The 57,671-nt window shown below is 41.5% G+C and carries 40 protein-coding genes (2 of these 40 running past the window's edge); 11 read left to right on the forward strand and 29 right to left on the reverse strand.

What is annotated here, in order from left to right; all coding sequences use genetic code 11:
• Positions 1-664, forward strand: the 3' portion of a protein-coding gene (locus BMY50_RS09535) for an AraC family transcriptional regulator (RefSeq protein WP_093323738.1). Its footprint begins 353 nt before the window's first position; the window shows 664 of its 1,017 coding nt (coding positions 354-1,017); its start codon lies off the left edge, out of view; its stop codon occupies positions 662-664.
• Here BMY50_RS09535 and BMY50_RS28595 read toward each other — a convergent pair.
• The 14 genes from BMY50_RS28595 to BMY50_RS09605 form a co-directional block, all read right to left on the reverse strand.
• Positions 575-865 carry a VOC family protein gene (locus BMY50_RS28595; RefSeq protein ID WP_093322850.1) on the reverse strand — a complete coding sequence of 97 codons (291 nt, stop codon included), beginning with the start codon at positions 863-865 and terminating at the stop codon, positions 575-577. The two genes, BMY50_RS09535 and BMY50_RS28595, sit on opposite strands and share 90 nt — an antisense overlap.
• Before the next feature lie 101 nt (positions 866-966).
• Positions 967-1,797 carry an AraC family transcriptional regulator gene (locus BMY50_RS09545; protein WP_093322852.1) on the reverse strand — a complete coding sequence of 277 codons (831 nt, stop codon included), beginning with the start codon at positions 1,795-1,797 and terminating at the stop codon, positions 967-969.
• Between the two features lie 66 nt (positions 1,798-1,863).
• On the reverse strand, positions 1,864-2,790 hold the full coding sequence (gene moaCB, locus BMY50_RS09550; RefSeq protein ID WP_093322855.1) for a bifunctional molybdenum cofactor biosynthesis protein MoaC/MoaB: 927 nt from the start codon (positions 2,788-2,790) through the stop codon (positions 1,864-1,866).
• A 1-nt stretch (position 2,791) separates the two neighbouring features.
• Complete coding sequence (locus BMY50_RS09555) at positions 2,792-3,220, reverse strand: molybdenum cofactor biosynthesis protein MoaE (protein WP_093323741.1); 429 nt, start codon at positions 3,218-3,220, stop codon at positions 2,792-2,794.
• Positions 3,221-3,291: 71 nt separating this feature from the next.
• On the reverse strand, positions 3,292-4,392 hold the full coding sequence (locus BMY50_RS09560; RefSeq protein ID WP_093322858.1) for a HesA/MoeB/ThiF family protein: 1,101 nt from the start codon (positions 4,390-4,392) through the stop codon (positions 3,292-3,294).
• 10 nt (positions 4,393-4,402) lie between these two features.
• Positions 4,403-4,636: a MoaD/ThiS family protein gene (locus BMY50_RS09565; protein ID WP_093322860.1), complete on the reverse strand. Its 234-nt coding sequence runs from the start codon at positions 4,634-4,636 to the stop codon at positions 4,403-4,405.
• A gap of 48 nt (positions 4,637-4,684) precedes the next feature.
• On the reverse strand, positions 4,685-5,872 hold the full coding sequence (locus tag BMY50_RS09570; protein ID WP_093322863.1) for a molybdopterin molybdotransferase MoeA: 1,188 nt from the start codon (positions 5,870-5,872) through the stop codon (positions 4,685-4,687).
• A gap of 56 nt (positions 5,873-5,928) precedes the next feature.
• The gene (gene moaA / locus BMY50_RS09575; RefSeq protein WP_093322865.1) at positions 5,929-6,909 is read right to left on the reverse strand and encodes a GTP 3',8-cyclase MoaA; all 981 of its coding nucleotides are present in this window, start codon (positions 6,907-6,909) and stop codon (positions 5,929-5,931) included.
• A 59-nt stretch (positions 6,910-6,968) separates the two neighbouring features.
• On the reverse strand, positions 6,969-7,589 hold the full coding sequence (locus BMY50_RS09580) for a nucleotidyltransferase family protein (RefSeq protein WP_093322868.1): 621 nt from the start codon (positions 7,587-7,589) through the stop codon (positions 6,969-6,971).
• Positions 7,590-7,597: 8 nt separating this feature from the next.
• A complete protein-coding gene (locus BMY50_RS09585; RefSeq protein WP_093322870.1) occupies positions 7,598-8,764 on the reverse strand; it encodes an XdhC family protein in 1,167 nt (388 codons plus the stop codon).
• A 48-nt stretch (positions 8,765-8,812) separates the two neighbouring features.
• The gene (locus BMY50_RS09590) at positions 8,813-10,009 is read right to left on the reverse strand and encodes a cysteine desulfurase family protein (protein WP_093322871.1); all 1,197 of its coding nucleotides are present in this window, start codon (positions 10,007-10,009) and stop codon (positions 8,813-8,815) included.
• The gene (locus tag BMY50_RS09595) at positions 10,006-12,138 is read right to left on the reverse strand and encodes a xanthine dehydrogenase family protein molybdopterin-binding subunit (protein ID WP_093322873.1); all 2,133 of its coding nucleotides are present in this window, start codon (positions 12,136-12,138) and stop codon (positions 10,006-10,008) included. Before BMY50_RS09595 ends, BMY50_RS09590 begins: the two co-directional genes overlap by 4 nt.
• A 47-nt stretch (positions 12,139-12,185) precedes the next feature.
• The gene (locus BMY50_RS09600) at positions 12,186-12,644 is read right to left on the reverse strand and encodes a (2Fe-2S)-binding protein (protein WP_093322874.1); all 459 of its coding nucleotides are present in this window, start codon (positions 12,642-12,644) and stop codon (positions 12,186-12,188) included.
• A 244-nt stretch (positions 12,645-12,888) separates the two neighbouring features.
• Positions 12,889-14,550, reverse strand: coding sequence for a pectate lyase family protein (locus tag BMY50_RS09605; protein ID WP_238383702.1), 1,662 nt, complete (start codon positions 14,548-14,550; stop codon positions 12,889-12,891).
• 354 nt (positions 14,551-14,904) lie between these two features.
• Between BMY50_RS09605 and BMY50_RS09610 the strand changes: the two genes are divergently transcribed.
• The 3 genes from BMY50_RS09610 to BMY50_RS09620 are packed head-to-tail and all read left to right on the forward strand — an operon-like array spanning position 14,905 to position 17,677.
• The gene (locus tag BMY50_RS09610; protein WP_139202243.1) at positions 14,905-15,438 is read left to right on the forward strand and encodes a hypothetical protein; all 534 of its coding nucleotides are present in this window, start codon (positions 14,905-14,907) and stop codon (positions 15,436-15,438) included.
• A 6-nt stretch (positions 15,439-15,444) separates the two neighbouring features.
• Positions 15,445-16,299: a COG1470 family protein gene (locus BMY50_RS09615; RefSeq protein WP_093322877.1), complete on the forward strand. Its 855-nt coding sequence runs from the start codon at positions 15,445-15,447 to the stop codon at positions 16,297-16,299.
• On the forward strand, positions 16,274-17,677 hold the full coding sequence (locus tag BMY50_RS09620; RefSeq protein WP_093322880.1) for a hypothetical protein: 1,404 nt from the start codon (positions 16,274-16,276) through the stop codon (positions 17,675-17,677). Before BMY50_RS09615 ends, BMY50_RS09620 begins: the two co-directional genes overlap by 26 nt.
• Before the next feature lie 3 nt (positions 17,678-17,680).
• Here the strand turns inward: BMY50_RS09620 and BMY50_RS09625 are convergent, their stop codons facing one another.
• From BMY50_RS09625 to BMY50_RS09635, 3 genes are all read right to left on the reverse strand, one after another.
• Positions 17,681-20,458, reverse strand: a complete 2,778-nt coding sequence (locus BMY50_RS09625) for a hypothetical protein (protein WP_162276570.1) — start codon at positions 20,456-20,458, stop codon at positions 17,681-17,683.
• 136 nt (positions 20,459-20,594) lie between these two features.
• Positions 20,595-21,203, reverse strand: coding sequence for a LuxR C-terminal-related transcriptional regulator (locus BMY50_RS09630; protein WP_093322885.1), 609 nt, complete (start codon positions 21,201-21,203; stop codon positions 20,595-20,597).
• A 274-nt stretch (positions 21,204-21,477) separates the two neighbouring features.
• The gene (locus BMY50_RS09635; RefSeq protein WP_093322887.1) at positions 21,478-22,008 is read right to left on the reverse strand and encodes an NAD(P)H-dependent oxidoreductase; all 531 of its coding nucleotides are present in this window, start codon (positions 22,006-22,008) and stop codon (positions 21,478-21,480) included.
• 143 nt (positions 22,009-22,151) lie between these two features.
• Between BMY50_RS09635 and BMY50_RS09640 the strand changes: the two genes are divergently transcribed.
• From BMY50_RS09640 to BMY50_RS09660, 5 genes are all read left to right on the forward strand, one after another.
• The gene (locus BMY50_RS09640) at positions 22,152-22,508 is read left to right on the forward strand and encodes a winged helix-turn-helix transcriptional regulator (protein ID WP_093322889.1); all 357 of its coding nucleotides are present in this window, start codon (positions 22,152-22,154) and stop codon (positions 22,506-22,508) included.
• 512 nt (positions 22,509-23,020) lie between these two features.
• Positions 23,021-26,218, forward strand: a complete 3,198-nt coding sequence (locus BMY50_RS09645; RefSeq protein ID WP_093322891.1) for a SusC/RagA family TonB-linked outer membrane protein — start codon at positions 23,021-23,023, stop codon at positions 26,216-26,218.
• A 10-nt stretch (positions 26,219-26,228) separates the two neighbouring features.
• Positions 26,229-27,788, forward strand: coding sequence for a RagB/SusD family nutrient uptake outer membrane protein (locus tag BMY50_RS09650; RefSeq protein WP_093322893.1), 1,560 nt, complete (start codon positions 26,229-26,231; stop codon positions 27,786-27,788).
• 33 nt (positions 27,789-27,821) lie between these two features.
• Entirely contained in the window at positions 27,822-28,922 is a 1,101-nt protein-coding gene (locus BMY50_RS09655) for a glycoside hydrolase family 43 protein (RefSeq protein WP_093322895.1), read from the forward strand.
• A 33-nt stretch (positions 28,923-28,955) separates the two neighbouring features.
• Positions 28,956-30,917, forward strand: a complete 1,962-nt coding sequence (locus tag BMY50_RS09660) for a sialate O-acetylesterase (RefSeq protein ID WP_093322897.1) — start codon at positions 28,956-28,958, stop codon at positions 30,915-30,917.
• 69 nt (positions 30,918-30,986) lie between these two features.
• Here the strand turns inward: BMY50_RS09660 and galB are convergent, their stop codons facing one another.
• The 3 genes from galB to BMY50_RS09675 all read right to left on the reverse strand — a co-directional run bounded on the left by galB (position 30,987) and on the right by BMY50_RS09675 (position 39,258).
• Positions 30,987-33,713 carry a beta-galactosidase GalB gene (gene galB / locus BMY50_RS09665; protein WP_093322899.1) on the reverse strand — a complete coding sequence of 909 codons (2,727 nt, stop codon included), beginning with the start codon at positions 33,711-33,713 and terminating at the stop codon, positions 30,987-30,989.
• 99 nt (positions 33,714-33,812) lie between these two features.
• Positions 33,813-34,811, reverse strand: coding sequence for an endo-1,4-beta-xylanase (locus tag BMY50_RS09670; protein ID WP_238383703.1), 999 nt, complete (start codon positions 34,809-34,811; stop codon positions 33,813-33,815).
• Between the two features lie 289 nt (positions 34,812-35,100).
• The gene (locus tag BMY50_RS09675) at positions 35,101-39,258 is read right to left on the reverse strand and encodes a hybrid sensor histidine kinase/response regulator transcription factor (RefSeq protein ID WP_093322903.1); all 4,158 of its coding nucleotides are present in this window, start codon (positions 39,256-39,258) and stop codon (positions 35,101-35,103) included.
• Positions 39,259-39,761: 503 nt separating this feature from the next.
• Between BMY50_RS09675 and BMY50_RS09680 the strand changes: the two genes are divergently transcribed.
• Complete coding sequence (locus BMY50_RS09680) at positions 39,762-40,007, forward strand: hypothetical protein (RefSeq protein WP_093322905.1); 246 nt, start codon at positions 39,762-39,764, stop codon at positions 40,005-40,007.
• A gap of 41 nt (positions 40,008-40,048) precedes the next feature.
• Here the strand turns inward: BMY50_RS09680 and BMY50_RS09685 are convergent, their stop codons facing one another.
• From BMY50_RS09685 to BMY50_RS09725, 9 genes are all read right to left on the reverse strand, one after another.
• The gene (locus BMY50_RS09685) at positions 40,049-40,885 is read right to left on the reverse strand and encodes an alpha/beta hydrolase (RefSeq protein WP_093322908.1); all 837 of its coding nucleotides are present in this window, start codon (positions 40,883-40,885) and stop codon (positions 40,049-40,051) included.
• Positions 40,886-40,948: 63 nt separating this feature from the next.
• The gene (locus BMY50_RS09690; RefSeq protein WP_093323746.1) at positions 40,949-42,715 is read right to left on the reverse strand and encodes a glycoside hydrolase family 43 protein; all 1,767 of its coding nucleotides are present in this window, start codon (positions 42,713-42,715) and stop codon (positions 40,949-40,951) included.
• A gap of 67 nt (positions 42,716-42,782) precedes the next feature.
• Positions 42,783-45,332: a glycosyl hydrolase 115 family protein gene (locus BMY50_RS09695; protein WP_238383704.1), complete on the reverse strand. Its 2,550-nt coding sequence runs from the start codon at positions 45,330-45,332 to the stop codon at positions 42,783-42,785.
• Positions 45,316-46,896, reverse strand: a complete 1,581-nt coding sequence (locus tag BMY50_RS09700) for a glycoside hydrolase family 43 protein (protein ID WP_093323752.1) — start codon at positions 46,894-46,896, stop codon at positions 45,316-45,318. Before BMY50_RS09700 ends, BMY50_RS09695 begins: the two co-directional genes overlap by 17 nt.
• Before the next feature lie 52 nt (positions 46,897-46,948).
• Complete coding sequence (locus BMY50_RS09705; protein WP_093322910.1) at positions 46,949-48,901, reverse strand: RagB/SusD family nutrient uptake outer membrane protein; 1,953 nt, start codon at positions 48,899-48,901, stop codon at positions 46,949-46,951.
• A 34-nt stretch (positions 48,902-48,935) separates the two neighbouring features.
• Positions 48,936-52,031 (reverse strand): SusC/RagA family TonB-linked outer membrane protein, encoded by a 3,096-nt coding sequence (locus tag BMY50_RS09710; RefSeq protein ID WP_093322912.1) that lies wholly within the window; start codon positions 52,029-52,031, stop codon positions 48,936-48,938.
• Positions 52,032-52,460: 429 nt separating this feature from the next.
• Entirely contained in the window at positions 52,461-54,041 is a 1,581-nt protein-coding gene (locus tag BMY50_RS09715; protein WP_202907775.1) for a glycoside hydrolase family 43 protein, read from the reverse strand.
• 15 nt (positions 54,042-54,056) lie between these two features.
• Complete coding sequence (locus BMY50_RS09720) at positions 54,057-55,433, reverse strand: family 43 glycosylhydrolase (RefSeq protein ID WP_093322917.1); 1,377 nt, start codon at positions 55,431-55,433, stop codon at positions 54,057-54,059.
• Positions 55,434-55,637: 204 nt separating this feature from the next.
• Positions 55,638-57,287, reverse strand: coding sequence for an alpha-L-fucosidase (locus BMY50_RS09725; protein ID WP_093322919.1), 1,650 nt, complete (start codon positions 57,285-57,287; stop codon positions 55,638-55,640).
• Positions 57,288-57,554: 267 nt separating this feature from the next.
• Between BMY50_RS09725 and BMY50_RS09730 the strand changes: the two genes are divergently transcribed.
• Positions 57,555-57,671 carry the beginning of a helix-turn-helix domain-containing protein gene (locus BMY50_RS09730; protein ID WP_093322922.1) on the forward strand. 768 nt of this gene lie beyond the right edge of the window, so 117 of the gene's 885 nt are visible here — the first part of the coding sequence; its start codon is at positions 57,555-57,557; its stop codon lies beyond the right edge, outside the window.

Raw genomic sequence — 57,671 nt, forward strand, 5'->3', positions numbered from 1 at the left:
CGATGCCTTTATTGTACATTTTGACTGCCTAGATAAGCAACAGGAAAAACAAGCAATTTATAAACAAACACTTGATTTGTTAATGGTCTTTGTCATACATGAACTTGATGGGTTGATTTTAGAAAAGATTAGGCCTATGAAAATAAAATACAAGAATAACATCAGTGATATAAACGTAAAAGAGTACACCCGCATTATGAGAAACCAACCTCAGCGCAGTAAACTGGAAAACAGTATCACATTTCCCGCTCTATACTGGAATGAACCAATACTTTCATCTAATTATGAGTTACAAAAAATATTAGTTAAGCAGCATCAAGAGCTACTAATTCAATCCTCCTCAAAAAACACTTTTCAAGCTAAAATATTTAACTATCTATTAGCTAATTCCTATTTAGGCTTAGTTTCGATTGAGCAAATTGCTGCTAATTTTAATGTAAGCGCACGTACACTTCAGCGTCGGTTAAAACTAGAAGGGGTAAGTTTTCAACAGGTCGCCGATGAAGCACGAAAAACACTTTCTATACAGTATCTTTCAGCTGGCGAATACTCCGTCAAGCAAGTATCTCATATGTTAGGCTACAACGAAATTAGCGCCTTTACCCGTACCTTTAAAAGATGGACAGGCATGGCGCCAAGTGGATTCCGTAAACAGGACGGCTAAATACCGCCAACTATTATTCGTTATATGCCGCACTGCTCCTTCCTTCATTCCATGAATTTCGAAACCAATTTTACTGTATCGGGTTATTCTGCCAATTTTGGAATTTTTAAAAATAGAAACATAGAAGTTAGCAGCGTCTTCAGCTTGTCTATCAAACCAAAGATTTGGTGAAATTTTTTGAACAACTGTTGTCTTTTCCATAACATGAATAATTTAAGATGGTAAACTATTCAAAGCTAACCCACATAAATCACTTAGTTCGCGGGGGAAGACGACATTCTAAAGGGCAGATACCGACAACCTCATTCTCTACCGATACAAAAACTTCCATCTTTGGTAAGTGATAGGAATTTCTTAGGTGAAACCCCTGTAAAATATTTAAAGTCTTTGATCAGATGACTTTGATCATGATAACCGTACTTCACTACCAAATCAATCCATTTTATTCTTTCGATATCAGCAGATGGAAAGAGTTGGGTAAGAAGCGTCTTAAAGCGTAAAAAACGAACAAGTTCCTTGGGAGAATAGCCTGTATACTTTTTAAAACGTAATTGAATACTCCGTTCAGAAACAGTCTCTTTTGCTGCAATTGCTTTCACAGGGTTCATAGCAGGGTTATGTATGAGCGGCACGCTATCTAACAAAGGTAAACTAGCCTTATCATTTCCTGAAATGGATGCGAGTAGATAGGTTGTTATTTTAGCCAGACGTTCTTTTGTATCAGAAATGGTGGCCAGCTGTTGCCAGATATTTTCCAACTTCGCTATATACTTTAAAACATCCTTTTCATTATTAAAATTAAAATCGTCTACCGCTAAGGAAAATAGTCTGTAAAAGCCATTATAAATAAATGGAAGAATCAATAAATCCGTCCCTCCTGTCAGCTCATAATTCATCATCTGTCGTAAAGGTCCGATGATTCCGATGTGGTCTATTGTTCGCGCGTCGCTCATTTTATCTCCAAATGAAAAGCTAACAGGAGCACCGAAATTAAAAACCACCATCATCTCTAGGTTTGGCGCCAAATGATAAACGCTAGGTTTCATTTTTAATGGCGTTCTGATTGTATAAAAATGGCCTAGTACCTCAGCCAGTTTGCCATCAATCGGATGTTTCTCTCCTATAGGTATCATCGGTTATGTTTACTATATTTATTAAGATAATCACTTCAACACGTTGCGTAATGTGCGTTTAAAATTTTATTCTTTCTCCTTTTCTTCATGTCGCATCCCCTTTCGTACGTTAAATACATGCAAAATAGCAGGAAAAAGTGCATCCATAGTTTCCACAGCTCCTCCAACCGAACCCGGCAATGTCATGATGAGCATGTTCTCCATAAAGCCAGCTATTCCTCTTGAGAGCATCGCCAAAGGTGTACGCTGTTGTCCATACATTCGAGCGGTCTCCATAACACCCGGTATTTCCTGATCTAATAACGGTCGTATAGCTTCAGGTGTTACATCACGTAACGAAAGGCCGGTACCACCCGTAAATAAAATCATTTGGTAACCTTGTGCTAAAAAATTTTTCGCCTTTTCCTGTATGATATCCTTTTCATCGGGTATTAAAACATATTCACTTGTTGTAATACCATATTTCGCTAGTTTATTTACAATAATCTTTCCCGAACGATCTTCTTTTATGCCGCTTGATACCGTATCTGAGCACACAATAACAGCACATTTAAATCCTTCTTTCACGGTTTCTATCAGGTCAGATTTCCCCCCTTTTTTGCTTTCAAGTTTTACGGAAGTAATTTCTACGCCTTTATCTATTGGCTTAAGCATATCATAGATGGTTAACGCTACATTCATCGCCCCATGCATCGCCTCAACCTCCACGCCAGTTTTATAGATCGTATGCACCTCCACCCTAATGATAATCGTTAAATCTACCACTTCATAGCTTATATGCGCATATTCTATGGGCAAGGGGTGGCAGTCGGGCACCATATCCGAAGTCTTTTTGATTGCTAATAAACCAGAAGCTCTGGAGAATTCAAAGACATCCCCTTTAGGCACTTTCTTATTGTGAATAGCATCGATAGTATCTAAAGTTGATACTTTTAAAATTGCCAGCGCAACAGCTTTTCGAAGTGTATTAAATTTATGCGTAATATCTACCATATTAATGATTCGTTTTCCATTGGTACCCCTCTTCAACAAAGCATTCTTTACCCCAAATAGGCAACTCGCTTTTTACTCTTTCCACGATTTCGTTACATGCTTCCATCGCAGCTTTTCTATGTGCAGATGCTGCTAATACAAATAAACAAATTTCGCCTGCTGCAACACTTCCTATACTATGATGAACTTCCATTTCAATAACCGGATACTTATTAAAGATTTCGCTCCGAATACCCTGCATCTTTTCTAAAGCCATCTCTTTATAGGCTGTATACGCGATAGAGGAAACTACCTGTTGATTAATAACATCAGCTCTAATCTGGCCAATAAAAATATTATATGCCCCTATTTTAGCATCACCACTATATTTCTGAATAACTTCTGCTATAAACAACGGTGAAATAGCACCCTCACAAAAAATTTGTTGCATATTCGCTTCTAATTTGAAACTTGCATACCCTACCTTCAATGGGATATGTAAAATAAAAAATTTTGATGATTCTAAATCGTATTTATTAAAGACAATACGCCTCCTTCCAAGCTAAAAACCCGCCTATTGCCTTGATTAATTATCTCTTCAAAACGTCGAGCAGCTAATTTACTTCTTTTCCCGCTTTGACAAACAAAAACAACCGTATCCTTTTTTATAAGTGAAGCGTGTTTTTCCAATGATGCAAGAGGAATCCGTAAATGGTTAAACCCATTTAATGTTGGCTGTTCACTTAATTCCCTAACGTCAATCAAATCAATTTCTTCTTCATTTAAAAGTGTAAGGAGCTCGTCCTTACTAAGTTCGTTCACTACAATCTCTTTAGCATTACATAGATAATGGTAATCCGTTGCTTCAAATGACTCCCTATTTTTTGGAATGAGAGAAGAACCATATAAAGTTGAGGTAATCTCTATCGTAAAGGAGCCATTATTCAACATATTATAGGTTTGTAATTTTCCTACGAGCGTATCTCCAATACCTGTAATTAGCTTAATACACTCATTTACTAATAAATTCCCGATTAAACCTGGCAATACATTTAACACACCCGCCTCGCTGCAATTCATAACTTCTCCTTCTTGTGGCGGTTGTGGAAAAATATCGCGATAATTAAAGCCATCCTTAAAAACAGCTACCTGTCCTTCATATCTGGAAATTGCTCCAAATATTAAAGGTCTATTTAAAAGAACGCAGGCATCATTTATCATATACCTACTTTGAAAATTGTCTGTCCCATCTATTACAATATCATAGGCATCAATTAAATCAAGTGCATTTGATGTCTCCATTCGATCGGGATAAGTGAGAATAGCAACGTCTGGATTCATCTTAGAAAGTAATTGTGCAGCACAATCAACTTTTCGTTTTCCTATATCCGAGGTGTTAAATAAAACCTGCCGATGTAGATTACTGAGTTCTACTAATCCGTCATCCACGATACCGATCGTACCTACGCCTCCAGCTACAAGATAAAGCAAAACAGGGCACCCTAATCCACCGGCACCAATTACCAATACCTTTGCCTGTTTTAATCTATTCTGACCTACCGCACCAAACTCTTTTAAGATTATCTGGCGGTGGTAACGTTCATGAAAGCTGTCGTTTTCCATTGCTTTTTAATTAACCCCCTGAAAAGGGAGGTAGCAGAGCTACCTCGGCATTCTCTAACAAGGCAACATTTTCCCTGATAATTTTTCTATCTACCGTTATTACATATTTAATCTCTCTAAGCAAGGGATAGGTAGCATGTAATATGTCATCAAGTTGATCAGTATCCGCTACATCAGTAAACACCATATGTGAGCAATGGGTTATATCTGTTATTTGTCCGAAAAAAAGCACTGAAACATTCATCACTATAGCAAATTGGGTAACAACAATAAGGCATAAAACAACAAAAAATTATCCATATAAGGGTATTAGATGTATTTCAACTAATTCGTCTCGCTCATATGATTTCATTTCCCCTAACACAACCAAGCAATTTGCTTCGGCAAATGAGCGAAGTCTAAATGATTCTTGTCCGGCCAAAATATCCACTTTACCACTTTTATAAATTCCTTTTAAGAAGTGCGTAAGCTGGTTCGTTTTAGTATAGGAATTGCTGAGAGGTGCTTTCAAGCATCGTAGCTTATCTTCCTGGCCTGCTAGCCTTCTGAGAACAGTCCACACATATTCATAAAAGCAAGTCAAAACAGAGGAAGGGTTGCCTGGTAGACCAAACACTGGTTTATCCCCCTTTCTACCAAAGAAAAGCGGCTTGCCAGGCCTTTGTTTCAGTCGATGAAAAAGTTGTTCGATGCCGCATAATTCAGCCGCTTTTACGACAAAGTCGTAATCGCCCACACTTACACCTCCTGTCAATAAAACAAGGTCTGATGAAGCTAAGGCCTTATCTAAAACCATTGTAGTATCTGCTAAGGTATCCTTAGCATAATAAATGATTACATCCCTAACTCCCATTTGAAACAACGCAGCACGGAGCATCGATGAAGAAGCCTCATAGACTTGTCCATGCAAGAGTTTCTCTCCTGGCATCTGCAATTCATCACCTGTAATGATGATAGACACCACAGGTGAGGCAAAGGTCGTGACTTCTACAATCCCAATAGCAGAAAGAAACCCTATAGTAGCTGGCGACAAATAGCTTCCTTTTCTTAAAGCAAGCTCTCCTTCAGCTATCTCGGCTCCTCTTACCCTAACATTTTGCCCTTTAACTAAATTCTTATCTAATACCGTTAGCTCAACGCCATTTAAGGTTGCGAGCTCTTGCATTACCACCGTATCAGTATCCTGTGGAAGCGCCGCACCGGTAAAGATACGGGCTGCCGTTCCATCTTCTATACGTAAGTGTTCCTGCTTGCCTGCTGGAACTTCCTCGACTACCTTTAACGGTTGGTTCCGAATCCCCTCATTAAAAGCAAAAGCGTATCCGTCCATTGACGATTGGTTAAAAGCAGGAATATCCACCATGGCGTAAACATCTTCTGCCAACACCTTATTAACTGCTTCAAAAACAGCTGTTTTTACAATTTTCTCGTTAAACACCTGTTTTTGAATAATTTCTTTTGCTTCTGTTACCGTGATCATTTGGTTAAAATTATATTCATCATTCGCATTTTACATAAACCCATACATGCCACATGCTAGCCCCCTATGCTGATCATACTTCGGTTTTCAATATCCTCATTTTTTAAATCAGAAAAATTAGTATTAAACTGACCGCCAAGGCTTTCTGCTTTCCCCCATACATTTTGCACAATTAACGGCGTTATGGATTCACCGTTCCTCAACGCTTTGAGCAAGTCGCTTTCATCTTTCGAGAACAAACAGTTCTTCATTTTACCATCAGCTGTTAGACGCATCCGGTTACAGCCCGCACAAAAGGGCGCACTCATCGTGCTAATAAAAGCAAAACTTCCCTTATGCCCGTTAATTTTATATTTTTTCGCGGTATCGTTCAGCTCGCCCGTCAATGGAAATACCTGATACTGTTCTTCAATTAACGCTAGCATCTCTTTCCAGCTAAACACCTGATTACTTGTCCAACGATTTCCAGCAAAAGGCATAAACTCAATGAATCGCACTTCTATGGGCTCATCTCTTGTCCATTTTATGAAATCCAATATCTCATTTTCGTTCAATGTCCGCATAACCACCATATTGATTTTGACATTGAAACCGCTATCCATCGCCAAACGAATATTTTGCATGGTCAGGTCAAATTTATCTCTTCGTGTTAAAAATTGGAATTTTTCGCTTGATAAGGTGTCCAAACTAATATTAAGGCTTCCCACGTTCGCCTCCTTTAGGACATTGATATACTGACTTAACAAAGTAGCATTAGTAGTTAAATGGAGCGAAACAGGTAATTTGGCAAGACGCAACAAAATATCGCCAAAATCCTTTCTGGCCATTGGCTCCCCTCCCGTAAGTCGAATTTTTGTAACACCAAGGTCTACAAATGTTTTTGCTATTTTTTCGATCTCCTCTGGTTGCATTAAATGCTTCATTGGGGTAAAATCATAGCTTTCTTCGGGCATGCAATAAAAGCAGCGAAGATTACATACGTCTGTAAGTGAAATCCTCAAATAATCATGTTTCCTATGGTGGCTATCTTCAATCATTATGCGCTATAATCATTTTTTCTTTTTCACTTGTATGTGTGAATCCTACCCGATCACGCTTATTTTATCGAATCGGTATTTATTAATACTTTGTAATTTTCTTCGGTATCAATATCTATTTCTCCCAAAGGCAAGAAAACAGTGACTGCTTCCGAATCGTATTTCTTAATAAGCTCTTTCGCACCAACATCCCCTTCCAATGTTAACAATTCAGGAAAAACCTGCTTATTGAATAAAGCGGGTACACCTTTTCTATTACTATATGTGCTAGCAACTATTTTAGCTTCTGTAGCTCGATGGCAGGCAATCAATCTTAAAAGGTGAGCTGTATTGACATATGGTTGATCACAAACCATCATGATAATATTTTCAATTTCATTATAATGATGCTGTATATATTGCACACCGCATCGGATCGAAGAGGCCATTCCTTCTCTAAATTGTTGATTCACTACCACCTTTACATTGAAATCTTTTATTTCATTTAATAGTGATTCCGCTTCAGCCCCTATTACCACAACAGTAACCGCCTCTTTAATTTGTTCAGCTACTTTTATCGCATGATTAAGTAGGTAATCGCCTTGATAAGTTAATAGCTGCTTAGGCCTACCCAATCTGTTAGACATCCCTGCCGCTAATAGTACGATACCATAGGATACCTTGTTCTGAGACCTTTTCATCTATTAAATTAAACATTAATAACGGCATTTACAATTTCAGTTTTTCTGTCGTGTATTTTACCTGATAAATCACGCAAATATCCGCCTGCCTTATTGGCAAACACAGCCTTTATTTCAGCAATGATTGAAAGCGCTATTTCTTCTGAAGTTTCAGCTCCTATATTTAAACCTACAGGACTGTATATATTTAGTAATTTCTGACGAAGATCGGCGCCTTCTTCTTCGAGCTCTTTCAATAGCTTATCGAGTTTCTTTTTTGGCCCCAACATACCGATATACCTTATTGAATAGGTTGATAAGGCCTTTAGCATATTTTTATCGTAATGATAGTTATGTGTCATTAATATAACAGCTGTTTTATCATCTATACTAATGTCTTTAAGGGCTTTTTCAGGTTCAGAAACAACCAACTGGCAATTAGGAAAACGTTGCGCACTTGCGTAATTAGGCCGTCCATCAACTAACGTAATACGCCAACCTAGCACCTCTGCAAGCTGCACCAACGGAAAGACATCATTTCCAGCGCCAACCACAACAAGTGACATATTAGGTGCTATATATTCCATAAAAGCCGTGAGCGGCGAATCAACAGGTTCCTTTTCTGAAGAGGTGTATTGGACGAAAAATGAACATCTCTTTTCGAATATTTCTTTCGCTTCTTCAGCTACTCGTTGAAAATCTATCGTCGTAACACTATTCTGCATCTGGTTACCGCCTTCTTTAAGGAGTAAACGCGTTCCTTGATCCTCCCGCCATTTATCGTGCAAGGAGAAAAAAGTAACGACTATAGAAGACTGTCTATTTTGCAGAGCAGCTTTTAAAAGCATAATAGGATTTGCCTCATCGTCCTGCAGGATAGGTTCTATAAGTACCCGTATAATACCATTGCATCCTAACCCTACACCAATAAAAGCATCGTCTTCATCAGATGTATCATACGTGGTCAGCAAGGGTTTACCCTGCATCATCACCATTAGCGCCTTCCTTAATGCATCTCCTTCCAAACAGCCTCCGCTGATGGCCCCCACAAGCATGCCATCCTCCTTAATCAACATACGTGCACCCGGCCCTCTATATGACGATCCTTCAACGTGTACAACAGTTGCCAATGCAACCTTTTGTTGATTTATGCAAGCCTCTTCATATGCCTGGATTATTTGCTTTATTTCTTTCATTAGCCAAACCTATCACGAACCACTGGTAATTAACAAAGATAACCATTATCAATCAATTGTATTACCGATGAGCACACTCCTTATATCCTTATTTTTAATTTCCATTGCTGACACCGCGTTACTTAATATCTCTACCGCATACATTATATCCTCCTCTTTAGTAAACCGCCCTAAACTTATTCGAATGGCATTGCGCGCAAGTTCATCCGTTAACCCCATTCCTTGTAATACATGGGAAGGCTTTTGCGTAATTCCTGAACAGGCACTTCCCCTGCTAAGCGCTAAATGCTTAGATGTTGCAAGCAAAAGCAGTTCAGCATCCACTGAGGGAAACAGCACATTTGTTATATGAGGTAATCTATTTTTCCCTCCATTTATACAAGCGGATGGAATCTTGCTTAATAGCATCGTTTCCAAGGTATCCCTTAAATGTTGTAGAAATGCGCTTTCAGCACGCATTTTTTTACTACAAATTTCAGCAGCTTTTCCGAACCCGACAATTCCGGGAACATTTAAGGTACCACTACGGCTTCCCCTTTCATGATCCCCGCCGTGTTGCTGACGTGAAATTTTTGACATAGGCAGGTTCCTTCTCACAAATAAAGCACCCACCCCCTTCGGCCCATACATCTTATGCGCGGAGAAAGACATTAAATCTATTTCGGCCTCGTTAACATTAACATCAACTTTTCCAACAGCCTGTGTAGCATCACAAAAAAAACAGACACCATATTTCCGTGCAATATGGCCTATTTCCCTCACCGGATTTAATACGCCCGTTTCATTATTTCCATACATCAATGCAATACAGAGCGTCTTTTCTTGAATAGCATCCTCTAATGCTTCCAAAGAAATTAGTCCGTATTCGTCTACATCTAAATAGGTGATGGAATAGCCTTTCTTTTCTAGATAGGCACAAGTGTCTAAAACTGCTTGATGTTCAACTTTCGATGTAATGATATGGTTTGTGCTGGATTCACTGGCATCTACGAGTCCTTTTAATGCTAGATTAATAGACTCTGTTGCCCCTGAAGTAAAAACAATCTCCTTCGATGCGGCCTGGATTAAATGTGCAATTTGTTCCCTGGCTATTTCTACAGCGTCCAATGCTAGCCAGCCAAAATTATGATCCCGGCTTGCCGCATTACCAAAATGTTCAGTAAAATAGGGTAACATACTTTGCACAACATCCGGATCGCACGGTGTCGTGGCACAATAATCGAGATATCTTGGAGAAGAAGTCATGCAAAAAGTCCGCTTTTAATAAATGGTTGCGTTTTAAGTCGTACGCCAGAGGCAGCAAATACCGCGTTTGCCAATGCCGGTCCTGCAGGAGGTAGACCCGGCTCGCCAAGCCCGGTAGGCTTTTCATTATTCTGAATAAAATGCACTTCCACTTCCGGCACCTCCCGCATCCGAATCATCCTATACGTATTAAAGTTTGTCTGATCGGGCTTACCTTTTGTTAGCGTAAGTTCAGCATACATCGCATGTCCAATCCCATCAATTATTCCTCCCTCCAACTGCGTCTCTGCACCGCTTAAATTCACAACAGTTCCACAATCTGCAACGCAATAGATTTTTTTAAGTTTTAATTTCCCATCTGCTTGCTTCTCTAATTCTGCCACTTCCGCAACATACGTTTCAAATGAAAAATGTGCCGCGAAACCCTGAAAAACATTCCCCGCCTTCTTCTTTCCCCATTCAGCCACTTCTGCAGCCTTTTTTATAACGGTAGCAAAACGATCTGGATTATAATTCACCTTACCTATAGGGTTATTTTTTGCCTGCTCCAACATTTCCAATCTAAATGCAACAGGATCTTTTCCTATTTTATGCGCAATCTCATCAATAAACGACTGTTCTGAGAATCCGATAAAATTATGCGTAGGCGCTCGCCAAGGGGCTGTTGATACTGGTGATTTATATTCCTCCGTGTCTACTTGAAAATTGGCCACCGCTCCTGCTGGAAAACTATCCCCGCTAGCGGCACTGCTTCCAACGCCAACAGAATGATGATGCCACGCTATTAATTTATTATCATTATCAACAGCCGCCTTATATTTATAACTATACATGGGTCTGTAAAAGCCCCCGCTCATATCACTTTCTCTCGACCAGATAACATTTACGGGTATATTTCCGGCTAGCTTGGATACTGTAGCTGCCTCTTCTACGAAATCAGACATCAATCTTCTACCAAAACCACCGCCCATTCGGGTCATCATAATAGCTATTTTTTCTTCGGGAATACCTAGTAATTCCGCAATGCGTGTTCTGGTTCGCTCAGGCGTTTGTATGGGACCATACAGTTCAGCACTATCTTTTTTGACATGCGCAAAGAAATTCATAGGCTCCATGGTGTTATGTGCCAAAAAGGGGGCCTCGAAATCTAATTCAACTACTTTTGCAGCAGAAGAAAAAGCTTCCAAAACATTGCCATCTTTTCTCCGGGATTCTTCTTTAGGTTCATTTAATAAAACGGATTTTAGATTTTTGCTATAATCAGTGGTACTTTCCAATATGCCATCATCTTTCCACTCCGCTTTAACCATTTTTGCACCCTGCAACACCTCCCATGTAGATTGTCCCAATACTGCTATTTTGTTTTCAAATTTAAGCACTTGTTTAACCCCGGGCGATTTTCTGGCCGCTGTATCATCTAAAGATTCCAATAACTGTCCAAATGCTGGCGGTCTGATAATCGTGGCATATAACATCCCCTCTCTTTTTGTATCAATACCATATTTAAACTGACCGGTTACAATAGCCTGATTATCTACATTAGCGATACGTTTACCAATCAGCTTAAAAGCTGCATTCGATTTAAGGTTTACTTCCTGTGGCACATCCAATGTTGCAGCACGCTCAACGAGCTCACCATATTTAGCTTTTTTCCCGCTTTTTTTATGTACAACCATACCATTTTCAGTATGGCAGGTATCTGCTGAAACGGCCCACCCCATTGCAGCCGCATTGATTAACATCTGCCGGGCAGTAGCTCCCACCTTACGAAAAGATTCCCAACTTTCGCGTACCGATCCGCTTCCGCCTGCAACTTGCCGGGTGTATTTATTGGTATCTAATCCAGCTTGCTCAACACGTATATCCTTCCAGTCTACATCAAGCTCTTCGGCAACCAAAATAGGGAGCGCCGTTTTTACTCCTTGACCGACTTCGGGATTGGGATTCATAATCGTGATTTCACCATTGGTGTCGATTTTCACGAAAGCGTTTAGATCGATCAGTTGGCCAGGCCTTTGCTCAGGCGAACAGGAAGAAAGAAAATTAAAGCCAAGTACAAAGCCTCCTCCAGCAATAGCACTTACACGGATAAAATTCCTTCTATTTAATTTTTTCACCAGTCCTTCCATAATTTTGTGTCCTCTGTTTTAATTTATGGTATGAGATTGACTAATTATTATACACGCGCTGTAGCAGCCGCCTTGATTGCCTTTTTTATCCGGTTATAGGTTCCACACCGACAGATATTAGTCATTGTTTTGTGAATGTCATCATCCGTTGGGCTGGGGTTTTCTTTCAGCAACGCAACCGCCGCCATAATTTGTCCACTTTGGCAATAACCACATTGTGGAACATCTATTTCCTTCCAGGCTAATTGAACAGGATGATCGCCACTTTCAGAAAGTCCTTCGATGGTTGTTATCTTTTCGTCGCCAACACTTTCTACAGGAAACATGCATGACCTAACTGCTGCATTTCCCACATGCACAGTGCATGCTCCACATTGTGTTATACCACATCCATATTTTGTACCCGTTAAACCTATAACGTCGCGTATTACCCATAATAGAGGCATTTTGGGATCTACCTCCACCTGATGCTTTTTGTTGTTAACTGTTATACTAAATGCTGCCATAATGTTTAGTTTTTTAGTAAAATATAACAATGATTTAAAAAAAGACTTCACGGATTTAAGTACATAGAATGGGGAGAAGCCTCTATCAAAAATAGAATTTTTTCTAAATAATCTACTATATCAGTCAAGAAAGTTACAGTTCGAAACAACGGGAAGGATTATGATACTTAATTTGTATAGCAAAAAAGGGATCCGCTTTCACAAATCCCTTTTCTGTAGATGGCAATATTTTATCTTCAATTTACTAGCTAGGCACGACACTATTAATAAACTCCTCAATATTAGTGTAGCCATCCTGGTCTCTATCTGCTGTTGCGTCATCGGCATCTTGAGGATTTAACCCATGTGCAGTCTCCCACTCATCTGGTATACCATCCTGATCCGAATCTTTATACGGTGTCCCTTCATATGTTGGGTAACCGCCCACTTGAGCGGGATCTGCAATAATACCGAGTTTGTAAGAATCTTTCGGTAAACGGCGTTTGATAAACGGACTAGCGATATCAACCGTATCCGCCTCTTTATTATAGAATATCTTACCTGTTTCCACTTGCTTCACAATACGTTTGTCTACAGCATCTCTTCTGGGTAAATTAGCGCCTACATTTTTAAGCACATAGCGATACGCTTCCTGCGCAGACGTCATTGTGATTTTGGCCATTGGAAAGGGTTTATCTACGCGGATTTTCGACGTAAACTTACCCGCATCTGGCATATCCTCTATCTGGACGCCACCATCCCAATTATTGGCTGTAACCCTTTCATTGCCTTCTACAATATTTCCGGCTACATAGGCCTTGCCATACTCGTCATGGTGATTTTCGGCCCTATTGCCTTCAGGTTTTAAGATTCGGTGGCCAATAGGTTTATCCAACGGCGTAATTGGCCCCGGTTTATAGTAATTATTTATAAAATTATAGAGCGATCGATGATCGCCCCCATCGGCACTTCGGTTCCACCAATTGAAGATAACATTATTCACAAAGCCAAAATCTCCATACATGCCTACCGATGGGTTTCTACTAATATTACTTGCCCACAAATTGCGCATAAAGGTGCTATTTAATCCACCTATCGTACTGCCAAAAGCATGGTTATAACGATCTAGCGCCTCAGAAAAAATAGAATTCTGGATAGTGACATTCACTGTAGGAAGCTTTTCTTGCTTTTGACTATCTCCTCTATTATACACATGGCGATACATCGACATGTTTTCGTCTAGACCCCAGCTGGCCGAAACGTGATCGATGATGATGTTTCCAACACCATTGCCCCCTAATGCATCATCTCTTCTGGTGACGTCTGTTGCTCCTCTTCTAAATCGCATATAACGAATCACCACGTCATGTGTGTCGATCAAAACGGACTCTCCTGCAATACAAATTCCATCACCTGGAGCTGTTTGTCCTGCAATTGTAATGTAGGGAGCACGAATGCTAATAGGACTCTTCAGTTGGATAATCCCCGCTACATTAAAAACCACAATACGTGCCCCACCTTGTTCGCAAGCATCTCGAAAGGTACCCGGACCACTGTCGGCTAGACTTGTTACAACATACACCTTGCCTCCACGGCCGCCAAAGGAAAAGGCACCTCCCCCCTCTGCACCAGGAAATGCAGGAATTTTCGACTGAGGTAGGTCTTCAGGCTTGCTCGCCCAAGGAATATATGGTTTTCCATTTTTTGCCTCTTTTTCGATGATAGGTAAGGCTCGTTTCCAAGCGGCATCAGCTTGCGCCTGAAATTTTGCCATTTCTGCATTTGCAGAATCTTCTACTGATGGAGGAATTACCGGATATTGTGCTTTCGTGCTATTTATTAAGCCAAATAAGAAAACGCACACCCACAATGTTTTTGTTATTTTACTTGTTAAGGTGAGAAAAAAGGTCTTTTTTACGATCAACATAGTTCTAAAAAGGTTAGCTGAACAAATATCTTCGATTGTTTAATGCAATTTTTACAGATTATTATCTTCTTAATATATGATATTGTCATACCATACATTTCTGTTTGTCATAAACAGCTTTAGTTATGTTCTTTGATATTTGTCTTTGCTTCACTGAACCTTCAACAGCGATTGAGCAATTCTTTGCCGAAAAATCGCCCTTACCTTAACGGAATATTTTGTTATCAAAATTATTCGACAATTAGCACATGTAAGTACTTCGTAACATCTATATGTGACATTGGTAATTCTATTCTGGAGCGGAATAAGTACAATTTTTGTGTTCTATATATGGAAGATAAACTAAAGGTAATTATGAGAAAGCTATTTTTATTTTCGGGAATCTTAACTCTCGCTCTAGTAACGCAGTTCCGTTTAGTTCATGCGCAAACAGATCAAACAGGTAATGTAACAGTTTCAATAGACTTGACCGCGCCGGTAATATCCATTGATTTAGGGGCGGACCCCAATGTAACCTTTGTCTATAGTACGCCTGAAGATTACACGACACCCCAGGTAGAACCAAAGCTTGGCCACTTTACGGTTGTGAGCAATCAAGATTATGAGGTAACTGTACAAGCTACAGAGGAATTTACCGTTGTACCGGAGAATGACGTCCCCATTCCACTGAATATTGTCCAGGTAAGCGTGGATCCTTCCACTACAGGTGGTGGAACACCAGCAGTAGTACCTTTGTCGTCAACCGCTGGGACCTTGGTAACTGATGGCCCGGCCACAATTGGAACAACCTATAATATTAACTATACTATCCCCGATGCCACGTCGCTAATTAACAAGATGCCAGATGTATATTCCACTACGGTTATTTATACAGCGACGCAAATTTGACGGTGTATGCTTTATGAAAAACAGCATTTAGGATTGACTAATAGGTTGTTAGCTCGATATTGGGTATTTTTTATCGGATTCTTTTATTTGCAATGTACTTGGACCTGCTTTGCTCAGGGAATATCTATATCTCCTTCTCGTATTTTTTTCAAAGGGATTCCTGGGGAAACGGTGCAAGAAATGATCACCCTGACGAATAGTTCTTCGATACCGTTTAATTTTACGACGGGACTGAAAGATTGGTATCGTGATTCAATAGGCAGAAAAGTTTATAGTGATCCCGGAACAGCGAACCATTCCAACAGTCAATGGTTAAAGCTCTCGGAATCCACTATTAACTTAAACCCGAACGAAACCAAACGCATAGCTGTATCGTTAACGGTTCCGCAAGATTCGTCAGCAAACAGTCTGACGAACAGCATGCTTTTCTTTACGCAAATGAAGGAGCAAAACAAGGTTTCAAAAGAACGAAAGCAGCTAGGTGTGAACGTCCTTTTAGAGGTGGGCGTACAGATTTATCATATACCATCCGGACTTACGTCTGGAGAACTGGATTTCTTAGCTTTTGAAGATCGAGGTGCTATTAGCATCGCGGCAGACAGCTTTCGACGAGTAGCGTTGAAGGTTAAAAATACTGGAAAAATTAATAAGGACGCCCAAGTACGTTTTGAATTAACAAATATGCAAACCGGGAAGGAGATTCCAATAAAAACGACAGCAATAGCCATGTTGCCGGAAGCTGTACAATGGATTTATGTAGATTTGCCGCTTTCACTGAAAGGGAAGTATTTAGGGGTTGCTATTTTAGACGCAGGAAATAATTATGAATTGCGGGTTGCCGAGAAAGAGATTCGTTATTAAAGGCTTACTTTTTTGGTACCTTTCGCTCTCGATTCCAACGTATGGACAGATCGTCATTAATTTACCGCAAGCAAATATCACTTCACGTTCAGTTTACACAGCTACGCTGGCGAGCGGCACCTATTCGAGCCTAATTAGCTTAATACCAAGCATCGAAGTAAGAGCAAATAGCGCCAACTTTGCCAATACCGTTGGAGGATCGTCTACTCTGCCTTTGAATATTGCTCATATACGCTTAAGAAGCATAGGGTCTCTTTCGTTGTTAGGGCTGTCAGCCGAGGTCACCTTGAATACATCTTATGGTTTACTGTACGCGGCCTTAGCCAGTATTTCATCAGGTGCTGTTACGGCCGATTATCGCATAACAACCGCTAGCCAAACCTGGGTGGCAGGCATTTACCGTACTCCAATCAATTTCAGGACCGGGCTCATATTCCCGAATCAAATTACCCCAACAACACCCAACTTAGATATAAATGTACCGGGATTTATTGCTCCCCAAACAACACTTCCTGCGCTAAGTTTACCGGTGAATAATCTGAGTTTTTTTAGAAACAGCACCGGCATCAACGCCTCAGGCAACATTGCTGTTTCCACAACGGTACCCTACTTACTTAATCTGCAAACAACCGGTACTCAATTTTCGTTCAGCACCAGCAGCACTTATAATCAAGTACCCACGACCTCGGTTGGTCTTGTCAGTTCAACCTTATCGAATATAGCGACGGCAACGCCTATTACACTTTCTACTAGCTCCCAACCACTAACGGCTGCTTCGGGTATTGCAGTCCCTTTAAACAATAACCAAACATTGACGGCCAACTTTTCCATCACGGGGAATAACCTGAAAACCGGTTTTGTGCAAGCAGGCACCTATTCGGTACCTTTTACCTATACATGGAGTAAATTAACAAGTGCCTATCCCAACGGTGCTTTACAGGCACAACGAAATGGAAGCCTCCAAGTGGTGGTAAGTGACTTGTCCGAGCTAGTAGCTTTACAGCCAAGTGTCAGCCTCGTTTTCGATGATGTCACTGATTATCGGCAGGGCATAACACGGGATCTTACACAGCACCTCCGCATCAGTAAAACAACGCCTTATAGCCTTTACGTACGAGCATCAGCGGCCAATTTTTCAGGATCAGGCGGACAAATACCGGTGAATATATTACGTATTGGTGCCGCTTCAGGGCAAACGGGTATCAACACAGTTAGCCTCTCCACCACCCCCCAACAGTTGATAAACAATGCCAACCCAGTAATTGACAGAACCTTGGATATTCGCTATAGTATCCTTAACACGGCAGTATCACAATTACTTGGTAAACCGGCGGGTACTTACAGCACTACTGTTATTTACAGCTTTACCGCCCTTTAACTACTAGAATTTCTTAATCCCCACCTTACGGCGCTGATCACGGTACTTGAAATCCAGTATATATTTTTCCTGTGCTGCATTCATATTGATCTGTTCTACCTTATTTTCGATAGAGAAGGGCATGTCCTCCGTTTCAATCGTAATTTTGTAAATGTCCGGCGCTAAATAAAAAGTGTATTTACCTTCCTGATCGGTAAGCGTCTGATGCTGCCTACCCTGTGAATCGGTTGCAATGAGGCGAATACCCGATAAGAGCGGAGCAGTAGACTGATAGTTTTTACCCATAACCTGCATCCTTCCCTGCAGCATTCTAGTTTGTGTAAGTGGAACTTCTATTGTTTTATTTTTATTGAGCACAATGGATACCGGTTCTGTACTTATCCACCCTTTGGTACTCACCAAATCAACGGTATAATTTCCAATTGGCATGTGTTGAAATTCTGCTTGGCCAGAATTGTCTGTAACCGCGGTCTGATCGTTCATTTTCACCATGAGATCAGCAATGTACGATTCATCTTCGTCTCGATTGCCATTATTATTCATATCGCCATAGTAGATTAGACGAAGTTTTTTTCCGTTGGACGCATGCATTGCGGCAAACTGTTTTTCAATTCCAATGCGAATTTGTCTCGTATCAAAAGAAGATCGAATGTAGCTGAAACCCACTTCCGCCGGTACAGCGGTCCTCATTTTCATTACCGTATAAAAAACATCGGTGGCAATCGCCCAATTGCCCTTCAATTGCCATCGCGCCGAACCATTTACTGAATAATTATGTGTATTCGTAAAACCATAATAATTATACATGGCTGCCAGTTGTACCTGGAGTTTGTTTTTGAAAATTGTAAAATTAGTATTAGGACCTATGGAATACAATCGATACGCAGCATCATTTGCGTTGGCAAACAAATCGCTCAGGTAATAAGGGTTTATTTGAATATAAGTACTAACGCCAAATAGGGGGTTGATATAGCTACCATTAACGCGTAAGGAGTGATAAGGATCGGGAGCCATAGGCGTCGTGCTTTCATAGACGTATCCGTAGTCAGCGTGCAAATAGAAACTATGCACAGGAGCAGCATAACTTAGGTTTAGTTGTGAACGGATTGCAGCGGATTTCCATCGAGGTTGGCTCGCTCCATTAGGTGAATACGTTCCATTCCGTAAACGCTGTTGCATCAGATAGGGCTTGACTTCCAGACGAAAGCTGCCTAAACTCATGCTATAACCCAGTTCATAAACATAAATACTATTTTGAAAAGGTAAATAGCCATATCCATATCTTCTGCCCTGATAAGAAGGTCGGTTGTTCAACAAACTAACACGCGCGGAATATGTCTGCCCACTTTCTGTCGTTTTAAGTATTCGTGTATCACTTTGCAGAATACCGCGTCGAAGCCCTGTAAAGTAAGGACTACTATAGTAATTATTCGTGCTGAATTGATAGCCATTACGGGTAATCGAATAATCAACTCCTCCCGCCACCGCCCGTTTAGTGCTTGGCGTATCGGTAAAAGTTTCCTGGCTATAACCGGCTTCTATTCTTAAGTTATGCTGCTCTCCTAGTTTAAATGGAATTGCCGTACTGACTTGATGACTATTTAAGGCATTAAATGATTGATGACTATGTACGTATGTCAAACGTCCCTCCTGCCCATCTCTTAAAAAATTATAATTTGCAGCCAAGATATTTTCATTCGGCAAATCATTGAATATCTGCGAAGCAAGCATATAATTGTTTTGAAGCGCATATACACTTATACGATCCACGTCATTGAGATAATAACTGGCACGAGCACCACGACCACTCAAGGCGTAGTCTAAATTTTCATATATATTACCCAATTTCACACCAAATTGCCTATTTCTATATGACAAATAGGTATCATAAAGATTCACGCCACCCAATTGCTGATAGTAATCAAGATTCAATCGATAGTTCAAATTATGGTTGTTCGCCATGTTAAGTTGACCATTCGCTTGCATCTGGTAAATCTCATTATACTGATTTAAGCTGAGATACCGAAAGGCAGCTGTATTATTGGGTGTCTGTGCGAAAGGGGCGTTGCTAAAGAAAGAACTAACACTGTTAACACTTTGAACACGCACACGATATACTGCCAGTTGCTGGCCACTGGCGTCAACTGCCTGAATAGTAACCGAAAAATCAGAAGCCTGGCGACTGTCGGTTTTCTTCCGAGCGGTGAAGGGAACCAATTGACGACCACCCGGGGGTAGCGTCATGTTCATCTGTTCTCCTATAAATTCCAAACCCTCTGGGACCTCGCTTAAGATCAGTCGAAACGAAAGGGGAATCAGTCCGCTGTTTACACAATTCAACATTAGCTGTGTTTGGTTACTTGTTGGCTGCAAGAAGTAGACTGGCTGTTCCGTCTGCAGTGTCAATGTGCGTATGTCTGCTAATTGCGTGTAAAAGTAAGCAGCCGAAGCCGCTTTCACATTATGATTCATTACTTTTAGGTGCACTCCAAAGTGTTGCAGGTTTTCGACGATCGTCTTTTTATCTGCTAAATACTTTACTGGAAATGCTTTCTGTTCGCCTGGTGAGATTCTTATCGTATCCGGTAAGGCAATGAGGGCATTATGCGACGCTTTGCTTGCTGGTTCCATTTTTAGAAGGACCGATTGCTTGCTATGGTTTTTCACTACGAGCTTATTACTAAATGTTTTACCGGGTTGTATAATAATCGTATCTTTCTCGAAAGCGTAGATAAGTTCTGGAGGTTCTTGCGCATACAGATAAGTTGGGACTAACGCCATTGCGTAAAGAAGGATTACTATGGTCAAAATGCCTTTAAGGAGCATGGCGTGTCTACATTAAAAATCCCCAAAAACAAATATTCGATTTAGCAAAGAAAATGGGAAAAGATCGGTGTCACATATCGATGTGACGACCTCAGGCTTTTAATTGAGCTATCAGCTCTCCTTTACTGTTTATATTAAGTTTGCGGTAAATTCGCTTGATATAAACCCGTACTGTATCAACGGCTAAGTTATATCGATCAGCCACAAGTTTATAACTAAGTCCGTCGGCAATACCCTTTGCGATTTGCAATTCGCGGGCAGACAGCAGGTCTTCCTGTAGTTGTGCATGATGGATCCGATCTACCATTTCACGCGAGATAAAGGGGCTGATCACAGACCCCCCGTTGTGCGTAGCAATCAGTGCTGATGCGATATTATTTAAACAGGTAGATTTTAATAAGTAGCTCACTGCACCCGCACGAAGTGTTTCGAAAACCATATCAATACTGGCAACCTCGCTTAATATAATTATGTTCGTTTCGGGAAACTCTGCTTTAATTTGTTTAATAACTTTGACAGACGAACCTTTTAATTCTATGAGCGTTAAATGCGGTGGCTTCACTTTTTGCAATATGAGTGGGCCACCTAAACGTTCCAGTTCGAAAACAATATTGAGTTGATGACATCGTTGGTTCGTCAACAGGACTCTAATTGTGGTTCTCGTACGCTCGTCGGGAGCTATTATTCCTACACTTATCATAATTACGATTCATAAAATAGATAGTTGGTAGTTGATGAACAATTAAATTTAATATTGGTTTGATAAAAATGTGAATTTATGTGAAATATATTTGTATAATTAGTGAATAAATGAGAATATATGTATATTAAACATATACACACAAAATTATAAATTGTATTTGATAGCGGTTATGTCAAGTACATTTCCGATTGGCGGCTTTCGTCATTTCGTACGCAATGGCAAACTGAAAATGGTAGATTATATGACAAGGAAAACCACTAGTGCAAAATCTTTATAACGCATTTAAGAAATCCAGGTACTGAGGAACACTTTTTTCAATCCATTCAACAGAGGAGTTGTACTCAATCCCATAGTATGCAAATAATGGCTTGTAATCGGCTTTTACATATTCAAAAGTTAGCTCAAATGGACGGGTTAACTCTTCCAAGGTATATTTGTATACTTCTGATGGGCCATATTCATGTTCATCAACCCCTAACGAAATTGCCAGGGCAATTTTCTTACCTGAAACATGATAACCACTTTTGCTTCCATAAGCCCACCCATGCGTCAAAACTTCATCTAACCATTTCTTGAAAAGCGGAGGGCAATTGAACCAATAATAAGGAAACTGAAATACAATCTTGTCATATTGCTTAATCAGTTTTTGTTCCGCGAGCACATCAATTTTTTCATCGGGGTATACTTCGTATAGCTGATGGACCACATATTTGTCAGGAAATTTATTCAGTTCTTCAATCCATCTACTGTTAACAACCGAATTTTTAATATCGGGATGGATAACGATTACCAATGTTTTCATCTGTTTATTTTTTAATGGTCAGATGGAGCCTGTTGCGTTCATCTGACCAAAATTTTAAAAATTATCTGATGCAAAAATAAAATAGGTAATCCGTTTTTTTTACATTAGCTACCAATTGTGAGGTACTATAAAAAATGTAAGTAATGTCTAAGATTAAAGAAACATCAACAAACTTTGCCAACAAACAGGCTTTAGCCGATGAATGCCCGGAAGCTTATGCTGCAAACATTATTGGCGGACAATGGGCTTTGGTAATTTGTTCCTGGTTAATAAGCGGAAAACTCAGATTTGGTGAATTGAAAAAAAAATTACCAAACATAACCGAACGAATGCTGACCTTGCAGCTGCGGAAATTGGAGGAAAACAAAATTGTGAAACGGACCATTTATGCAGAAGTGCCACCACGGGTAGAATACGAACTAAGCCCAATTGGCTACGAATTAAAACCTATTATTAAACAACTCGAAAAGTGGGGAGAGAAACACAAAAGCCTAACGTAAAAGGAGTAATCAATTTTTAAAACCACCCAAACAGATGGTAGAAATCTACTTCAAGCCTCGCCATTAGCCACAAAAAATAAACAAACACATTGCACAAAAAATTCCCCCGGTAACCAAACGCGGGGGAACAACCAATATAAACCAATAACCAATCTCGATCAGATTTTTTATTTATCCGCTAAACAGCTCTTTGTTGTTATAGAAGTGATCATTTAGTTAAAGCAAAATTATTTCAACTATTTAATCCACAGGAGTATAAATCATAAAAAAACTAGCAAATATGTTTACAATCATAGGAGTCTAAAAACTTAGGCTGCAACCGATCTTAATAGCTGCCTTGACATTTTTCCTACTATTTTAAACATTTATGCTAACCCGCTATATACTTCTAAAAGTAGTTTTGACTTAAGCGACGAAGTCAAGACAAATCTAAGATTGGAGAATATCTTGACAACCATCCTTAAGCTAATCAAAACCAAGAAAACCATATTATGAACTAACGATTTATGCAAATGAAAAGATATGTTGTACAAACAGTGCTTTATACCGTCGCACTTCAGGTGCTTAGTATAGGATTACCAGCAAACGCAATTGCTTCAAAAAGGGACAAAACTGAAGCAGCTGGCCTCTCTTCGGCGAAGAGCACGACCGTCAAGCAATTTCGCTCTCAGTCTGTCGAAATGAAGTCACTCGTCCAAAGGACAATTATCGGAAAAGTAAGTGGTGAAAATGGGCAAGCACTTGCGGGTGTTAGCGTCAAATTGAAGGGAACCAGTAGCAGTACAAGCACCGATCAAAATGGATCTTTTAGTATCAATACGCCTAATGACCAAGCCGTTTTAATATTTAGCTATGTGGGCTTTTTTACCCAAGAAGTGCCGATAACGGGAAAAACGAACCTAGAAATTGTGCTGAAAAGTGACTCACAGGCCTTAAGTGAAGTTGTAGTTGTTGGCTATGGTACCCAGCGGCGATCAAGTATCACCGGCGCCGTATCTTCCGTAAGTGCCAAAACACTTGTCGAATTGCCTGTGGCTAGTACGGACCAGGCGTTGCAGGGACGTGTTGCGGGATTAACGGTTACGAATAATGGCTCACCCGGCACCTCCCCTATTGTTGCGATTAGGGGTATCAGTTCCATCAGTTTTGCTTCCGACCCACTTTATGTAGTGGATGGTTTTCCCACCGCTATATCAAACATAGACGCGCGAGATATTGAGTCGGTTGATGTCCTTAAAGATGCAAGTTCTGCTGCTATTTACGGCTCACGTGCCACCAATGGTGTGGTCATGATTACCACCAAAAAAGGGTCAGCACGCGATCGCATACAGGTAAATTTCGATTCTTATTTCGGCATACAAAGTCCGAGTAAGAAGTTCAACTTATTAAATACTGCACAGTATTTACAATATGAACGGGCGCTGAACGGCGCCGATGCGGCACTTCCCCCACGTTTGGAACCTGAAAATTTTAATCAACCGATCTATGATGGCGCTACACAAACTTTTGCGCAAACGAATACGGATTGGCAGGATGCCTATTTTCGTAATAACCAGCCTCTTCAGCAATACAACCTTTCATTGAATGGTGGAAATGAGCAGTCACATTTCTATACGGGTGTCGGTTATTTCGATCAACAAGGTATTGCCGAAGGTCTCTATTATAAACGACTTAATTATCGGCTTAATTCCGAACACGTGATCAGTAAACTTTTCTCTTTTGGTGAGAATTTTTATGTGAGTCAATCCAAGCAGCGTTTTGATGTGCCTGCGGGCAATCGCACGCCCATTGTGAATATGATTCGTATGCAACCCTACCTACCTGTATATAATCCTAATAATCCCGGTGGTTTTATGGGACCTCAAAACAGCTTCGATGCATCCGATCCGATCAATCCCGTAGAAATAGCCAATCTCGTCAAAAATATCAACAATACGACTCGTATCCTGGGAACGGCTTATATAAGATTGACGCTTACACCTTGGTTGAAGTTTACGTCAACTTATGGCGTAGATCATTCCAACATTGCTATACAAAATTACACCCCTATACATAACGATGGCGGCACCTCCATTGTCAATATCGCTACGATTGAAAATCAACGACAATTATATACTACGCATCTTTTTACACAACAGCTGAGTTTCGACAAATCTTTCGACAGTCATAACTTGGGTGCAACCCTTGTTTACGAAAGTCAAGGACAACGTTATCGTAATGAAACAGCCAGCGGTAACCAGAGTACCAATCTGGTAAAAACACTTAACGGCGCCACCAATGTTACCGCAAATAGTCTATACGAAACAAACCTGATCCGTTCCATGTTGGCTCGTGTAACCTACGATTATGACGGGAAATATCTCTTTACGGCTTCCATCCGACGCGATGGGCTGTCTGTTTTCGCACCAGGCAATAAGTATGAAAACTTCCCGGCGGTATCGGCTGGATGGAAGATAGATCGCGAATCCTTTATGGAGAATACCCCTTGGATTTCCGAATTTAAAGTGCGCGGGGGTTATGGTATTACTGGTATCAACGGCATTCTATTAGGCAATTACCCTTATTTACAACCCATCCAACGAAATCAAGCCACTTATCCATTTAATGGAACCATTGTAAATGGAAATGGATCATTCTATAATGGTTTGAGCAATCCTGAATTAGCGTGGGAAAAAACAAAACAGACTAACATTGGCTTAGATCTTGGCTTTTTGGACAATAGAATCACCTTGGTAGCGGAATATTTTAAACGAAAAACAGATAACCTGATTCTTACCGTACCTACTCCCACCAGTTTTGGTTTTAACGGCACGGGTACCCTAGCAAATGTAGCAGCCATGCAGAATCAAGGGTTCGAGTTTCAATTGGGGTACCACAAAACCAGTGGTGATTTCACCTGGAATGTAACCGGCTTGATGAGTATTATCCGTAATAAGGTTTTACGTCTAAATAGCGAGAATGCTTCTATCACTGCTGGTGGGGATGCTGACTTTGGCGGGGGTGGCCCGCTCACCAATACCGTAGTTGGCCATCCTGTTCAATCATTTTACGGCTACATTGTTGATGGTATATTCCAAAATCAAGCGGAAATCGATGCCCATGCCACACAAAATGGAGCAGCGCCAGGCGACTTGAAATTTAGAGATCTAGATGACAACGGCATCATCAGCGATGGAGACCGGACATTCATCGGTAGCTTTATGCCCAAATTCACTTATTCGCTAAATTTTTCTGCAAACTATAAACATTTCGATCTTGCCTTATTTTTTCAAGGCGTACAAGGCAACGACATTTTTAATGCTGCCCGCATTATTCGTGAAGGTATGCCTCGGCTTTTTAACGCTGATCAATCTGTCCTGAACGCTTGGACTCCGCAAAACACCAACACGTCCATTCCACGTGCCGTGAACGGAGATCCCAACCAAAACGTACGACCTTCAACCCGCTGGATCGAAGATGGATCTTATTTGCGATTAAAGAATATAATGCTTGGTTACACGGCACCGGACCGATGGATAAAAGGCATTGGTTGGACTAATATCAGTCGACTCCGCTTTTATGCCTCCGCTCAGAACTTATTCACCGTAACAGATTACACGGGCTTAGATCCGGAAATTGGTTCTAAAAATGGCACGTTAACCAATGGTGTCGACTATGGGCAATATCCAAGTCCACGCTCTTTTCAATTAGGCATTCAGGCATCATTTTAATTATAATCCGATGAAAACGAAAAAACTAATCATGCAATCCCTGGTAATCTCAATAGGTTTCATGGGTTTATATTCTTGTAAAAAAGATGCATTAAACACCAATAATGAAAATGTAGTATCGACCGATCAATATTTTAAAACAGCGGTTGAGCTGCAAGCGGGCACCAATGCTATCTACGCCACGATAAGAGGCATCAATTTGGTAGCTCGTGAATGGTACTTTCTTCACGATCTACGCAGTGACGATGTTGCTGCCGGCGGCAGTCAACTAGAGGTACCGAGAGCGCAAATATTAAATGGGAATGTAGACCCCACCAATAGCGTGATGAATGCTGTTTGGAACGGACTTTATACAGTTATTCATCGAGCTAATACTGTTATTGAAAATGGTCCTAATGTAAGTGATGATCTGGCGTTACGCGACCGCTGTTTAGCAGAAGCTAAATTTTTACGCGCTTGGGCCTATTTTGAATTGGTATCTAAGTGGGGAGGTGTTCCGATGTACACAGAAACCGTTAAATCACCGTCGGACTATCAACCACGGGCTGAGGTTGGTACCGTATATCAATTTATAGGGCAAGATCTGCAAGAGGCTGCGAATATACTTCCAGGGAAATCCGGCACCGAAAATGGCAGAGCAACGCAGGCAGCAGCCAATGCCTTACTCGGGCGGGTACTGATGCAACAGGGCGATTATACCGGCGCCAAAGAAGCCTTTCTCAAAATTCCAACCGCCGGTGCAGACGGTTATCGTTTAACCGACCGTTATCTGGATAATTTTGAAGAGGAAACAGAATTCAACAGCGAGTCAATTTTCGAAATTGTTTATGTCGATAAAGGCGATAATGATTTTAACTGGGGTACCGATGATTCACCCAACGCAGCCCAATCGACCATACGCAATCAAGAGTATAATCCAGTTGCGTGGCGCAATCTCATTCCTTCCAACAAACTACTGAACGAATTTGAAAATACGGAAACAGGTGCCCAAAAAACAGATCCACGATTCTCCTATAGCTTTTACCAAACCGGCGACCGCTACAACAATGGCGCAGATGTACTCACCGATGCGGATCAAAACAACAATTCATCCCTAGTTAATGGCATCCGGAAAAAAGTTAGTTTCCGGAAGTTTATGATTATCTATAAAGAAAGTAAAAGCAAGGCTAGTTACCATCCCGGCGGTAATAATCAGCGAATTATCCGCTATGCTGAAGTGTTAATCAATTTAGCGGAATGCGAAGCAGAACTAGGTAACTTAACCGCGGCGGTGAGCTATTTAAATCAGGTGCGCACCAGAGCAAGTGTTGCCATGCCTCCCTACCCTACCGCTCAATTTCCGGTAGCTACCAAGGAGGATGTAACCAAAGCCATTATACACGAAAAGTCTGTTGAATTATCAAACGAATCGTTGCGCAATATCGATATTTTACGCTGGCGGCCAAAAGGTTATTTTACTGTAGAGCCCATTACTTATTTCCGACGAGGCCGTGATGAATTGCTACCCATCCCCCAAGCAGAGCTCGACAACAACCCACAAGTTAGTGGAAATCAAAACCCAGGTTATTAAAAGACGATACTAAAAAAAAGAGTTATAATAAATATGAGAAAAAAAATATCCATATGGCTATTAGCCATTCCATTTATTTATGCATGTTCAGGTAATCAGCAACAGTCAAAAAAAAGCGAAAAGGGGGAAGAGCAAAGGCAACGCTTCTTGTCTCCTCCTTTGATCCGTTCTATTTATACAGCCGATCCATCAGCCCATGTTTTCGATGGTAAAATATACATTTACCCATCCCATGATATTGACGCAGGTACCCCTGAAAATGATAATGGTGAACACTTTGCTATGCGTGATTATCATGTTTTATCAATGAATGACATTAATGGACAAGTAACTGATCACGGGGTTGCTTTGGATGTTAAAGATATCCCTTGGGCAAAGCAGCAACTATGGGCTCCGGATGCGGCTTATAAAAATGGCACCTATTACCTATACTTTCCCGCAAAAGACAAGAATGATATTTTTCGAATCGGCGCAGCCACTTCCACAAATCCAATGGGTCCTTTTAAAGCGTTGAAAGAACCAATCGAGGGAAGCTACAGTATGGATCCTGCCGTCTTTATAGACGATGATGAAAATGCTTATATGTACTTTGGCGGTATTTGGGGAGGGCAATTACAACGGTGGGAAACCGATAGTTATGAAGCAAATGGTTCGCTCACTGACTTAAAGCAGGATGATGCACCCGCTATTAGCTGTCGTGTGGCCAAACTGAAAGCAAATATGATCGAATTTGATGGACCCGTGGAGAAGGTACTCCTCGTAGATAGTGCAGGGAAGCCTATTCTAGGAGGAGATCACAATCGCCGTTTTTTTGAAGGAGCTTGGATGCATAAATATAAGGGGCGCTATTACTTTACCTACTCAACAGGCGACACCCATTTCTTGGCCTATGCCATTGGCAATTCGCCGATAGGGCCATTTACCTATGCTGGCCATTTCATGAAGCCCGTTCAGGGCTGGACCACCCATCATTCGATTATTGAAACCGAAGGCAAATGGTATATTTTCTACCATGACACCGAACTATCTGGAAAGACACATTTAAGGAATGTAAAGGTTACAGAGCTTACCCACAATCCAGACGGAACATTAAAAATGATTGATCCGTTCAAGATCGATTCGCTATCAAATTGATAATTTAGGTAAGCTAATAACAATAAAGAAGAGATGAATAGACAAACCCATGTATTCCATTGCTACCTATCAGTTTTAAGCTTGCTTGCCTGCCTGATTTTCATATCTTTAACCTCAGTAGCGGCGATTAAACTACCCAAGCTAATCAGCAATAACATGATTCTTCAACGTGATCATCCCATACAGATTTGGGGTTGGGCCAAACCAGGGGAAAACATAAAAATTAAGTTTAATGGGCATCAGCGTAGCATTAAAGCCAACAAAGCAGGCAATTGGCACCTTCTTTTACCCGCTATGCCAACCGGGGGGCCTTATGATATGCTGATCGAAGGGGAGAACATAATACACTTAAAAAACATCCTGCTGGGCGACGTTTGGTTCTGCTCGGGGCAATCTAATATGGAACTCCCCATTTCAAGAGTAGCCCCTAAATATCAACAAGAGATTGACACGGCACATGCGCCCGCCATCCGACAGTTTAAAGTACCTTTAAGCTATAATTTTAAGGAAGTGGCAGTAGACGTGACCTCGGGCGAATGGAAATCGGTTATGCCTCAAGAGGTGCTCGACTTTTCGGCAGTAGGTTATTTCTTTGCTAAACAGTTACAAGAAAAATTGAAGGTGCCAGTTGGCATTATTCATTGTGCAGTGGGCGGCTCTCCTATTGAAGCTTGGTTATCGGAAGAAACCTTACAAAAATATCCCGATTTACTGGCGAAGACACAAGAGTATAAAGATAGTTTATTAGTCGATAGTATTAAAAAAACCGATAAACGAAAAACTGAAATTTGGCATGCAACTTTGGATGCAAAAGATGAAGGACTAACAGAAGTTCCAAAATGGTATGAAAGTTCTTATACATTTCAAAAAGCTAAGGCCATACAAATACCGGGCAGTTGGGATGCGCGCGGAAGCGTTTGGCTCAAAAAGGAGTTTACACTGCCTGCTTCTGTTCCAACGCAAGAGGCCATGCTCCACTTGGGAAGAATTGTAGATAGCGACCAGGCTTATATCAATGGTGTTTTAGTTGGATCTACAGGGTATCAATATCCACCGAGACGCTATAAGATTCCGCCTGGGCTTTTAAGGCCGGGAAAAAACACCTTGGTGGTCCGAGTAATAAGTCAAGGCAAACATGGTGAATTTATACCAGATAAAGAATATCAGTTAACGACAGCTTCAGATACCATCAGTCTAAAAGGGGATTGGAGCTTTCAAGTCGGTGCCCGCACACAAGCCTTCCCAACAGATCTTGTTACCTTTCAATACCAACCAACCGGGCTATCTAATGCAATGGCAGCTCCTATTTTTCCATACAGCATCAAGGGTATCTTATGGTATCAGGGTGAGTCAAATATCGCTACTTATCAACGCTACTCCTCCCTACTCACCGATTTAGTCAAAGAATGGCGGAAAAAATGGGATGATCACGATTTACCTTTTCTATACGTACAATTGCCCAACTATAACCCCAAACAGCAACAACCTACCGAAAGCGGTTGGGCAAATTTGCGTGAAGCACAACGACACAGCCTTAACATCGCTCATACCCACATGGCCATAGCCATTGATTTAGGCGAATGGAATGACATACACCCTTTAGACAAGAAAAATGTAGCAAAACGGCTAGCCTTATTGGCCTTGAAAGATGTATATCACCAGAAAGGAATTATAGCTTCAGGGCCTGTACTTAAATCATGGGAAGTCAAGGGCAATCGGGTCGAACTTCGATTTGATGACCAAGGAGCCGCCTTAGATTTGCGATGTGAAAACAATTTATCAGGCTTTACATTAGCCGGTACAGATGGTAAATTTGTTTGGGCGAACACTGAAATACAAGGAAACATGCTTATTCTTAGGGCTCCAAGTATTGAGCGACCGACAAAAGTACGATATGCCTGGGCGGACAATCCCATAGCGGGACTTTACAATACAGCTGGTCTACCAGCATCCCCTTTCGAGATTGATTTAAGTAAAAAATCCGAAAGTCCTTAACGTTATCAAAAGGAAAGAAGTTGATTAGTAAACGCTTCTTTCCTTTTGATTGCTAGTCAGAACTTTAATTTAAGGTTTGCAATGCAATACCGCCACGCTTCCCTCCACCCCTTCTCCTTGCACCTTAATTTTAATGTCTCCTTTTTGAAGACGCTTGGCACGTACAATTGCTAAACAACGCCCATTGAATGCCGGACGTTTGTGAGAAGCAAATGAGATCAAACTCGCTGCATCGCCATTATCCGTCCCTACGATCTCTGCAGGTCCTTCAATGGAAAACTCCAGCAGACAATCCGACCGGGGTACCATTTGATTATTTTCATCCACGATATTAACGGTTACAAACACCAGGTCCTTACCATCGGCTTTCAGCTCGCTTTTATCTGCCGACACCACCAGACGCTTTGCTTTTCCTGCAGTCCTTATGATATCCGCCGCCCAAAGCTTTCCTTCTTTATAGGCAACTACACGCAACTCACCTGGGGTATAAATTACTTCGTCCCATCGCAGTCGGTACATGCCCTTTTCTTTCTTTTTTCGTCCCAATGATTTCCCATTCAGAAACAACTCAGCCTCATCTCCTGACGTAAAAACATGTACGGGCACTGTTTGTCCAACCCGCTCAGGCCAAGTCCAATGCGGCAATATATGAGCCATCGGTAAATCCGGACGCCACTGCGATTGATAGAGATAATAACGGTCCTTTTTGAAGCCCGCCAGGTCAATAAGTCCAAAGTAAGAACTTCTAGAAAGATAGTAAGGTGTTGGTTCCCCCAGGTAATCCCAGCCGCTCCATACAAAGCTGCCAGCCACATAAGGATGTGCATCCATCGTTACAAAAACCTTGTCGGGCCCCGAACCAAAAGGCACGGAGTACAATTCATAGGCGCTTACTTGCTGACGAAGCGAATCGCCGCCCTGTCCTTCCTTTACAGGTGCGCTATTCCCTGGATAAACCGGTAAAAAATATTCACCACGACTGCTTACTGCAGCTGCATTTTCACTGCTCAATATCATCTTATTGGGAAATTGCTTTCGGAACGCGGGAAATAGCGGTGGTGTTGTTATACCTTGTAAACCACTATAAGCCGGGCCGTTTCGAATGCCTTCCCCTTGGTAGTTCAAACTAATAACATCAACCACGGCAGGCAAGGGCATAGGAGGTTTTGCATAATTCATGGAAACGGTGCTTGGCCTCGTTCGATCTTCCGCCTTTACAATTTCTTGCAATCGGGCCGCCAAACTAGCTCCCGCAGTATCGGTATACTGTTCGCCAACCTCATTGCCATAACTCCAAAGGATGACCGAAGGGTGATTACGATCACGCCGTATAAAGGCTCTGATATCCTGTTCATGCCAGTCAGGGAAAATCAAGTGGAAGTCCAAGGGTGTTTTCTTCAAATTCCAATTATCAAAAATCTCATTCACTACCAGAAATCCCATACTATCGGTCAGTTCCAGCAATTCAGGAGCTGGTGGATTATGGGCCATGCGGATGGCATTGCATCCCATATCGCGTAATATCTCCAATTGTCTTTCGGCCGCTCGTCGATTGAAGGCGGCTCCCAAAGCTCCTAAATCATGATGTTGATTCACACCCTTCATGAAAGTACGTTGGCCATTTACTAACAAACCGCTATCGGGATGAAAAACCAAAGATCGAATGCCAAACCTTGTTTCATAACGATCCACTAATTTGCCATTTGTATAAACTGACGTCAAAGCGACGTAACGATTTGGACACTGTTCTGGTAAAGGGCCCCACAACTTGGGTTGCTTTATCAAGGTCTTTCCGTGTATTTTGGTACTCTTCTTGGCTTCAATATGCGCATTCATGGCAGAAAAACTTGCAGCAGGCCTCGCTTGCCTTTGGCCTTGCTCATCTAACAAATAACAGTCTGTTATAACCTTTACTTCTTTATCCGCATCGCCATCATTATCTATTTGGATGACAAGATGTATTTCCGCCTCTGCTTTCGAAAGTGTTCTCGTTTCCAGCTGTGTTCCCCATTGACCAATGTGTATGGGTGCTGTTTTAATGAGCCAGACATCGCGATATAAACCAGCTCCAGGGTACCATCGTGATGAGCTGGGTGGATTGTCGAGCCTTATGGCTAATTGATTTTCTTTATCCGGAATGATGTAAGGTGTTAAATCTAATTGCCAAGAGGCGTATCCATACGGCCAGCCGCCTACCAATTTACCATTCAACCACACCATCGCATAAGACATTGCCCCTTCAATTTCCAGGAAAATTGAACGCCCAGCATCCGATACCGGTATGTCCAATTTTTTACGATACCATGCAACACCTTGTATTGGTAGACGTCCCATACCTCCACCGATCGGTACATCCCAACCTTTATAAAAAGGCCCTTTGATGGCCCAATCATGTGGTAGATTGACAGTTTCCCAATTATTATCGTCAAAATCAGCCTGTACAAAAGGAAAATCAGCCCCTGGGTCACCTGTGGGCCGTCTATAGGGTCTCTTTTTATCGCTAATAAATTTATTTCCTGAAGGCAATATCCAGGACTTTAACACACCTTGCTTTTCTTCAACTTTTATCCCTTCGGTTGGTCTGGCATCTGCGGCTTTACCGTCCACTTTCTCAGCAACTTCCGGCCGAACGTCGTAAAGGAGACTATCCGGTTTCATGGTATCCGGATATTTGTAAAAACGCCATCCTTCATTTAGGTTGAGGTGTACTCTTCCTTTCATCTCTTGCGGAGCAGTTTCTTGTGCTTCGATGAAGAACGGATATAAACACAATAACAAAAGGTAAGGTATTTTCATAATGGCATACGTCAATTGATCTATTGCGAAAATAGTCTGATTGTATGAAGGTAAGCTCAGCTTTTGTTTAAAATTATGCAACAAATGTCAATTTATGAATTAGTTTTTGAAATCAACCACCTTGTAATAAGCTTTTTTCCGTTCCAGTTCGCGGTCAAATAGTAATGGGTAATTTTTACGACCATATACGGGATAACGGTCCAGCCAAGAATAACGATCAGATAAGTTCCAAAAGGTTACATTGGTAATATATTGCCTATATTTTCTAAAAATGGAGAAAATTCTTCCATATTGGTCTATTTGTCTTTGTTCAAGCACAGTTGTCAATGTATCTATTTCGTCAGCACGCTTCGTTCTTCTTTCTTTCTCCCAAGGATATACAGATATGTCCAGTTCGGTAAAATGTAATTGCAGACCAAGCGAAGCGTAACGTTCAATTGCTTGTTCTAGATCAGCAGTAGAAGGTTCGAAAATTGACCAATGTCCCTGTAAACCTACTCCATGAATAGGGATACCAGCATCCACCAGCTTCTTGAGCAAACGATATATACGTTCACGCTTTTCCGGTCGTTCACTGTTATAATCGTTATAAAACAAGAGCGCGTCAGGATCAGCCTCATGTGCATATACAAAAGCCTTCGCAAATATTTCTTCATCGGCTATATCCAACCATTTAGAGAGGCGTAGAAACCGCTGTGGGCTGTCATCAATAGCCTCATTCAATACATCCCAAGCATAAACTTTCCCTTTATAACGCCCAACCACCGTAGTGATATGATCTTTCAGCCTTTTTAATAAGGTATCCTTTGTAACAGCTTTTCCCTGATTATCCAAAAAAAACCAATCAGGTACCTGCTCATGCCAAAGCAAGGTATGGCCTCGAACGCGCAATCTATTTTTTTGTGCAAAAGCAACTATGCTGTCAGCCAAAGCCCAGTTGTACACGTTCCTTTGTGGATGTATAACTTCCATTTTCATCGCATTCTCCGGCGTAATACTATTAAATTCGTGAAGCAATAAATGTGCTTCCTTTCCATTAAGTGTGCGCGCATTAACGGCCACACCTATAGGAAAAAAATCCTTATAATAGTCTTTCAACCCCTGTGTTTTGTCTTGTGCGCATAGCGATTGAAAGCATAACAACACTAAGAACAGATATAAACAGTTAGTACGCCTATGGAATGGCTTGATTGTGTTCACTTTTAATTTCTGATATGACATGTGTTTCTATAATTCAGGTTTATGGATATAATAAGTACTTGATCAAAAGTACTTGTTAACCGAATGAGCAAACAGATGCTAATCAAGAAAAAAAAGATAAAAATGTTTAAATCGTCCTAATATTTTTAGGTTAACGATAAGCACATTATACTAAAGCACAGATAGGTTAAGTCAACACCCCTTTGTTCTTTGCCACTGAGTGAATAAATTCTGAGGGTGTTAACTGATATTTAGCTTTAAATACTTTCGTGAAATAATTAGGATTGGCAAAACCTGTTTCATAAGCAACCTCGGCGACATTCATACCACTCTTCTCAAGCAAGTAGACAGCTCGTTCCAACTTCGCTACACGAATAAATTCTACCGGTGTCATACCGGTAAATTCTAACAACCGATTATAAAGAGAAGCCCTGCTTATAAAAAGATGCGCACTTAAGTTTTCTACCGATAGTTGGTTATCCCTCATGTTTTCATGGATATAAGCGACAACTTTCTGCAAAAATTTTTCTCTTCCAGAGACTATTTCTTCTTCAGGAACGGTAATGCTTATCTGCTTTGAATAAGTATCTTTAAATGCTTGGTTGAGCGATAGCAAATTAGCTATCTTGGTCTGCAGAACAGCAAAGTCAAAGGGCTTTGTCATGTAATCTGTAGCGCCTGATTCGAGGCCAAGCAACAGGCTGTTTTCTTCACTTGACGCTGTCAATAAAATAACAGGAATGTGCTTAGTTCGCTTGTCAGACTTCAGCTTCTGTACAAGCATCAAGCCGTTCATGATAGGCATTTGAATATCGCACACAATAATGTCCGGATGATGGAAAAGAGCCCTTTGCCACCCTTCTTTTCCGTCGCTAGCCTCCAATACCTGATAGAAAGATTTCAAGTTGTCCTTGATATAGAAGCGAAAATCATCATCGTCTTCTACAATGAGAACCGAAGCAGTAGAATTTAGGGCCTCTTTCTTTATTGGTGCATCCTTTTGGAGAGAAGGGACATTTATTCTCCGACCTATGGGGTCCGCTGCTTTTTCGAGCGCTTGCACAACACGTTTGAGTCTTACATCAAAAGAAAAAACACTACCCTTACCAAGCGCGCTGGCAACTCGCAACTCACCGCCGTGCATATTTACGAAGGTACGGGCGATAGATAAGCCGATACCTGTACCTTGATTCAGCACATCTACACCCGCATCATGCTGAAAGAAACTATCAAATACCCGCTGTTGGGCTTCTTTTGGAATACCGATACCAGAATCCTTCACGGCAATATGTAACGATATAAATTCATCCCCCACATTCGCCTCTATTTCTTCCAAACTTAAGGATACCGCCCCTCCTTCTGGTGTAAACTTGAAGGCATTGGAGAGCAAGTTAAATAATATCCGTTCAATTTTATCATGGTCGAACTGTACTACAGTCGAAGATAAAGAAGTATAAAATGCATACTCGATCTTCTTTCTGCTTGCCAAATCGTTAAACGAATCACTAACTTCTTCTATAAAGGAAACGAAATCACTCGATGAGCACTGCAGCTTTAGCTCTTTTTCTTCCATTTTTCTAAAATCGAGCAATTGATTCACCAAGTTTAACAATCGACGAGAATTCCGTTTAATCAAATTTAGCTGGCTTGATTGCCCAGGCTCCCGTATCTGTCCTATAAGATGATCTACAGGCCCCATAATCAGTGATATTGGTGTACGGAATTCGTGACTCAGATTGGTAAGGAATTTGATTTTCATCCGATCCAATTGATGTAAATGCTCGGCCTCCTTACGCTCCTGCTCTAAAAGTTGCTTAGCTTGTAATCGCTCCTGCTCTAGCGCAAATTTTGCTTCCAGCTTTTTAATACCCTGATGGCGCAGATATAATAAAACACCTCCTATTACCACTATGTACGCGATATAGGCATAGATAGTACGCCAAAAAGGTGGTGCGACCACAATCCGTATAGATCTACCTTCTTTATTCCAAACGCCATCGTTATTACTTGCCTGTACATGGAACGTATAGGCGCCCGGATCCAAATTTGTATAGTAAGCACTATGTTCTCTACCTGCAGCAATCCAATTTTTGTCAAATCCTTCCAATTTGTATCGATATCGATTTTCTTCCGCTACTGTAAAATTCAAAGCTTCAAAAGAGACTGAAAAGTTTTGTTTATATCTTAATCGAATCTCATCAGCCATCAATAAGGAAATACTGATAGGCCCTTCTTTTGAGGGTAAAATTCGCTGGTTATCGATTTTTAAGTCCGTTAAAATAACCGGCGGTACATTTTTATTTATCTTTAATTGGGTAGGGTTAAAATGGTTGAATCCCTTTTGTCCACCAAAAAAAATCTCTCCATCCCCGAGACACAAACCAGATCCTAGCACGAAAGCCCCTACCTGCAAACCGGCATGATGGGAATAATTTTTAAAACTGTTTTCGTTAACGTCATACGAACTTAATCCCTTATTAGTACTAAACCATAACTTACCGGAATTATCCTCAAGAATTTTCTGAACCACACCATTGATCAAACCATCATTTTCCGATAAGGTGATAAATTTCCTGCTCCCTCTCTTTAGATATCCCACGCCATTGCCTGCTGTGCCGACCCAAATATTTCCTTCTCGATCCTCCTTAATGGTTAACACGTAGTTACTTGGTAAAGCACTATTGGCTTTATTGTAAAATGAAAATTTTTTACTTTCCGGATGAAAGATGGAGATACCGGACCCAAAGGTACCGATCAAAATGCGACCGTCTCGATCCTCTTCAATGGAACGAATGTAGTTACTGGCAGGCTGATCAGGATCGTCTTCGCGTATGGCGGTGTGGACGAATTTCTCAATATGCCCACTGTCGGCGTGCAAAAGATTAACCCCTCCGCCATTTGTCCCAATCCAAAGATTACCCTTTCTATCTTCCTTTAAACAAAAAATATCTGCGTGGTTTAAATTATCCTCATCTTTGCCCTTGACATATTGCTTACTGCGTTTAGTGACTGGGTCATACGAAAACAGGCCGTCCATATAGGTACCTAACCACAAACGATTCTTATGTCCCATTTCCATTGCTAAGATGCTCAAATCGTGTGCACAATCACGTTTTAACCTTGGTATCTCAATATGTTGCAGCAAATTCGAGGAACGGTCGTATAGATGCAGGCCACCACCATCGGTACCGACAAATACGTCTTGACCATATGCTGCAAAAGCCGTTACGATAGACGAACGTAATCCATAGGGATCGAAGATATTGCATTCCTTTAAATTAAATTGACTAAGGTTCTTATCGTATTTATTGAGCCCCCCCTGATAAGTACCTATCCAATAAATTCCTGCTTTATCGATAAAAATAGAACGGATTGACCGGCTGCTTAAGCTCTGCATACTCCTTTTATCCGGTCTAAAACTTTGGACGCTAAAAGACAATACATCCAATACATCTAGACCTTCGTCGGTGCCTACCCAAAGGCCATTTACGCCGTCGGGAGCCAAGGCATAAACTTTGTCGCTACTGATTTTTAATGGTGCTGTGGTAGAATGATAGTTTCTGAATTTCCATTTCCCCTTCTCCAGCCGACTGAGGCCACCCATTGTTCCCACCCAAAGATTTCCCATGCCATCCTCAACAATGGAGGTTACATAATCATCTGCCAGACTCTGCTTATCAAAATCGCTATGTTTAAATGTGCTCAATAATTCGAGCTTATGATTATAAACATATAGACCACTATCCGTACCGATCCACATTTGCTGCTTTTTATCTTTAAAAACTACTAATGCATTCTTTCCAGAAAAAGTATGCATCAATTTTGCATAGCCTTCATTATCGACTAATTTTTTCGTTTGCGGGTCAAAAATATATAAGGCTCCATAGGAAGCAACCCAAATATTCCCTCGACTATCATCCCCAATACTCGTAATAGCGGTGCTAAATTTTTTTCGAAGAGATTCGCCCCTATAATTCATGATAGCATCTTTACCGCGGTCATAAAAACTTAAAGCGCCACCGTTCGTTCCAATCCAAAGACATCCGTCTGCACCTTCATATAAAGTAGTAATGTGATTTGCGCGGAGGCTTCCCTCTTGCTGCGGGTTATGTCGATATACCTTAAAATTTGTTCCGTCAAAACGATTGAGACCATCTTCAGTAGCCAACCATAAAAAACCAAAGCTATCCTTCCAAATACCATATATAGTATTAGAAGAAAGGCCATCTTTTGCGGAATAGCTTTTAAACCCGGTAGGTAGTTCATATCCATCGGCAGCACCCAAAAAACAATATAGACAAAGAATGACTAATATGGCATAACGAAAAGTATGGCTTCGCATCATAATAAGCTCCTTTCAGAAAAAGAATCAATTAGTTAGTTGATGCTAAAATAGGAAATTAGAATTGGATTTCCGCATAAAAACATGCGATAAACGTTTTAGCGACACTAAAAATAAGTATTTAATTATTAACATGTTACAAAAATAGCCAACGTTGGCAATTATAGTGCTCATTTACAAGAAATAAGCACTATATTTATTGATATGACCATCGGCATTTTCCCCTAAAACTACATCCCACTTGGAAGCACCCAAGTGGGGTAAGGTGCTTGGCTTGTCTATTCCGTTGCAACCCGTGGTCAGATGTCCATCCGTGAATCGGAGTCACCCTCTTGCGCAATGGCCATGCCCTTCGTTCGTCGATTCACTGATTTTCGGATGCTTCGCTTGGTAACTGGGCAGGCCATCTTTGACTGCCGGTTGCTGCCTCCATAGACTAGGCCATTGACATCCTTTGGAACGGTTTTGCAAAGGGGCTATAGCGCAAGACACAACGGCCTTCCAGAATGAGCGTAAAGAAAATTCGGTTAGCAGGGCAGGCCAAAGTGTTATGCGAAAAAGCGAAGGGAAGGAATTGTGAATGGGGCGGCTCCGCAGAACAGAGGGATGGAAACCGAATTTTTAGTGAGAACTGGATCGCCTTGATTTATTCACTCTTGTTTATTTTTAAAGGTGTTCATGAGCTCATCACTGCGTTCTTCGGTTTGCTCAACTTTTATCAAGAAAAGTTGATTAAGAAAAAGGTTCGATAATCATTTTTATTAAAACGTAACAACTTTCTGCGAAACACGATTCATTTAAATAATTTTTGGCTAAACCAGTACAGGTCGTTCTTCCATACTTTAAAATCATGTCCACCAGGTTCAACGTAATAAATATGGGGCACTTGATCTTTTTCTAAGTGTTCGTGCAATCGGCGACTAAAGGTGATTAAGCGATCTTCATCTCCACAGGAAATCCATAAAAGCTTGAGCTTGCTTTTAGCGTAAGCGGCGTCAGGAACAAGTTCTTCGGGCATTTTAGTATTAGGGGCCGACGAGAAACCACCTATCCAGGCAAAGCTTTCGAGATTGCCAAGGCCGAAATTTAATGACTGTCCCCCTCCCATTGAAAGCCCCGCCAATGCACGATGTTCCTGATCAGTATACGCCGGATAATTTTGCTCGATAAAAGGTATCAAATCCTGGAGCAGGTCTTGTTCAAATCGAGCAAAGGCTTGTACTTTTACACTGTCGAAAACATTGCCAACAGCACGATCATCCTCCATTGCACGGCCATTCGGGAGTACAACCAGCATTGGTTCTATTTTCCCTTCTGCATATAGATTATCCAAGATGATATGCGGTTGCCCATTAATAAACCATTCCTTTTCATCTCCACCAATGCCGTGCAAAAGGTATAAAACCGGATACTTTTTCTTGACGGAAAAGCCAGGGGGTGTATAGATGAGTGCCTTACGATCTTTCCCTACCACAGTAGATGGATAAGATATCGTATCAATTTTACCATGTGGAATATTGGTCTGTAGTTTATCGAAGCCCACTGGTGCAGCTCCAAGCTTATCCTGTGCTAAACAACTGCATGTCAATGCAATTAGTCCAATTAAAAGAGTGCAACTTGTTGTTTTCATCCAATTATTTTCTTTTATTTATTTTTTTACTCGCTTTTATAAGCATCATGCTGCCTTCGGTGTTTAATCACTTTTAGGGCTTATATCATTCGCCTTGGTAGCATATAGTCCAATAAGTGCACCTGTAAAGCCACCGGCTACATCTGTTGACAGGATATCTCCCGAAACAGTCCCACCCAAGTTTTTAAAATTCTTCCCGTCAAAAGCATAGTTGAATTGGTAACGATCCCCTTCGGCCGAAACCTGCAATTCAATGGCTTTGCCTTCCTCAATTGGTTCACTCGCGATAAGTTCAGATTGACCATTCTGCGTGCGTTGTAAAACAAGGTAATGCTGTTGCTCTTTTTTGGTAATACCGAAGACATAATGAAACGTCTCCTTTTGTAAGCAAACAATCCCTGCAAGTTCTTTTTCGGATGTCGGTTGATAGGACATACGGACTGTTGCAGAAAATTTTTTATGTTGTTGTCTATAAAACAGGGTCGAGGTGGGCTTCACTTCGTTCATGTTAACTTCGAAAGGTTTTATTCGTAGTCCTTCTCGACCGATTTGGATGAAGTTTTCTCGAGGGCCTCTTACACCGATCCATCGCAAATCCAAGGTCTTTCCCTTAAAATCATCATTAAACACAAAGTTTCCATTGGGCAGAAAGCCATTTTTTCCGGTCTTGTTTATCACACCTGATGGCATTTTCAATTTCACGGGCATTGGCTCGAGCCCCCCCTCAAACACGGGGAACTCACCGGACCAATCAACCGGCAATATAAAAGTCTCACGGCCCGTATTCACTCGGTTTGCCTCATTAGGTCTAACACCTAAAAAAACACCGTAATATTTCCCATCGGGACCTTCCACCAAATCGGCATGGCCTGCCCAATCCACCTTATTTTCTCTATCCTTTGGCAAATGCCGTTGACTCAGAATCGGATTTTCGGACGCTGGTTTGAAAGGTCCCTTAGGGTTTTCGCTAACAAAAACAACTTCACTGTGTTGATCGCCCGTACCACCTTCTGCACACATCAAATAATACCGCCCATTTCTTTTATAGAGATGCGGGCCTTCTATCCAGATAGGCTTCTTACTGATATCTACACCTCCGTCAACAATCACCTTATCCGAACCCGGCACGATCTGATCACGCTCCAAATCGTAATCCCATATTTTAATAACCCGATGACCATTATATTGTTCCTTATCCTTCTCGGGCGCATCGTTATGCACAACATAAGCTTTTCCGTTGTCGTCAAAAAAAAGTGCCGGATCAATACCATCAAAGTTGAGTTTAATAGGATCGCTCCACCCTTTCAGAGGATCTTTCGTTTTTACCACCATGTTTCCTATCCCTCCCGCAAACTGAGTTGTGATCATATAAAAGGTCTCGTTATGAGGATTGTAGCTAATATCCGGTGCATATATTCCCTCGCTCATACCGGCATCTGCCACCTTCAATTGTGAAGGTCGGTCAAGCACATGACCGATTTGTTTCCAGTTTACCAAATCATTGGAATGAAAAATCGGAACCCCCGGAAAGAACGCGAAAGACGAGTTTACCAAGTAATAATCATTGCCGCGGCGGGTAATGCTTGGATCGGGATAACAACCCTGCAATATCGGTGTATAGAACTCATTAGTGTTCAATGGATTTTTTTTATAGACCTCATCCTTTCCCTCATATTTAAAATAGGTAAAAAGCGGTGTGGAATTCAATCGATTCTCTGCATTATTGTTTATCTGCGCTCGCGAAGGCCACGGAAAAAACGCAAAAAATACAAGTAAAAAAACAGGACCGATCGGAAAGCACAATGACTTACTTTTAGTTTTCTTCATCATATAAATTCTATTATTGTTTTTTGTCTTCTGTCTGTATGATCGTATTCTCATCTTCAGGTTGCAAGCTTCAATCGCTTCTTTTGTATTCACTTTGTGGAGGGCCTAAATACGAAGGTTTCAATCCACCCATATCCAATAGAATCTTCTGAAACACAATACCTGGATCCAATGGGCGGATGCGAAGCGTATGAAGTCCGGGCTTTTCGATGAGGTGTGTAGTAGCGGTTTCTATAATCCGCTTCGCCTGCCATTCACCGAGCTCCCCCCGATAATGCCCATTGATATTCACTTCTTGCTCCGCTCCTCCGTCGATTGACACTGCGTAACGCAAGCCTTTATTCTCATTGAAATTTAAGGTTGGTGAGGTTAATACCACCAATTTCGCTTCGCCCGTCGTCCGGACATCTACCTTATATTCAAGATACACCTGCTCATCCGGAGCTTTTGTCACAGGAGAAGTTGTTACACCAGAAAGCGTTTTTCCGAGATCAGGTATTACCGTCCACGAAACGCCACCGCCGCCACTACTAACATCATAATTTTCAGCTTCCATCGATACATAACCCTTGACTTCCATGAAAATTTTGGGCATCGGCTTCATGGTAGGCAAATAGCTTACATGAGGCATGGTACTTTTGCGTGGTTCCTGCCAGATCTTGTAGCCAATCCGTACCTGATCCATCATATGTGACCATTTCCCATTTGCTATATCTTTATTATAATGTACGGTTAATATCGAATCGCGTTCAAAACAGGCTTTTACCTTATCAGCCCAATAGTTAGCCTGTTCGTCATTCTTACTGGCAAAATATTTATTTTTGGCTACCGCATAGTACATTTCATATAAATTGGAACAGGCATTGATCGGAAAAAGCACCAATTCATCAAAGGCATCCCTATATTGTTGGGGCAATATATAGTAAAGCCTCATGGCATCAATCAATAAATTGCGATAGTCCATAACCACCTGTTCAAACTCACCATAATGCTGCAAACTATAGGTATTTTCGTCTAACAACTCGGGTGTAACACGATGATTATATTTCGTATAGGTATTAATCAAACGGGCCGATTCTTTTGCATATTGTTCGCCGAACTGCTGTGCGCACCAAGCTTCGGTATGTTGTAATAAATTGGATGCCTTAAACTGATCGGGGTTCCATGCCATATCCAAAAAGAATGAAATCGGATATTCCATCGGTTTTAAATCACCCACATTTACAATCCATATCTGATCTACACCATATTGATAAGCTAGGTTCATCTGCTCCCAAACCCGCTGCACCTGGCTTACATTAATCCATTTGGAATTCCTGGGACCCCCTACGTAATCGAAATGGTAATAAATTCCATAGCCTCCACTTCTTTTTTTCGCAGTAAGGTCGGGTAGTTTACGTATATTTCCCCAATTATCATCGCAAAGTAACAGGGTTACATCATCAGGTACACGCATTCCCCTATCATAATAATCCTGCACTTCCTTATAGAGTGCCCATAGTTGCGGTGTTTCTTTTGCTGCTTTGCCTGTCTCCTTTCCAATAATTTTTCGTTGATCGTTCACAATTCGCTCCAACAGCTGAATGTTGTTCTCCTCGCTCATAGGCTCGTCTCCATCACCACGCATGCCAATCGTAACGAGGCTTTCTCTTGCTCCCATCCTACGGATACCATCTCGCCAAAAATTCCGAAGGTTTTCCTCATTTTTCTGATAGTCCCACGGTCCTTCACCATAACGGCGCCATTCATCATGGGCCCTAGTCAGCGGTTCATGATGTGATGTACCCATAACCACTCCCATCCTATCGGCCCAAATTGCATTTTCGGGATCATCATCATAGAAAGCGCTTCCCCACATAGCCGGCCAGAGGTAATTACCTTTTAGGCGCAGAATAAGCTCAAAAACATGCTTATAAAATTCATGGTTAAAGCCCCCAAACTTTTCTTTGGCCCAACCAGATAATGCGGGAGCTTCGTCGTTCAGAAAAATGCCTCGATACTTTACTTTCGGCCGGCTGATTGCCCTGATCGAACGGGCATACACAGCGGAATGCTGCTCTATAGGAACATCAGCCCACCAGTACCAAGGTGACACACCCATCTGTTTAGATAGCTCATAAATACCATAAATTGTTCCACGCCGATCACTCCCCACGATAAGTAAGGCTTTTTCAATACCTGGTAACGGGTTGTCTATCGTTTGCGTCAACGATGCTTCCCACTGCCCATGGATTGCAGATACATCGATCTTTTTCTGTTTTACTAATTGATCGATCAATGGATTCTGACCCAAGGTTCCTATTAAGAGCAATGTTTTACTTCCTTTCGGCACTTCATTATGTGCTGCTGTAGACTTAACACCCGTTACCTTTTCAAAATCTTGTCGCAGCTGATCTATTGCCCAAACAACAGCCTCCGCTTCATTTTCTCCCTGCACAATAGGAATTGTGTTGGCACCTTCCACCAGAGGCAGATAACCCGGTTGCTCCGCAAAATCAACGTATACCGGTACATCAGTGGTCGCAGCCATCACAAGTGGGTTCATCTGTAACATCAAACCCATTAGCACCAAAAATCGAAAGATAGATCGAACTGTTGTCAGGTTATTTATCTTCATCATTTATGGTTTTGTAATCAAAAAAATCAACATCCACATATCCTCCCGTATTTTTAGTTGCGTAATTAAATAATCCAAACCGATACCCCATAAAGTGAGGTAAGGTATATGTCATTTTCAATGGTGTTCCAATGGAAATCCATTTTTTCCCATCTAGACTAAAAAAGAAATTGGCAACGTCCTTCTTATTTCTAAAATCGCATTCGGCTTTCAGATATACGCGCTGCTGATTTAATGGAACTTTTGCAAGCTCTTTAGGACTACCGCTTGAAGCATTAATCATGACCAAATACTTTTGATTACCCGCCGATCGGACACCGAGTATGCCATAATTTTTTTGCAAAAGAGACAATCCTGCAAAATCACCATCTTTCATTTCGGCCACTTCTATGGCAATAGTGCCACTACAAGTAGGACCTATTGTACGTTGCGTTAATGTATTTCTTGCTTGTAGGAAGTTGGTATCAATGCGGCCGGTTTTCAACCGCAGGTATCCTTTACGCTCAGTTACCGACCAAAGGCTATCCACCGGATTATGATTCCACTGCCATACCAGCGGCAAGTTCGGCTCCCCTTTTTTGCGGCTGAAATCATCCGAATTAACGATGCCTGGAACCAAGCCTTTACTTGGAGGTAAATTTAGCACCTCGGGCACCTTACCATCAATGCCCAAAACTGGCCAATCATCCTTCCATTGAACCGGTACCAAAAACGGAATACGACCAACCGCACCATAATCTTGGAACAGATAAGCGTACCATTCGCCATTAGGTCGATCAATCAAGCCTCCTTGTGCTACCCCTTTATCCTGCAACATCACCCGTCCTTCATAAGGTCCTTTCAATTGATCAGCACGATGGACAATGACGGTACGCATGCCCCCTGGAGGCCAAGAAATGTTGAACAAGTAATACTTGCCATTTACTTTAAACAGTTGTGAACCTTCTGCCGGTAGTCCACCTTGGGTACCACTAGGTGTGCTGGGCAAAGTTGCATTATCGATCAACACCTGTTGGGTTTCTGGTTTTATACCGGAAAAGTCTGGCAATAACTCCACGATATGCAGTTGCCCGCTACCCCAAATCATATATGCTTTATCGTTCTCAAAAAAAAGCGTATGATCGTGCATGCTTGGCTTCAACTCTTTTATTTCCCAAGGACCTTTTTCTATATCTTTCGTCATATAGATATAGGTTTTGCCGGTAGTCTGCGCAAATGTGCTTACATAATACGTCCCCTTGTGATATCGAAGGCTACTGGCCCAAGAGCCTTTCCCATAGCTATTTTTACCATTACTCAAATTGAGTTCATCCATATCGGCCAAAGCCTGATGCGCGTAACCAATTAGTTTCCAGTTGACCAGATCTTTGGATTTCATTAAAGGTAAGCCCGGATTCATATGCATCGTCGTACTACTCATATAATAGGTATCTCCAACACGGATCATCGACATATCCGGCACATCTGAAAAAATAATAGGATTTTGTGCTTTTCGATTTTGGGCTATACTATTTAAGGGAATCAATATCATCAGTAACGCCCCACTTAAAATTAAGAATCTTTTCATCGTTTGTTTTAATTGACAACCACCATAATATGCCGCCTTCATTATTTTATAACTAATTATATCCCGGATTTTGATACGCAGCTTTTTCCGCCTCCGTCATTTGCATACCATCTAATTGCCCTTGTGGTATAGGACGCAGATAGTGGAAGGGCTGAATACTACGCGTTACTGTCGTCGGCGTATGATCGCCAATACCGCTACCACCTATACGATAGCTAGACGACAGTTCAGTCCATTTTTGCGTCCGTACTAAATCATACCAACGGTAACCTTCTCCGTAATACTCCCGAGAACGCTCAGCCAAGATATAGTTAATATCAATCATTGTAGGCGTAGCAGTTGTCATTTGTTCACTGTAATCCGCTATCTTTTCCATATTCCCTGCATTGTCAAACGTCCATTTTCCCGCCCGTGCCCGCATCACATTAATGAGTTCTCTAGCCGATTTCCCTCCCTGTACCGCAGCCCCTTTTACGGCTGCTTCTGCGGCTATAAAGTAAAGTTCAGAAAATTTGGCAATATTGAAAGGCCTTGTACTTCCCGCATTTGGCTGACCTAGGCCATCGCCATTATCCGTGCGATAGGTTCCCAATTTCCAAAGCCCGGGATGTCTTAACCTGCTAAGTCCTTCCGGCGAAATAACAAAATCTGCCCGACCTGGCAAGGCGCCGGCACCGACATTACTTTTTGTTGCCCAATTCGTATAATCAATTGGTGTTTCCGGTTCTTCGTTCAAAAACGTCAATATCGGATCCCCCGGATTCACCGGTAAGTTATTCGCATTGTATAAGATCGTCTGAGAAACTCCGGCCTTTGGCCAATTTCCACGATAAACGGTCACAAAGGTGCCATCATATCTGGAATCATTTATTTTATCCGCAAAAGTATTTTTTATCACATCGATCGTCGGTGCCATCCGCGTCCAGGGGCGGCCCAACGACTGCACTGCCTCGCGCTGCACGGAGCTCACGGCATTCGACCAAGAAGCATCACTACTACTTCTAAGCAGCGTATAATTCCAGGTAAACATCCAAACAGCGAAATTATCAGGGGCGCCACCGCTTCCGTACTCTAAACTTCCTCCGTTATAAAATGCGCTCTTCTCCGTATGATCCGCGTACAGTAAAACCTCATTGTTGCGATCATTAGATCCAATGTGTATGTCATAATAACTTGGTTGTAATCCAAAGGGACCCGGAGAATCAATAGCTTCCACCGCTATATTGTAAGCCTGTTGAAAATACCACGTCGCGTCATGTCCGTCCGGATCGGTTCTCCCAACCTCTGGATAAGTAGGGATGTTATTTGGGTTTTCAAGCCACCACGCGTAGGTAAGATACGCTTTCGCTAAATAAAGTCGTGCAAGCGTTTTTGTTACTCCACCCGTTACCCGTCCGGCATCCGGCAGATTCTCCACCGCTAAGAGTAAATCGGGAAAGATCGCTTTCGTATACACTTCGGGCACGGTATTACGCACTGAAAAACGAACGGGGTTGGTATTGAATTGCAGTTCCCCGGCACCTAAATCCAGCGGCACCCCCCCATAGGTTTGCACCAGTAAAAAATAATCAAAGGCACGAAAAAAACGGGCTTCGGCCACAATTGATTCAGCCACGCCGACATTAGCCGCATTTTCGATGATTCCACTGGCCGTATTTATATTCGGGAAGCTTACATTCCATACAAAACTAGTGGGGTGGCTCGTAGCACTAATCTGCCCGACACCTGACAAGTCCATATCTCTAAAGTTTCCATCCGCACTCTGTGCGTAAGTCGCTTCGTCTGTACCCGTGATACAAGAATTATAATAATAGGCCTCGCCATATAAATAGCGCAAATGTGCATACATAGATGTTATGCCCCCCAAAACACCTTTTTCAGTGGAAAAATAATCTGGAGTAAAAATACTCCGTGGCTGTTCGTCTAAAATTTTTGAGCAACCAGCCATTAACAATAGCGCCAAGGCAGCCGTAAGATAACGTTTTATATTTATAATCGATTTCATTTTTTATTTCTTTAATGGTTAGCAACCTAGGTAATTAAAAAACGAGATTAAGACCCACTACATAATTACGCGTCGCAGGCGCATTCGTACCAATTGTCAAGATCCGATTCGGATAAGACGATACCGCTGAATTTTCATCACCGAAAGAGTTTGTTTCCGGATCCATGCCAGATTCACGATGGTAAGGAGAAAACATAACAAAAGGATTTTGTACGGTAAAATATGCGCGTAAGCGCATGTTAGGGCTTTTAATTAAACTTCGATTGAAGTCGTACCCCAAAGAAATCGTACGCAGCTTCAAAAAGGAAGCGTCAAAATACCCTAAGGTGCTACCATACTTCGGATTATCACCGCTAAGTGGCCCAGCAGGGTTTGGATACTTTGCATCTGTATTCTCCGGTGTCCAATAATCGACTTTCACGTTATTGTTGCGGGTAGTGAGCGTATTCAGGTAGCCCCCTGATCCATACAAAGTACTCACCAGTAATCCGCCGCTTTTGAAAAAACCCACCACACTTAAATCGAATCCTTTGTAGGCTAAGCGCGTATTAAAACCACCTTCAAAATCAGGATCAACATTCATCACTTGTCGATCATCCGCATTAACGGGTCTAACCGGTGTACCGTCTTCATTGTAACCACCCGTATACTTCACCTTAATCATTCCTACACTACCCCCAGGTTCCAAAATGTTCAAATAGGAATCTCCTTCCTGCCATAAACCTATTTTTTCATAGTCATAAATTGCGTTGATATTATAGCCAACAAACCAGGAGTTGCCCACATCCTGCGTGGCGCCTGATGCAAGCGCAGTCAGCTTATTCCGGTTTGCATAAAGGTTAAATCCGAGGTCCCAGGTTAAACCGTCTCGCCCACCAGCTAAAATATTCCCATTTAAGGTCAACTCGATTCCCTTATTCTGTGTCTGCCCGATATTCGCTGTATAACTCTGTACACCTGAAGTAGGTGGCAAACCGACACCTAACAATAAATCTTTCGTATGGGTTGTATAATATTCAATTGTACCCGATAAACGATTGTTCAACAACGAAAAATCAAGCCCATAATTCCACGTTTCTGAAAATTCCCAACCCAGGTTGCTATTCGGCAGTTGGGTTACATAATAACCAACAGCATAATTTTCCTCACCGAAATTATAAGGCCTTGTGCTTAAACGCCCTAAGGTAGCATAAGGAGCAATGGCTTGATTGGACGTTTGTCCGTAGCCCACACGCAACTTCAACATATTTATCCAGCTCAGACTTTTCATAAACGATTCATTGGCGATATTCCAACCCGCAGACACCGCAGGATAAGTATGCCAACGATGTTCAGGTGCCAACCTAGAAGAAGCGTCTGATCGAAGCGTCGCCGATAGCATATAGCGATTATCATAATCATACATAACTCTTCCCATCCATGACATCAACCCCCATAAGGTATAATTCTGCTGATCTGGATTTATCGTAATCTCTCCCGTGGCTTGTCCTAGATTATAGAACTGGAAAGCCTCAGACGGAATATCCCTGGCCGACATCGCCGAAGAATTAAACTTTTGCCGTTCCGCAGAATAAAGTCCAGTGAAATTCAAATGATGTTTTTCCGCGATCGTCTTATCATAAGTGATCAGGTTTTCGACGGTCCAATGATACGTATGCGCGTTACTGATTCCCGCAGTAGATATCGTTTGTGGATTCACATTGTTGACACCCTCTCCGGTATAATTACCATTATTACTTTGAATAAAATCCAAACCAAGGTTAACACGGTATTTCAAACCTTCTACCCAAGGGATGCTCACCTCACCATACATCGAATTATAGGTAGCAAAACCCCTGGTTTCATTGAGCCACATCCCATCATCATGAAGCCCCTCTACCACTTTTCTCGTCAACACGTAATTGTCGCCTAACGCGGTATTCACGGTTCTTTTCAGCGTGCCATCTTCGTTATAAGGGTTAAGGATCGGTGAAGCAGCCAATGTTCCAAATAGCCCAAGCTGATTACCTGCACTTATATTATAATTGCTATTGGTAGTGAAACCCACACGAAAGTGTTTACCAATCCCTTGATCAATTGAACTCCGTAATGAGTACCTTTTGTATTCTTGCGTAGGAATCAATCCTTGATTTTGATAGAATGCAGCCCCAACATTATAGCTTCCCTTTTCCGTACCACCCGAAATTCCAATGTCATGACTATTTACTGCTCCGGTTTGGTAATTCAGATCCTGCCAGTCTGTGTTCACATGATCAGCTTCATCCACGCCATTTGAAAAAATACCGGCAGCCTTACGTAAAGCTACAAACTCCTCCCCGTTCATCATGGGATATGGCGCAAATAACGTCTGTGCGCCATAATAAGCATTGTAACTAAACTTTGCCTGCTCACCTTGTCGCCCCTTGTTAGTGGTTACCAATATCACGCCATTTGCACCTCGTGAACCATATATAGCCGTTGCGGAGGCATCCTTTAACACATCTATACTTTTGATATCATTTGGATTAATGTCTCCAATTGAACCAGGAAACGGGATACCATCCAAAACGATTAACGGATTATTGTCCGCTGTTAAGGAACGTGTACCACGGATACGGATCTGCATGGTTGCGCCCGGCCGTGTGGATGTTTGTGCTAATTGCACACCTGGTAATCGTCCCTGTAGCGCCTGGGAGATATTAGGCGTAGGTACTTGGTTTAAATCGCTTCCGCTGATCGAAGCTACAGACCCCGTCACAGATTCCTTGCGCTGCGTACCATAACCCACCACTACTACTTCAGAAAGAGCCTCTGCGTTTAGAGAAAGGTCTACGTTAATTAAGGCTTGTCCAGCCACCTTCACTTCTTTAGGTACATAACCTATATAAGAGAAGACCAATACAGCATCTATACTCGGTACATTCAGCGAATAATAGCCATTTTCATTGGTTTTCGTTCCTGCAGTAGTACCTTTCACCTGAATACTTGCACCCGGGAAACCTTTTCCCGATTCATCAACTACCCTTCCTTTTATTGGATGCTGCGCTTGTGCATCCACCGTCGGCAAGATAAAAAGGGCAAATACAAAAACAAAACCGAAAAGCTTCAGCCATTGCCCCATAACATAGGTTTGTAAAATTGGTTGTTCCATAAAATAATTGTTAGCTTATAACATAGGTTAAATTGTGTATAGCTTTAATGGTCCAGAAACTAATAAATCAATTGTCAGCAAAATCGTTTCGCAAACAAAAAAATAAAGACTTATTAGGCTGGTTTATGTTAAATCTGTACGATAAGCAAGACAAAAGTATCTATACGAGGTAAGGAACAACCTATAAAAATGTTGATATTGCTAGCAAAAATGTTTAATTTAAAATGTATAAGTGCCGTTTTTTCAAAAAAACAGGAAAATTTAAGTTGTATTATGCTAACGTTAGCATAAAATTTGCATTTGGTGCCATCAAAAGAAGCATCAGGTAAAAGCAGAGATATGAAGCTCTTTTAGAGAAACATTCTTAAGTCTACTATTTGGCAATAACGCTTCTCACTATGATTATTATCAATAATCCGTATTTCTTCGTCATTGATAATAGAAATAATCAATATCCACATACCCCTCCTCTGTTTTATCATTAAAACAGTAAATCCCCAAACGGTCGCCCCGGTAGTTGCCCCAAACCAATGGATAAGGTTCTCCGAACGGAATGAATTGATCTCCATCAAAACTATAGTAGAATCGGGATATACCATCCAACCCCCATTCCGATTTTAGCCAGATAAATGACGATCGAATTTGAGTTCCTCGAGTAATATAATCGTTTTTTCTATACTCAAGGTAGCGGGTATTCCCTTCTTTAACGATACCGATAGCTGCATGTTGAGAAGAAAAATGACAAAGACCATTTTTCTGCCCTTCTGTCATATTCGAAACATCCATTTTGACAATAATTTTGTTTTCTGGCTTTCTGAAACTCCGCTGGGTAAGAGTATTGCCCGCATACATCAGTTTATTTAACTGCAAAGGACGATATGCCTTTAGGCGCAGCCACCCAGGGCGTTCAAGTAATGAAAACTTTGTTTTTCGTGGTTGGTAATTCCACTGCCATTGCAGAGATAGTTTTTCACTATCAAAGTCGTCGCTTCGCTTAATGCTCAATCTTTCCTTTTCTTTTATCGGAATACGACCGCTCCATGTCATTGTTCCAATCTTCTGTGGAAGAACCTGACCAATGATTGGCCAATCATTTATCCAAGTAACAGGCAAAAGGCTAACAATACGACCACTCCAATCACCTGTACCGTGGTGTGTAAGAAAATACCAATTGGAGTCCCTTCCTAAAACGACACCTCCCTGATTAGGCTCCAGTGCTTCAAGGTTGGGCAATGCCAACTGCTTTTCTTCGTTATATGGCCCGGTCACCTTTCTAGACCGTTTTGCCATCACATAGCGACCAATATCCTCCTTATGTTCGCTGAAGATCAAATAATACCATCCGTTTACCTTTATTAGCTTATTGGCTTCCCGACCATTGCCAATGTTGATCAGGACAGTGGATTTCCGGTCTATGCTTTTCCCATCTGACGACATATTGAAGAGGTAGGTTTTATATCCATCAGAAAAATGGGTACCAACAAAGTAGGCTTTTCCGTCATCATCCCATATTGCCGTACAATCATCCCACCCTTTATCGGAAAGCAAATGCGTCAATGGTTCCCACGGCCCCTCGGGCCGCGAAGCAGATGTCATAAAATACCCCTCATCGGGGGTTCCGAAGAACAAATAGAATCGATCATTATGATGTCTCAATGTTCCTGCCCACACTCCTTTACCGTAGCGATTCATACGGCTCCAGTTCAGTTCTTCGCTTACCTGGGTCAGGTCGGTTATTGCATTTCCGCATATTTGCCAGTTCACAAGGTCTTTGGAATGTAGTATAGTCATCCCCGGAGAAAATTGAAAAGTGGAGGATATAGCATAGTAATCATTGCCAACTCGTATACAGTCGATATCGCTATAATCAGACGGAATAATCGGATTGAAATAAGTTCCATTTCCTTGATCTCCCCACATGCTCCAATCCCCCCATTCTCTCTCTTCTTGAGCAAAGGCAAGGAAGCTAAAAAACATACTATATAGGATGGATAATAGATATTTCATCATGAGTTCTTATTACTATTAATAAATGCTCCACTCCCAGATACCTGCAACTCCTTTCAGTATTTTAATTCTTAAATAACGATACTTTTTATTTATCAAATCGATGTGTGGTGATTGTACCTTGACATCTTCGCTTCCGCCATAGCTCTCCCAGACACTTCCATCCGTTGATGCTTCAAGCAAATAAGCATGACCAGCTGTGGGGCGTACAAAACTCACCTCACTGCGTTGAATCTTTTTGGAAACTCCCAAATCCGCAACGATCCACTTTGCACTGTCACCGTTAGCGGCCATCCATCGTGAACCATTTGCACCATCTGCTGCAAATAACGGAAGAAAGTATTCTGTTCGTTTAAACCGAGTGTCTTTCATTGGTTCAATCGTCAATGGTTCTGAAACACTGGAGGCATATATCGTATCTAGCCATATCTTTTTTTCTTGTTTCACCTTACGTAGCGCACCAACCCCTTCCATGGTAAGATCAACTGGGCAGATGGTTCCATCTTCATTGAATTTCAACCGGTTCACATAAGTTTGACGGTTGGTACTCCGCCTTCCAAACTCTAAAAAAGCGAAGTACCAATCATCTGTTCCTTCCAAATTGAAAACGCACCCATGTCCAGGGCCAAAAATTCTCCGTTCATAATTGGTAGTAGAAATTATATCCTCTTTGGGATGTTCAAACGGACCCAATGGAGAAACCTTGCTCATCACATAAGCGTATTGGTATTTCTCATCTCCTCCAATTGTATATAAATAATAATATATACCCTTTCTTTTAAAGAAAATTGGCCCTTCGGAATATCCCTTCCGAGGTGTGGAAATAATCTGAGCAGTGTCTACACTGATCATATCTCTACCAAGCTTAGCTACGTGCCTCTTTCCCCAAAACACATAAGCCTGATGATCATCATCAACAAAAATTTCAGCATCAATACCACTAGGATCTTTTGTTTGAAGTAGTGTTGCAGACGTAAATGATTTATAGAATTCATCTTTTCCACGGGCTAATTTAAATGGACCTACTGGTTTGTTAGCGACTGCTGCATACATATAGCCATTAATTGTTGGATATATATAATACCTATCATTGGCTGCTACTGCTTTACTAGGCGCCCAATATTTTTCTTTAACCGCAGCAGGAAAGTAGCTGCCGCTAAAACTCCAATGAACAAAATCCTTCGACATCCATACGACGGGAGGACCCGAAGTTTCAAGCCCCTGATCATACCCGTCTGTTGTAGCATAACAGTAAAACAATCCATCTATTTCTTGTATACTTACATCTGCAATCATATCCGGTATCAATGGATTACCAAAAGGATTTTCAACTTGTGCCTTTGTCTGTAATAACAAGAATATTCCTAGTATCAAACAGATAATACTTTTTTTCATCTGTTTATTTTTTGTTTATTCATTATCTCATGTTTCTAAAGGCAGTATTCATAAGTATTTATTTTCAAAGGCATTCATGAGCTCGTTTACTCATTAAATTGGTATTCTAAGGTATTCGTGAGCTCACTTCATCCGGTTCATGCTGCCTTCGGCAGTTTAGTGGTCAGATGGAGCAGCATGTCTTTCTTAAAGTTTATCGTTCAATCACCCAATTTTCAGTGCATAGGCCGCTTGTTCTCTGTCCGTAACATTGGGCAATGTCACTTCAAGACCCACTGCTGTTTGTTTGAATGTCAATCGATCATTCATACCAAGCAGTGATACTTTTTTGACCTCATGCTTCTCTTTCGCCAAACTTTTAATCAATACACTTCCCGTTTCAGGCCATCCCATTACAATAGCGTATATTATTCCGGCCTTCGTTGTGAATCGTATATCTTCAGCAGTTAAGGGTTTGTTTTTCCCCTCATTGAAACCAGGACCAGACAATGGAGCAACGCCGTCCATTGCAGGCCCTTCTCCAAAGATCTTCCAAGGTCTTGTACCAATAATACTTTCCCCGTTTACTTCCATCCAGGAAGCGATCCCCTCCACCGTTTTCAACGCTTCTGAATCAATGGAGCCATCGCCACGGAGCGGTACACTCAGCAAGAGGTTGCCATTCTTACTTACAACATCAGCTAACATATGGATCACCGTTTTAGCGCTTTTGTAGCTTTTATTCTCGTAGATCCGTCGATCATAATGCCAAGCACCTATACATGTACAGGTTTGCCAGGGTTCTTTTTCAATCTGATCGCTTTGCCCCCGCTCTATATCCCATACCATGCATTTCCGTTGCTGCTCGTTAAGGATTTTCCCATTTATAACCGCTTCCAATTTTCCTTTATTTTTTTGCTGATTGACATTGTAGTAATGAGCGGCAATGCGCAGTCCAGCATCATCAATGGGCCAGAGAGGAAGTACGGTATCATCAAAATAAACCAGATCTGGATCATAGTTATCTATTAGCTCAATCGTCCGATCATGAAAGTTTTCACAATAAGCTTTGGAAGGAACATTCACTCCCGAGCTCACATCCCACCCCCATTGACTATGGATTGCACCACTGTCTTTAGCATTTTTGCTTAAAGGATGATTTTGTGCATACAGCTCCTGTGGGTCAAGGCCATCCCACCATTTTCCGGTTCCATCGGCCTTCGTTACCTTTCCGTCGTAGGGGATACCCTGAAGTGATCCTTTTTTATCGGCTCTTTGAGCAGTTTCGTACCAGGTCCATGCATGCGCAGCGTGTACGCTTACACCGAAACGTAAGCCACGTTTCTTGGCGGCTCTTGCCCAACCTGCAACCAGATCCTTTTTCGGCCCTATTTTGGTGGAATTCCATGGCTGATGACTGCTTTCATAAAGATCCATATTATCGTGGTGGTTGGCCAGCGCAACAAAATATTGAGCCCCAGCACGTTTATACAAATCCAATAACATTTCAGGATCCCATTTTTCCGCTTTCCATTCGTTGATTACATCTTTGAAGCCGAATTTAGACGGGTGACCGTACTTCTCAACATGGTAATTGTATTGATCGCTCCCTTCCTCATACATTCCTCGTGCATACCAGTCGCCCCTTTCAGGTTGACATTGAGGGCCCCAGTGGGCCCAAATACCAAATTTTGCATCACGGAACCAGTTGGGAACCTGATATTGTTCCAACGATTTCCAATCCGGTTTAAAATCGACCTTTGCAATCGGTGCATTGGTGTGCAGGGTGCGAAAGCTCGACTTGGCTATTGATTTACTCAACCAAAGCGAAGGAATTGTTAGCCCTAAGGCTTTTATTGCGGTTCTTCTTTTCATTAATTCTATGCTTAGATGGTTTTATTGGTATGAAGGTGAATTTAAAAAATTGTTTTGATGGTTTTATAATAGGGTTTCATAATCTTTCAAAACTAGGCATCTCTTGCTTATCCACTTTGTCCATTATCGACAAATTATATCACTTTATCGATTTTTCTACTGTATGGAACCTTCTATAAATAACTTAATATTTCGTTTTTTTATAAACAATAAAAAAATGCACTTTATCGACTTTTTCTTATTATATTTAAGCTACATAAAGACATTATGAGCGAAAAAAGGATCAAAAGGGAATTTATCCTACTGAATACGGGGCAGGCTATTCACCATGCAGATTGGAATTGGAAAAACATTTATAGCCCCTTTGCGCGCATTCATTATATA

This window comes from Olivibacter domesticus (assembly GCF_900109575.1).
GTDB lineage: Bacteria > Bacteroidota > Bacteroidia > Sphingobacteriales > Sphingobacteriaceae > Olivibacter > Olivibacter domesticus.

Excerpts from the sequence above, each read along its gene's own strand:
- galB (WP_093322899.1), bottom strand. The coding sequence starts at position 33,713 with ATGAAAATACCTTACCTTTTGTTATTGTGTTTATATCCGTTCTTCATC.
- moaCB (WP_093322855.1), bottom strand. The coding sequence starts at position 2,790 with ATGGTAGATATTACGCATAAATTTAATACACTTCGAAAAGCTGTTGCG.
- BMY50_RS09655 (WP_093322895.1), top strand. The coding sequence starts at position 27,822 with ATGAGAAAAAAAATATCCATATGGCTATTAGCCATTCCATTTATTTAT.
- BMY50_RS09680 (WP_093322905.1), top strand. The coding sequence starts at position 39,762 with ATGAGCGTAAAGAAAATTCGGTTAGCAGGGCAGGCCAAAGTGTTATGC.
- BMY50_RS09590 (WP_093322871.1), bottom strand. The coding sequence starts at position 10,009 with ATGACTTCTTCTCCAAGATATCTCGATTATTGTGCCACGACACCGTGC.
- BMY50_RS09625 (WP_162276570.1), bottom strand. The coding sequence starts at position 20,458 with ATGGCGTTAGTCCCAACTTATCTGTATGCGCAAGAACCTCCAGAACTT.
- BMY50_RS09635 (WP_093322887.1), bottom strand. The coding sequence starts at position 22,008 with ATGAAAACATTGGTAATCGTTATCCATCCCGATATTAAAAATTCGGTT.
- BMY50_RS09565 (WP_093322860.1), bottom strand. The coding sequence starts at position 4,636 with ATGAATGTTTCAGTGCTTTTTTTCGGACAAATAACAGATATAACCCAT.
- BMY50_RS09595 (WP_093322873.1), bottom strand. The coding sequence starts at position 12,138 with ATGGAAGGACTGGTGAAAAAATTAAATAGAAGGAATTTTATCCGTGTA.
- BMY50_RS09685 (WP_093322908.1), bottom strand. The coding sequence starts at position 40,885 with ATGAAAACAACAAGTTGCACTCTTTTAATTGGACTAATTGCATTGACA.
- BMY50_RS09570 (WP_093322863.1), bottom strand. The coding sequence starts at position 5,872 with ATGATCACGGTAACAGAAGCAAAAGAAATTATTCAAAAACAGGTGTTT.
- BMY50_RS09645 (WP_093322891.1), top strand. The coding sequence starts at position 23,021 with ATGAAAAGATATGTTGTACAAACAGTGCTTTATACCGTCGCACTTCAG.
- moaA (WP_093322865.1), bottom strand. The coding sequence starts at position 6,909 with ATGATTGAAGATAGCCACCATAGGAAACATGATTATTTGAGGATTTCA.
- BMY50_RS09675 (WP_093322903.1), bottom strand. The coding sequence starts at position 39,258 with ATGATGCGAAGCCATACTTTTCGTTATGCCATATTAGTCATTCTTTGT.
- BMY50_RS09545 (WP_093322852.1), bottom strand. The coding sequence starts at position 1,797 with ATGATACCTATAGGAGAGAAACATCCGATTGATGGCAAACTGGCTGAG.
- BMY50_RS09660 (WP_093322897.1), top strand. The coding sequence starts at position 28,956 with ATGAATAGACAAACCCATGTATTCCATTGCTACCTATCAGTTTTAAGC.
- BMY50_RS09715 (WP_202907775.1), bottom strand. The coding sequence starts at position 54,041 with ATGATGAAATATCTATTATCCATCCTATATAGTATGTTTTTTAGCTTC.
- BMY50_RS09580 (WP_093322868.1), bottom strand. The coding sequence starts at position 7,589 with ATGAAAAGGTCTCAGAACAAGGTATCCTATGGTATCGTACTATTAGCG.
- BMY50_RS09650 (WP_093322893.1), top strand. The coding sequence starts at position 26,229 with ATGAAAACGAAAAAACTAATCATGCAATCCCTGGTAATCTCAATAGGT.
- BMY50_RS09560 (WP_093322858.1), bottom strand. The coding sequence starts at position 4,392 with ATGGAAAACGACAGCTTTCATGAACGTTACCACCGCCAGATAATCTTA.
- BMY50_RS09585 (WP_093322870.1), bottom strand. The coding sequence starts at position 8,764 with ATGAAAGAAATAAAGCAAATAATCCAGGCATATGAAGAGGCTTGCATA.
- BMY50_RS09640 (WP_093322889.1), top strand. The coding sequence starts at position 22,152 with ATGTCTAAGATTAAAGAAACATCAACAAACTTTGCCAACAAACAGGCT.
- BMY50_RS09695 (WP_238383704.1), bottom strand. The coding sequence starts at position 45,332 with ATGATGAAGATAAATAACCTGACAACAGTTCGATCTATCTTTCGATTT.
- BMY50_RS09555 (WP_093323741.1), bottom strand. The coding sequence starts at position 3,220 with ATGCAACAAATTTTTTGTGAGGGTGCTATTTCACCGTTGTTTATAGCA.
- BMY50_RS09610 (WP_139202243.1), top strand. The coding sequence starts at position 14,905 with ATGAGAAAGCTATTTTTATTTTCGGGAATCTTAACTCTCGCTCTAGTA.
- BMY50_RS09705 (WP_093322910.1), bottom strand. The coding sequence starts at position 48,901 with ATGAAATCGATTATAAATATAAAACGTTATCTTACGGCTGCCTTGGCG.
- BMY50_RS09720 (WP_093322917.1), bottom strand. The coding sequence starts at position 55,433 with ATGAAAAAAAGTATTATCTGTTTGATACTAGGAATATTCTTGTTATTA.
- BMY50_RS09725 (WP_093322919.1), bottom strand. The coding sequence starts at position 57,287 with ATGAAAAGAAGAACCGCAATAAAAGCCTTAGGGCTAACAATTCCTTCG.
- BMY50_RS09605 (WP_238383702.1), bottom strand. The coding sequence starts at position 14,550 with ATGTTGATCGTAAAAAAGACCTTTTTTCTCACCTTAACAAGTAAAATA.
- BMY50_RS09615 (WP_093322877.1), top strand. The coding sequence starts at position 15,445 with ATGCTTTATGAAAAACAGCATTTAGGATTGACTAATAGGTTGTTAGCT.
- BMY50_RS28595 (WP_093322850.1), bottom strand. The coding sequence starts at position 865 with ATGGAAAAGACAACAGTTGTTCAAAAAATTTCACCAAATCTTTGGTTT.
- BMY50_RS09600 (WP_093322874.1), bottom strand. The coding sequence starts at position 12,644 with ATGGCAGCATTTAGTATAACAGTTAACAACAAAAAGCATCAGGTGGAG.
- BMY50_RS09710 (WP_093322912.1), bottom strand. The coding sequence starts at position 52,031 with ATGGAACAACCAATTTTACAAACCTATGTTATGGGGCAATGGCTGAAG.
- BMY50_RS09690 (WP_093323746.1), bottom strand. The coding sequence starts at position 42,715 with ATGATGAAGAAAACTAAAAGTAAGTCATTGTGCTTTCCGATCGGTCCT.
- BMY50_RS09630 (WP_093322885.1), bottom strand. The coding sequence starts at position 21,203 with ATGATAAGTGTAGGAATAATAGCTCCCGACGAGCGTACGAGAACCACA.
- BMY50_RS09700 (WP_093323752.1), bottom strand. The coding sequence starts at position 46,896 with ATGAAAAGATTCTTAATTTTAAGTGGGGCGTTACTGATGATATTGATT.